Raw genomic sequence first — 57,671 nt, 5'->3', positions numbered from 1 at the left:
TTTACAACTGCTTGGATTTGATGTTTATGAAGCTGAAAACGGAGCAAGTGGTTTTGCCCAGGCAGTAGAGTTGAATCCGGCATTAATTTTTATGGATATTCGAATGCCGGGTGAAGATGGAAATGAGGTGACTGAAAGATTGAAAGCAAATGCCGAAACCAGCCATATACCTATTGTTGCCTGCACGGCATCAGTACTGGAATCACCCGAAAAAATAGTGTTGTCCGATGATTTTAATGCAACTCTTACAAAGCCAATACTCACCGAAGAATTGATTAATATTTTGGTGCAATACTTTAAATATGAAGATGTAGATGATGAGGTACATTTAGAAGGTTCAGCTGTTTTAACATCTGAGAGTGTTGATTATTTAAAAAAACAATTAGATGATGTTTGGAAGCAGGCTAAATTACGCAAGACAGTGAAAGGGCAAAAAATTATTGCCGATATTATTATAAAAGCCGGGAATGAAATTAATAGTCATAATTTAGAACTTTTGGGAATTGAATTTAAGGCCGCTATTTCATCTTTTAATTTGAAAAAGGTACATGAAATTTTGAATAAACTGGAAAGTATTCTGGGGTAGCAGAAAAGTATGGGGAATTTGTAAAAGTATTTAAAATGGGGAGGATATTAATTGTTGATGATAATCCTAAAAACATTCAATTATTGGGGAATGTTCTAACTGAAAATAATTTTGAGGTTGAGTATGTATTGAATGGAGAGGATGCTTTGGATATGCTTGAATCCGAAAGTTTTGATCTGATATTAATGGATATAATGATGCCCGGAATGGATGGGTTTGAGACTTGTCAAAAGATCAAACAATCTAAGGCTAAAGATATTCCTTTGATCTTTTTGACAGCAATGAATGAAAATGAAAGCATTTCAAAAGGATTTGAGGTTGGTGGCGTTGATTATTTATCAAAACCATTTAATACCCCGGAACTTCTTGCCAGAATCACAACTCATATTGCTCTCAAACAAAGTAAAGATGAATTACAAGATTTAAATCAATCATTAGAAAGAAAAGTAGAAAAGCGAACTGAGGAATTAGTTGTTGTAAATGATAAGTTATCCAGAGCAAATAAGGATCTGTCTGAATTGGACCAGTCAAAGAACGAGTTTCTTAGCATTATCAATCATGAAATACGAACTCCGCTGAATGGAATTATCGGCTTTGTAAATGTAATTAAGGCGACTATTAAAGATGAGGTCATTCTTGAAATGATTAATCAGCTAGATGAATCGTGCAAGCGTTTGGAAGCATTTTCGTTTCAAGCTCTGGATATATCAAATTTAAGCTCCAGAGGTCAGAAAGCCTTGAATTTGGTAAAAGCAGATATTAACAACTTGATTAACCAGGTTGTGGATTCTCAAGCAGAGAAACTAAATGCTAAAAATATTGAGTTGGATTATAAAGTTGAAAACAAAGAGTTAAATGTGGACATGAAATATTTCACACTTTGTATAAGTATTATCCTTGCGAATGCGATTCAACATTCTTCCCCCAATAGTAAAATAATCTTGTCAGGAAGTACTTCTGATCATTTATACTCATTATCAATAAAAGATGAAGGGAATGGATTTCCTGATTTATTACTTCAAAAAGGAATAAAAGCCTTTATCTCAACTCATATTGATGGAAATCCAGGTCTTGAATTATACCTTTCAAAGTTAATTGCTGAAAATCATCAAGGGCATTTAAATATAAGAAATGACAATGGAGCTGTGGTTGAAATTCAACTCCCTTTAAACTAAAAAGTAAAAGTATAGCTTATGGTTTTATTGTAAACTCTTACTTTTAACCTTTAGTGAAAAAAGTTTTGTGTATAAAATTGATTAGCTGATAAGTCAAAAACAAAGCAATCATATTCCATAGATTAAACAATAAAGGAATAAATGCAGAGACCCAATTATATTTACACTTTTATATATGACAATTACGAAAGTGAGTTATGTAAGTTAGAATCTAGATCTATCTTCGGAAAGGAAGAAAGCAATAAAATGCTTTTATCTTCCCAAAAAATAGAACCATCTAGTAGTGCTTTCATCAGAAAAAGGCTTGATGTTAAATTGTCTTCCGATAATTATGAGACTTTAATTCAGGAAATTAAAAAAGAAGCGATTTGTGTTGATGGCTTTAAAGTTGAATATGTTGTACTTGAAGGTGACCCAACTGTTTATAAAAAAAGGCTCGAGAAATTAAAAGATATTGGGTACAGTATTGACGGAGATCCTGATTATTATAATCCAACTGTAACCTACGGTTTATGCAATTATCAAGGAGTTTGGCACTTTGGAGTCTTGATTAAAAATAACTTTTCATGGAACGAACACAAGAAAAAGCCTTTTTCGTACAGTAATTCTATCAATATAAATATTGCGAAAGCACTCGTTAATATTGCATCTAACGCCGATCGATCAAAAAAGCTACTGGATGCATGTTGTGGTGTTGGTACCATTATGTTAGAAGCATGTTATGCAGGTTATAATATCGAGGGGTGTGATATTAACTGGAAGGTGTGCCGGCAGTCACGCGAAAATATTGCTTACTTCGGTTACTCTGCAAATGTTTATCGATCCGACATAAAGGATATTGCTCATAATTATGATGCCGCCATTATTGATTTGCCATACAATGTATTTAGTTCGGCAGATGACAGTACTTTCAAATATATTATAGAATCGGCCATGCAGGTTGCCCATCGATTGGTAATTGTATCAATAACTGATATTACAGAAATCATTAGTAATGCGGGGTTAGAATTAATAGATTGTTGTAATGTTGGTAAAAGTGGAAAGGTTAAGTTCACGCGTAAGATTTGGGTTTGTAATAAAGAGTGATTTCTGCGATTGAAATAGAGAATTAGCGGGCAATTATATTGAGCTATAAGCCCTCATGGAATTTTCTGTAGTTTCCAAAATAAGAGGTGCAACTGTCGAATATTTAGGATTTTGGGTTGCGTAATTTTGAAGAAACAATTTTTAAAGTTTCTCAAATTAGTTAATTTAGGTTACCCTAAATTCAATTAATATGAAAAACAAATCCAAAAGTAATAAGGTCTGGTTATTCAGAATTTTATCCATTTCGTTTTCACTGCTTTTAATTTTGTTGTTTGAATTAATACTAAGGTTGGTCGGGTACGGTCATAACTATGATCTTTTTGTAGAAAGCGAAACATATCCTGATTACTATGTGATGAATGATTTCGCTTCGGAGAAATTTTTCATGAGTGAAGAGCAGGCTACTATAGGATATTATGAGCCATTTTTAAAAGAAAAGTCAAAAGATACCTATCGGATTTTTGTGTTAGGAGAATCAACAACAGTAGGTTTTCCTTATGGATTTAATGGATCTTTTCATCGTTGGCTTAAGTATCGGCTAATGTTTACATTTCCTGATGTTAATTTTGAAATTATAAACCTATCGTTAACCGCCGTTAATTCATATACTATAGCCGATTTTGCTGAAGAGCTTGTTGATTACGATCCTGATGCGGTTTTAATTTATGTTGGTCATAACGAGTATTACGGAGCGCTGGGCGTTGGTTCCACATTGAAAGTCGGCAATAACCCAAAGATTGTAAAAAGCATTATCAGATTAAGAGAGTTAAAATTATTTCAATTAGTATATAATATTGTTGATGGGTTTGGGGATAAGGATGATAAAATTTCTGAGAAAAGCTTGATGCAACATATGCCTGCTGATAAAAAGATTGCCTATGAGTCAGAAAAATATTGGCAGGCCATTGATCAATTCAAGTATAATATAAATCTTACTTTGGAGGTTTTGAATGAAGAGGCTATTCCTGTCTTTATTAGTAATTTGGTGAGTAACGAAAAGGATTTAAAACCATTTATCAGTGATGCTGATTCAGAATATTCAGCCTTAAAAAGTTTTGAAAGGGCTTGGGAATTCTATAACAATAATGACTTTAAAGAGGCGAAAAAGCTGTTTGTAAAAGCTAAAGAATACGATTTGTTGAGGTTCAGAGCTCCAGAAGGAATAAATGAGGAAATTAAGAAGATAGCTAACTCATATAATCATGTGGAGTTTGTTGATGCGAAATCACGTTTTGAACAGGCCTCTCCGCATGGTATTATAGGAAATGAAACCTTATTGGAGCATGTACATCCTAATTTATATGGTTATGCATTGCTATCAGATGCCTTTTTTAATAAAATAAAAGAGAATCAACTTGTTGATAAAGATTGGAGTGCAGCGATGAGCTTTGAGCAGTTATTGGATGAAATGCCGGTTAATGAAGTAGATTCACTGAAAGGAGCTTATCAAATTGATTATATGTTGAATGAATGGCCTTTTACTAACAATCCCAAACCAAAGCAAAACTTAATTGATGCTAAAAGTGAATTGCAAAAAGATGTATTAAAATACACTCTTGGTGAAACTTCGTGGGATAAAGTTCAGGGAAAACTTTATACTTCGGAGCTAAAAAGGGGAAATAAAAAGGAGGCATTAAAAATAAGTGAAGCTTTTGCTTTGATAAATCCATTAGAAGCAAGTTTTTTAAAGAAGGCAGCCTTATTAAGTATGAATGCCCAAAATATGGTAAAGGCAGCATTTTATTATTCCAAAGAATTTAAGCTACATCCAACAGTTGCCGGAGCACAACAGTTGTCAGAGTCGTATACACAACTTGACATGCCGGAAGAGGCACTAAAATATTATAATTACATAGTTGCAGCTAGCGATAATGGTGAGCAATTCGCTGATAAAATAAATGTTCTTAAAGAAATAGTTAAGAAAAAGAAAGACTTAAAATCAAATGACGATCATATTGATATATTAAACAAATTAGCCTGGGATTATATACAATTACGAAATACTGAATTAGCAAGGAAGTATTTTTTAATGGCATTGAGCATAGATTCAAAAAACAAAGAAACCGTTCAGATAGGCCAAATTTTATCTCAGGAATTAAAGGAGGGTGAATTAGCCAATGAGTTTTTTGATGATATTGAAAAGGAGAAGACAAAAAATTACGAATTTATTAATACGGATTGCGGAACTTTTAAGGTTGGAAAATTTAAATACCAGATGCCTGATGGTACTTTTATGATTATCGAAAGAGATCCAGACTTTCAATATGAATACTACAAAGGGACAACAACGAAATATAAACTTAAATGGCTGGATGATTGTCGGTACTCACTCTCGATGATTGAAACAAATAGCAAAAGTATGCGCGCAGCAAAAGGTCAGGTTTTTATCACCAATATATATGAGACTGGTGTCGATTTTTACAAGTTTGTAAGTGTTATACAAGGTCAGGAATTAAAAATTGATGGTGTTGTTTATTTAGCTGAATAAAGATAACGTTTTGAATTTTAAGTGTGTGAAGTTTAAACGCATTACAGATGTAGGAGCCAATTATGAAATTATAAAGAAGTATATAAAAGCCGGAACTGTATATCAGCTTAATAAATAATCTGTTACTTTTTAATTAATCCACAGAGTGTAAAATATCGGATAATATTCTATTTGGGTCAAAAATCTTTCTTTACTTTTGGTCTTGATATTCGGTTCTTATCGATTAAAAGGGAATCCTGTGTAATTCAGGAACTATCCCCGTAGCTGTAAGTTCTACTAAGTGTTTTATCATCTCTGCCACTAACCATTAGCGTTGGGAAGGCGATAAAACAGGAACAAGTCAGAAGACCTGCCGAATACAAGTATCGTAGCTTTCGGGAGAAAGGCATAAGATAATAGTTGGCAATTGTTATTCTATTCTCATCTCTTAAGCTGCATTTTTTAAACCAATTAATAAGTATCTGATGAGAATTTTATTGACAGTTGCAGCCATTGTTTTGTCTTTGAATAGCTTTACAGCTAAGGCACATGTTCCTTTTTTAAAACCAAACCAATTTATCATTCTTCATAATCGCTTACAGATTGAATCTTCGTTTACCGAATTTCCTTTTCAAGCTGATTTTGCCATGGTAGCTCCATCTTACATCATGTTTGGTCCTAAACAAGAGCAAATTGAGCTTAAACCAACTGCCAAAACAAGTGCTGCCTGTTATTTAGAACCTGAAATTTCGTTGGAAGGTACATATCGTATTCATGCTGCTTTACGCAAAGGACCTAAATATAAGGCTATAGAAACGGCAGAAGGGAAATTGTATTTTTCCGATGATATTAAGAATCATACGGGAACCATGACCACACTTCAGTATTATAGCAGTGCTGATACATATTTGATGAAAGGCAAACCTAATTATGAACCTACATTAGTTAGCAAAGGGGTGGAAATAATACCATTATCATCTCCCAATAAGATAATTGTGGATCAAGAAAATTCGTTCAAAGTTTATCAGGATGGAAGACCTGTTGCTGATACCCGTATTGTGGTAGTTTATAACAATGAGCATTACGATAAAAAACGAATTGGTGATTTATACGACGTAGAAAATTCTCGCGATAGTAATATTTATACTAATGATAATGGAGTATTTAGTTTTACGGCAAAGAAAGCCGGCTTGGTGTTATTATTTGTGACCATCCATACAAAAAATGATGATGGTTATTGGGAAAGTTACAATACTTCGTTAACACTCGAGGTTAATTTGCCATCATAGTGACGGGTGGTTGGAATAGTTAAAAATACTAACTGGCTTTACTAGCTTTTGATGCGAGTAATGGTGTTCGCAATTTGCAGCTTGTTCGTATCTAGTATTTCCTTTATCATTCTCTAATGATTTTTCAAATTTGACGATTTTGTATCCTCCCCAAACAATAATAGGAAGAAGTAAATAATATTTTATCATGGCGATTTTATTTATTGTTTGATAACAAATGTAGAGAGCTGTAGGAAGGATCTAAAACGGCTATTTCAAAGAGGTTGAAGCTAATTATGGATATTCAATAAAAAATAGCTGGTATATAAGTAGAAGTACTGTTGATTCTTCTTGCAATTTGCAATAATCCGTTGGATAAATTCTATATTTACGGATAATTGCAAATAATAATACTTCAATTATTGATTTATCATTCATTAAAATGGAGATTCAACAGAAGCTTTTTGATGAGATTAAGAATAATTTAGAGCCTAATTTACGATTAGCTGATGTAATTGGTGATTTGTTACAGATTAGTTCCGACTCAACTTACCGACGTATTAGAGGTGATAAGGAATTATCGTTAAGTGAGCTGAAATTATTGTGTTCGCATTTTGGTATTTCGCTCGATCATTTAATGAATCATCGGGTTGATTCAATTCCGTTTAATTATACTCCATTGAGTTTTGGTTCTTCTGATGCATATGAGAAGTATATGAATCGTTTAGCTCAGCTTTATATTGCATTAGCAAAAAGTGGTAAAGCCGAATGTAAGATAACTGCACAGGATGTTCCTGTTTTTCATTTTTTGCCTTACACTGAGCTTACCTTCTTTAAAGTGTATGCTCTTTTTCGGAGTTTAACCAACGAAGTAATTACTTATGAGGCTTTTGTTAAGCAATTGGATAAGGATAAGCTTGAAACAACTTATCATTCAATTGTTGATTCCTTCTTACAAATTCCATCTACTGAAATATGGAGTGATCACACCATTGAACCTATCCTTAATTTGATAAGTTATTATAACGATATTGGTAGTTTCGAATCCAATGAAAACGCATTGCTTTTGGTTGAGCAATTGCAAAGTATGGTAAAAGATATTGAGCAAAAAACTCAGGTTGCATCCAAAGTATATAAAGGAATAGCTACGCCTTTTAATTTCTATCTGAGTCCGGTGGATATGCAAAATGACTTTATTCAAATGAAAAGCCCTAAGGGGACAACTACATCCATTAAACTTTTTACCATCAATGCCATTTTTACAACTGATCAGGCTTTTAATGAAGAAACCGAAAGGTGGATTGATAACACTAAAATAAAATCGATGCAGCTGAGTGGAACATCAGAACGTGAACGATTCCGATTCTTCAACCAGCTAAAAAGTAAAGTGCAAAAGCTGAAAACTGAGTTTGAATAATCAATATACAAACTCAATTCTTTATTAATTTATTAAAGTATTGTCTTGCTTCTGCACATGCTCTTTTACACTTTGCTGAAATTCTTGCGGAGTTTGTTTGGTTAACTGTTTAAAAAAACGACTGAAGTAAGAACTGTCTTTAAATCCCAGGTTAAAACCAATTTCTTTAATGGTGTTTTCACTATGAATAATTTGCCGTTTGGCTTCCAGTACCACACGATCGTGAATCAACTGCATGGCTGTTTTATTCAGTTTTTCTTTTAATATCTGATTTAATCGTTTGGCACTGATGCCTAATTTATCGGCATAAAACTCGGCTGTGCGTTCCTCCAAATAATTCATTTCAAGTAAAAGCATAAATTCGTAAATACGCTTTTCGTTAATATCCTGCTTGGTAAAATGTTGCTCCTTAAGCTCGATTAATTTAAGAAGAAATACTTTTAGCAAGGCTTTTATCATCACCAATTGGCTTTCTTCTTTTTGGTATTCTTCCATAAGAAGATCAAAAACCGAAGCCAGTCCTTTGGCACTTTGCTCGTTTACCTGAAGGCATGAAAATTCGCCCTGAATATTAAACATGCGAAATATATCAAGAATAAATTCCTTTAAATCGCCTTCGACTAACTCACGTTTAAAAGATATTAGAATACCCTTTTTACCTGCTTTATTTAACTGATGTACGCGGTAAGGAGGAATCAGATAAATCCAATCTCCACGCAATGTTTGAAATGAATGTTGAGGTATATGTAAAGCATCCTCATCGTATAGCCAAACAATTTCAAAAAATTCTCTTCTTGCCGGATCGTCTAAATAAGAAGGTGGACAATTATCTAAATTGCGGATGTAAATAACTTGATTTTCTAACATGATCTTTCCCCTTTATCGTGACTTGAAATATAGCTTATTTCCATATTGTACCACAAAAATATCAGAATATCCAATAGGTAGTATGGATATGGGCAAATTATACCATACAACTATCAAATAGTATACTTCAGCATCTTTTTTTCTGTTCTAGTTTTGCAATGTAATAATATGAAGGCTATGGAATATACAGATACATTAACACAAAAAGAGGGGGTTCAACAAGCGTTGGGAATGATTATTTCAGAACATCAACAACTGTTTAGTCATATTGAGTTGAATGAGATATCGGAAATCGAAAATTCCATTAAAAAAGCAAAATCCATATTTTTATTGGGAGCCGGACGTACCGGGTTTATGATTAATGCAGCTGCAATGCGATTGATGCATTTAGGATTCAATGTTCATGTAGTGGGTGAAACAACTAGTCCTGCAATTACAGAGGGCGATTTATTGATTGCCGGATCGGGTTCGGGAACTACATCAAATATCGTAAAGGCAGCTGAAACAGCTCGTAAATGTGGAGCGGAAATTATAAGCTTTACAACTAATCCGGCGTCGCCACTTGCAGTATTATCTGCTCATCGAATCATTATCCCTGCTGCCGGAAAGCAACAACTGAATAAAACTGTTTCACATCAATATGCCGGAAGTTTATTCGAACAATCCTTTTTGTTGCTTTTCGATGCTATCATTCAGCATTTATGGCAGGAGTCGGGTGTAAGCCGCGATGACTTATGGAAGCGTCATACCAATATGGAATAGATAATTATTGATTAAAAAACAAATAAACATTTAAATATTATGGCAAAATTACAAGTAGCAATTGATCTGCTAAAAACCGAAGATGCAATTGCATTAGCAACAAAAGTGGCACCTTATATCGATATTATTGAGTTGGGTACTCCACTTATTAAGAGTGAAGGCTTGCGTGCTATTACAGCAATGAAAAAGGCTTTCCCTGATAAAAAAGTATTTGCTGATTTTAAAACAGCTGATGCGGGTGCATTAGAAGCTGAAATGGCTTTTCAGGCAGGTGCCGATTACATCACTATTTTAGGATCGGTTGATGATGCAACCATTGCCGGAGCAGTTGCTAAAGCTAAAGAATATAATAAAGGTGTGGTAGTAGATACCATTGGAATTCCAGACCGTGTTAAAAGAGCACAGGAAGTTATTGAACTTGGAGTAGAGTTTGTGGAGTTGCATGCAGGTTTGGATGAGCAAGCTAAAGACGGTTATTCTATTCAGGTATTGATTGATGAAGCCGCAAGAGCCGGTGTTCCGGTATCTATCGCCGGAGGAGTTAACTTAAGTAGCATCGAAGCAGTTAAAAATTCAGGAGCCGTTGTCGCTGTTGCCGGAGGCGCAATTTATGGAGCTGAAGATCCTGCTGCTGCAGCAAAAGCATTGAAAGTTGCATTAAGTGCAGCTTAATAAATACCCTTTCCCCAAAGGAGTATAGTTTGAAAGCCCTGAAGTAATTCCGGGCTTTTTTGTGTCAGATCTGCCTTTTAGATAGTTTACTTATTGTATTGATTTATATTTTATTGACAATTGTTTTTTAGTAACTTATTCAATGAATGATTGTTTAATAAATAAATCATGTAATATGAAAGTTCTGCTAACTGGTGCTACTGGATATATTGGCAAGCGCTTATTACCAATTTTGGTTGATAAGGGATATAATGTGGTATGCTGCGTCAGAGATCGTAAGAAGTTTCATCCCGAAAAATCATTATTTGAAAAGATTGAAGTAATTGAGCTTGACTTGACTCGGAAAGAGACTCTGGTTACTATTCCTAAAGATATTGACATTGCGTATTATCTGGTTCATTCAATGTCTTCATCCAAAAATTATAGTGAGTTGGAGAAGCAGTCTGCTATTAACTTTCGCGAATATTTACGTAAGACACAAGTAATGCAGGTTATTTATCTGAGTGGAATTGTTAATTCGCAAACGTTATCAAAACATCTCTCATCACGAAAATCGGTCGAAATAGAGTTAGGTAAAGGTAAATATGCTTTAACAACGGTTCGTGCTGGAATTATTATTGGTTCAGGTAGTGCTTCTTTTGAAATTATTCGAGATTTGGTTGAGAAATTACCTGTAATGATTACGCCCCGTTGGCTTAAAACCAAATGTCAACCCATAGGTATTACTGATGTAATTACTATTCTTACCGGGGTTATTGATAAAAAAGAATTATTTAATAGCAGTTTTGATATAGGAGGAAACGAAATTCTGACCTATAAAGAGATGTTGTTGAAATTTGCCGAAGTTCGGGGGCTGAAGAGATATATTTGGACTGTTCCGGTAATGACACCCAAATTATCTTCTTATTGGTTGTATTTTGTGACTTCTACTTCATACAAGCTGGCTGTTTCGTTGGTTGACAGCATGAAGGTTGAGGTGGTAGCAAAAGATGATGCAATTAATCGATTATTAGAACTAGAACCACTTTCTTACAAAGAATGTATTCAACGGGCTTTTAAAAAGATTGAACAAAATGAAATTGTTTCCAGCTGGAAGGATTCAACCATTAGTGGACGAATGAACTTTATGATTTCGGATTATATACGTGTGCCTCAATATGGATGTTTTAAAGATATTAGAAAAAAGCAGGTGTCTGATGAGAGTGCTTGTATTGAAAATATTTGGCGACTGGGAGGTGAAACCGGTTGGTATTATGGAAACTGGTTATGGAAGTTAAGAGGCATAATGGATAAAATGGCTGGAGGCGTTGGTTTACGGAGGGGACGCACTAATGTGAATAGTATTAATGCTGGAGATACATTGGATTTTTGGAGAGTACTATATGCTGATAAAGAGGAGAAACGATTATTGTTACTAGCCGAAATGAAATTACCCGGAGAAGCATGGCTCGAATTTCGGATAGAAGAAGATACCCTTATACAAACAGCCACTTTTCGCCCGAAAGGATTAACCGGAAGATTATATTGGTATTCCGTATTACCTTTTCATGGTTTTATTTTTCGTGGGTTGATAAACGCATTAGTGAAATTGAGATATAACCCGAAAATAATTAGTTAAATTTTTTCGGTTATTAGACAGATTTTGTTTTGTCTGCTTCTATCACAGAAACTGTGTTATTCGCAAGGTATCTCGAACCAATAAATTGACCAATTATGGCAACAACAATAAACAATGGAATCCATATTTTAGGAGTATCTAACCAAATGCGTAAGGGAATAAGAACTGGTATAGAGGCATGAATAAGAAGCCACCAGGGTAGTGTCATTTTTTTAAATTTAGCTCTCCACCTGCCAAGAAACAGATTCATAATTAATGATACTAGTGACACAATCGCAATATTCATTTCTCCTTTGCTTGAATTTCTACAAATTAAACAGTTTATTCTTTTACTTTTGCTAAAGTATTCTTTTTGTAACCGGTTACTTATTTGAAACTAATGACGTATACTAAATGTTCCGGATCTGGTGATTGTAATGGATTTTTCCTGCCACTCAATGATTTAATGGGCGTGTTGAATGGAAAGTGGAAGATGAGGTTAATCCTTTGTTTAAGCTCAGAACCTAAGCGTTTTAATGAAATGAAAAAATGTCATGGAATATCTCCACGAATTCTTTCAAAGGAATTAAAGGATCTGGAAATTAATGGTGTTGTGCTTCGAACAGAACTAAATGATAACTTAAAATCAGTAGAATATTCTTTAACCGATGCAGGTAAGGAATTAGTGTCAATTATTCTTCAGCTACAAAAATGGGGTACAACACATAGGCAAAATGTTCTTGAGGAGAATGATAGATTAAAATAGATATGAAAGTAAAAGCCGCTCCCAGATAAGGAAGCGGCTTTATTATTCTGTAATTGCTATAAGTTTAACTGCTGATTTTTGCCTGTAAACTGTTAAGCTAGATGTTATTTAAGCCAAATCTTTAATTTACCACCTTTCACAATGTCATTGTGACTGATAAAATAACTTTTAAGTGGTTGGCCATTTAATTCCATCTTTTCAATAGTTGAAGCTTTTCTGTTTGTCTTCACTGTTTCGATGATAAAGTTTTTGCCGCTGTAAAAGCCCGAATCTAGTTCAATGGTAATCTCATCGAAATAAGGACTGCAGATAGTGTATTGAGGAACAGCCGGAGCATCAGGGTAAATTCCCATCATGGCAAAAGCCAGCCAGGCCGACATGGTTCCGGTATCGTCGTTTCCTGGTATTCCTCCCGGAGTGTTTGAGTAATCGTGATCCACAATTTTCCGAACTTCTTTTTGCGTACGCCACTCTTCACCTTTCACATAATTAAAAAGGAAAGCATAACCCATATCCGGCTCGTTATCGGGTTCGTAAAGTCCATTGTCGAATACACTTTGCAATTTGTCAACAAACTTTTTATTGCCACCGTTCAGTTTGATCAAACCTTTTGCATCATAAGGAACCATAAATGAATAATGCCATGAGGTTCCTTCGATAAAACCGGTTACGGGCTTAAAATTAGCTCCGTCCATGGGCGAGAAAGGGGCAAACCAGCTACCATCACTCATGCGTGGACGCATCACACCTTCGCCTTTGTCGTACATGTTTTTGTAATATCCGGCACGTTTCATAAAGGTTTTATAGGTTGATGTCTGCCCGAGTTCTTTTGCCATCTGTGCAATAGCAAAGTCAGCAGCACCATATTCCAAGGTTGTTGAAACCGATCCGTCAAATTCTTCCTGAACAGGTATGTATTGATGCTTTAGATATTCGTTCAACTCCGGACGCAACGGATTATTCTCTGTTTGAGTGGCACTTTTTAGCATAGCTTCCATGGCCATCTCAGTATCAAAATCGCGGATGCCTCGCATGTAAGTATCGCTAATCACAACGGCCGCAGGATCACCCACCATTGTAAAAGTTTCGGTGGAATTTAGTTCCCATTTAGGCAACCAGCCATTTTCTTTATACATATCAATCATCGAACGAACCATTCCCAATTGTTCATCAGGGTATACTAAACTCATTAATTGATGCATGTTGCGATAAGTGTCCCATAAAGAGAAAACAGTGTAACGAGTTCCATCCGTGTGACCAATTTTACCTGAGCCAACAGTTGGGTATTCACCGTTTATGTCATTCAAAGTGTTGGGATGAATATGTGTGTGATATAATGCAGTGTAGAAAATGGTTTTCTGATCTTCAGTTCCACCTTTTACTTTGATGCGCGAAAGTGTTTCATTCCATTTATTGTAGGCTTCGGTACGAATCTCGTTAAAATGCTTGTTGGCAATCTCTTTATGAAGGTTCTCACGGGCATTTTCGATGCTTACATAACTAACGCCCACTTGCACTTCAACTTCTGTTTCCTTATCGAAATGATAAGTAAAATAAGCACCGATACTGTCGCCAACTAAAGGCTTGGTATATTCCTTCATCAAACGAGTTTTACCATTGTAACCCATCCAGTTTCCTTCCACACCATTATAGTGAGGAGGTTTTTTCCAGGTACCAAAGGTATCCGCTTTTTTATCTAACTTAATTACAAAATAAACCGGATAAATCTCTTCCGGACTGTTGTAACAAAACGATCCAACGGTTCTGAATCCTTCAACCTCGTTATTGGATGTAATGCGCAAATAACCGTCTTGCTCGTTGGTCAATCCTAATCCTAAATTTAATAGGACATTGGCCTGACCAGCAGGGAAAGTATATCGGTTGACAGCGCTGCGTACACTAGCTGTTACTTCTGTTTTGATGTCGTAACGAGTCAGTTTATTGGAATAATAACCCGGTTCGGCTTCTTCATCGCTATAGCTGGTGGCATATTCACCAGGGCTTGTTTTAAGCTCTCCGGTTGTGGGCATAAGAATGATGGTTCCCAAATCAGGGCATCCCACACCAGAAAGATTAACATGACTAAAACCCGTAAATGTTTCATTTACGTTAGAGTAGGGGGTACTCCACCAATCACTGTCCTTCTCGTGTTTGTTGGGACGACCAGATACATTAAATGGAACAGCCGAAATCATTCCGCGAGGCACAATGGCCCCCGGGTTTGTGGTCCCGTAATTATCGCTACCGATAAAAGGATTCACATAGTCGGCCGGGTTTTGAGCACTTACAGAACTCAAGAGGCCAACTGCTGTTATGATGGTTAATATTCGTTTCATATTTGAATTTTTTTCTAATTAATCCCTAACCCCCGAATGGGAGGTTGAAGGGGTGAATTCGTATTAGATTTTATTCAACCTCTCTGAGGTTGTGTACAATATCTTATTCTCATAAGCTATAAATATGTATCTCCTCTGGAGATATTTAGTTCCTGTTGTTTATCAGTATTTTTGCTTTTTCAGCAAAATAATCATCTCGATACTGCTGATAAACTACTGCCTACTGTCTTAAAACTAATAAACTATTTATTTTTTACTCTACTGTAATTTCATCAATAAACAAGTACGATGGCAAACCTGAACCCGAATGCCAGCTAGGTAATTTACCCGCACTTTCGATGATTACTTTTAGGTATCGTGCTTTTGTTTTTGATGCTATGGTTTTTGTCAACACAAGTATATCAACATGGTGTGATGGTAATTCGTATTGCTCGTTTGCAATTTCTGTAAAGTTCTCACCATCATTCGATCCTAAAATAGTAATTGATTTAGGAGGGAAGATCCAAGAACCCGTGTTCTGAGTGAAATTAATGGTTACCTGGCTGATTTTCTTCTTCGTGCCTAAGTCGATAACTGCATCAAATTTCTTATCGTTGGTTCCTGTCCACAACCCATCGCGATAATTGTTAGAACCTAACTTACCATCAATTAGAGTTTGTTTACCTGGATTATAGGCTTGCGATATGGTTGCCTCAGTCGAGAGAACCGGATATTCTGATTTTCCATCATTGAAGTATGCCTTGCGGAACTGAATGCTTTTAACATCACTGGTAATATAGCCTTCCTTGATACTGATCGCTTTTAATGTAGTTGACCTTTTCAGAATAATTGGTTTGCTATAAACCTTTGATTCTGTTGTTGGGCTCGTCCCATCTAAAGTGTAATAGATAGTAACTCCTTCTGTCTGACAAAGCAATTCAACAGGCAGTTGATCTTTGAAAATTTGCGCTGATGAAGCCGAATAAGGCATAAATGCCTTGTTGGCACGTGGCTCAATCTCAATGTCTTCATTAGCCGCTAATTCAATCGGAGCAGCTTCAATTGATGTTCCCCAACTTTGAGGTGTTGAGCTCATTTCGAAGGTTAGCTTTCCACCTTGCATTATATCAGTATGCTTGATGTACGTATAATCGTATGCTTTCCCATTCAATGTAGCAGAGCTTATATAAACATTATCATCAGAGTTATTATTCGCTTCAATAATAAACTGCTTACCATTCTCAAGATTGATGGTGACCTTATCAAAAACAGGACTGCCGATAATGTATTCACCGCTTACCGGATTCATTGAATAGAAACCCATAGAAGACAATACGTACCAAGCCGACATCTGCCCCGTGTCTTCATTTCCGCTGTAGCCATCTTTGTCGGTAGTGTACATCTCTTTCATTACTCGACGAATCATGGCTTGCGTTTTATCCGGACGTTGAGCAAAGTTGTAAGTGTAAATCACATGGTGCGATGGTTCGTTGCCTTGCGCATACTGACCAATCAAACCCGTTACATCATGCGCATGCTCATTATCATTAACAGCATCCTGCTCGAACATCTCATCCAGCTTGGCAATAAATGCATCTTTACCACCATAAAGCTTTATCAAACCATTAATATCATGAGGCGCAAAGAAGGAGTAGTGCCATGAGTTTCCTTCGGTGAAATCGCCCGAACCAAACAAAGTAATAGCCATTGGATCAAAGTCAGGATTCCAAACTCCGTTTTCATCGCGGCCACGCATAAATTTAGTTTCCGGATCAAATACATTTCTGTAATTAAGTGATCGAAGCGTGAATTCTTTGTAATCATCGATCTTGCCTAATTTGAGTGCAACCAGAGCAATGCAATAATCATCAAATGCATATTCCACGGTTTTTGAAACTGAATTTGCTTCTTTTTCGCGAGGAATATAGTGCATATGTTTGTAGTCATTCAGGCCTTGTCCGTCAGCCATAGCTGAAGAAAGCATGGCCTGATAGGCTTCTTGCACATCGCCGGTGTAATATCCTTTTAAAATAGCATCGGCAATAACGGGCACAGAATGATAGCCAATCATCGTATTGGTTTCGTTGCTCCATAATTCCCATACCGGTAAACGGCCCGATTCATTGTATTTGGCAATCATCGATTTAATAAAATCGTTGTTGTATTTTGTATCAACAATTGAATACAGAGGATGTAATCCACGGAAGGTGTCCCATAACGAGTACAAAGTGTAATGACTGCGACCTTCCGCTTTGTGAATCTTCATATCCATACCACGGTATTCGCCATTCACATCCTGGAAAGTATTTGGATGTATTTTGGTATGATACAAAGCAGTATAGAAAATTACTTTTTCATCGTCAGAACCACCTTCCACTTTAATTTTCGAAAGCTCTTTATTCCACGTTTCTTTTGCCTGAGCTAAGGTTGCATCAAAATCAAAACCTTTGTTTTCAGCTTCCATATTGGCCCAAGCATTTTCGCACGATACGGATGAAATAGCCACTTTTATAATGATGGTTTCACCTTCATTAGTGTGGTAATTGAACGCTGCTTTAATGCTTTTGCCTTCGGCTTTGGTGTTTGATTTTACCAATTTATCTTCTTGAGCTAACAGAACCTTATCAAAGGGTTTTGAAAATTCCATGGCAAAAAACAATCGTTGATCGCTTGCCCAGCCTTGTGAGAAACGAGTTCCTTCAACCTTTGTATCGGAAAGAACTTGGATATCAGCATTGGTAACGTTATTGGCAATACCATGCTCCAGATCAAGAATGATATGTGCCTCATCTGATTCAGGAAAAGTGTATTTATGCATTCCAGTGCGAAGCGTGGCAGTTAATTCGGCCTTGATATTATAATCATCTAACAATACCGAATAATATCCGGGTGAAGCTATCTCATTATCATGACTAAAACGACTTCGATAACCAGCATCAGGATCGGCTTTGGTACCCGGTTGAAAATTAACGTTTCCAACAGTTGGCATCAATAATACATCGCCATAATCTGCTCCTCCTGTTCCGCTTAAATGGGTATGCGAAAAACCAATTACCGAACTGTCCGATTCATGATAACCAGAACACCAGTCCCAGCCTTCAATACCTGTATCAGGGCTTAGTTGAACCATTCCAAAAGGTAAAGTAGCTCCGGGGAAGGTATGTCCGTGTCCGCCCGTTCCGATAAAGGGATCAACGTAATGAGTGTAGTCCTTTTTTTCTTGTGCATTAGTAGTTGATACCAATAATATAAGAAGGGCTATTGGAATTATCTTGATCAATGGCTTCAATTTTTTTTTGAGTATATTCATATGCAATCCAATATTCTTTTAGATAAACAAAATTGTGTGGCCAATGCATAACTGCAACTTAGTCTTGATAATCACCGCTCAAGCCGCGGGGGCTTTTCATTTCTTGTCTTGATACAAGAAACGAAACAAAGAAAATCAAGGTTACATACTGAATGACTCATGTTTTTTGTTGAAATTAAGTGCGGCCAGGTGATCTTCGAACAAGTTCTCAGCTTCCTGGTCTTACTATATTTCAACTTCATAACATTCGTCTTTCATTATGAGGCCAAAACAGTACAAAATTGGTTAAGCTTTGTTTAAGTATATTTTATTCTTCGTAATAATATACAGCATCTTCCATGCGGTTACCACCTTTTTCGTCGAAAACGGCGTAGTTAAAACCTTTACGAAGACTGTAACTACCGTATTCGCCATGCTTGTTAATAGCAATAAATCCAACTTGCAGGTAATCGAATTCAGGACGACCTTTGTGCTGCTTGTAAATGCGGTGAGTGGCTTCTTTGCAGGCATCAAATGGCGACATCCCGTTGCGCATTAATTCAACTACAATAGCACTACCGGCAGTACGAATTACAGCTTCTCCCAATCCTGTTGCTGTGGCTCCACCAACTTCACCATCCACAAATAAACCGGCACCTACAATTGGCGAATCACCCACACGACCATGCATTTTCCATGATGCACCTGAAGTAGTACATGCACCTGCCACGCGTCCTTTTTCATCAATGGCTAACATTCCAATGGTATCGTGATTTTCGATGTTGATAACAGGTTTGTAGTCCGATTTCTTTTTCCACTCTTCCCAATCTTTCTTCGATTTTTCAGTAAGAAGATTCTCGGTTTTGAAACCTTGTTCCAAAGCAAACTGCAGTGCTCCCTCGCCAGACAACATCACATGTGGAGTTTTATCCATCACCAATCGTGCCACATTGATTGGATGTTTTATTCCTTCGAGGAAACAAACGGCACCGGTATCCATATTGTAGTCCATAATGGAAGCATCTAATGTAACATGACCATCTCTGTCGGGATAGCCTCCGTATCCAACGCTTCGAACTTCTGGATCGCCTTCGGGGATCATCACTCCTTTTTCAACTGCATCAATCGACTTGCCGCCTGTACTTAAGATTTTCCAGGCTTCTGCATTGGCAGGTATGCCATGATTCCAGGTGGAAATAACCAAAGGTTTACTACCAGAGTTTCCTTTAAATCCTGTTGCTTTAAGCGTACGCGCTTTCAGTCCCTGAGAGGCAACGGCGGCGCCTCCCATTAAAGCCATTTTGATAAAGTTTCTTCTTCCACTCATTTTATTAGTTTTTTTGTTCGTCAGATGGAGGGTAAGCGTTTTTATCAGTCCATAAATAAATGTTGGGTTCCGATCCCATTTTAAAAATCAGTTCGCCACCTTTCATTATTTCCTGATGTTGGATATAGGATTCTTTTAAAGGTTTGCCATTTAAAAAAGCTTCCTGTATGTATTTATTTTCTTTTGAAAGATTTTCAGCTATTACTGCAAATTGTTTGCCATTTTCGAGCTTGATACTGGCTTTATCCAGCATTGGAGTGCCAATAACATAGATTCCATCGGCCGGATTAACCGGGTAAAATCCTAGTGCTGAATAAACAAACCAAGCCGACATTTGTCCGCAATCTTCGTTGCCACAATGTCCATTCGGAGTGGGTGAATATTGACTCTCGGCAATTTGTCGAACGATCGCCTGCGTTTTCCAGGGTTTGCCAATGTAATTGTACAAATAGCCAACATGATGACTGGGTTCATTTCCGTGTGCATATTGGCCAATCATACCCGTGCTGAAGATAGGCAGTTGATCATCTTCTTCCGGATAATAGTTAAACATAGAATCCAGCTTTTCTTCAAAGCGTTGCGATGAGCCTAGTTGGTTTATCAGGCCTTGAATATTATGCGGTACAAACCAGAAATACTGCCATGCATTTGATTCGCAGTAATCATCGGTATATTCTTTTGGAATAAAGTGTTTGATAAAAGAACCATCGGCTTCTATGGTTCTGAGGAATGAGCTTTCGCCATCGTAATGATTGGCCCAATTCTCAGATCGTTTCTTAAAATATTGATAATCCTCTACTTTATCTAAATCTTTTGCCAGTTGAGCGATACACCAGTCGTTGTATGCATATTCTAAGGTTAATGAAACAGACCAGTTTTCGTGTTTTTTATCAGCCGAGACAAAACCTCTTGCTTTGTATTCGTCAATGCGTTTTCCATCCTGCATGGCTGATGCTTTGCAAGCCTCGTATAATTCATTGGCATCACAATCAAGCAATAATCCTTTCAAATAGGCATCAACAATTACCGGAACTGCATGATAACCAATCATCATATTGGTTTCGTTGCCTTCGAGCGACCAAACAGGAAGCAATCCTGTTTCGCGATAATGTGCCATAAAAGATTTCACTATGTCCTGAACCCGACTTGGGTGCATAATGGTGTACAGAGGATGAGCTGCTCTGAAAGTATCCCAAAGCGAGAATAACTCATAGCGCGTATAGCCTTCAGCTTTCTCTACTTTTCCGTTCGGGGCTTTGTAATATCCGTTTACATCAGAGTAAATACGCGGATTCAGCATGGTTTGATAAAGCGTAGTGTAGAAAGTCCTTTTTAACTCATCATCCCTTGATTCAACGTTAATCTTGGATAATTCTTTTGTCCAAGCTTGTTCTGACTCAGCTTTTATAGCAGCAAAGTCTTTATTAGCTAATTCAGCAGCAAAGTTGGCTTCAGCGCCTTCAATATTGGATGATGCCAATGCCACTTTAATCTCAATTACCTCTTCTTTATTAGAATCGAAATTGACTCTTATTTTGGTGTGTTTCGCTTTTGCTTCTAATTTTACCTTTTTATCTTCTTCAAAAAGCTGATAACCAGAGAAGGGTAGTGAAAATTCAGCTTTGAAATACACGCGTTGATCGGCTGCCCAACCTGATGATTTTCGGTATCCAACCAAAGTTTGATTATCAACCACTTTAATGTACGTGTCGGTTGGGCCATCCCAATTCAAAGCATATCCCAAATCAAGAATAACAGCCTTGCCTGTGTCCGCAGGAAAATGATATCTCTGTACTCCCCCGCGGGCACTTGCGGTCATTTCTGCTTTTATGCCGAAGTCCTGAAGCAACACCCAATAGTATCCTGGCGAGGCACCTTCATTGATATGAGAGAAAACTGAAAAATGTCTGTTGCCATTCTCATTGAGTGTTCTCGAACTTCTTTTGTTGATGGGCATGAAGAGCAAATCGTATAAATCGCCAGCGCCGGTTCCGCTTAAATGCATATGGCTAAAACCGCTGATAACCGTGTCGGGGTAGGAGTATCCCGAAATACGATCCCAGCCGCTTAAACCATGATCGGGACTTAGCTGAACTGCTCCGAATGGGTATTGAGCACCCGGATAGGTGTTACCGGGGCCGTCCGTTCCCATAAACGGATTTACGTAGTTCAGTATGCTCGCATCGTTGTTGCCGGCAGGCTGTTTGTTTGAGCATGACCACAATAAAAGGCTGATTATTATTGCTGTATATATTTTTATCATTAATCTATTTTTGATTGATGAAATTTCTCAAAGCTGTTGGCATCGAACAAACACCAACCATTAGCTCCGGATTTAACGGCCAATTCGGTGGCTGTTTTTAAATCCTCTTCTTTCAAATCGTGTACAAACAATCCCGTGTAAATTGGAAATTTACCGTCTACAATTGCAACACCATCTGCTGTAGTCTCTCCAATCCAGGCTATGTCTTCTTCGTAAAAATTATGGTAGATCATTGGTAAGGCTGCATCCAGGTTCCATTGATCCCATGGTTGATAAACCATTTTTCTTGATAAACGGGGAGATGGAAAGACTGCTGCCGATAATTGTTTGTTTTGACTGTGCACCAGATCTGCAATTTTATTCACCAAATCCGTTACGGTGCTTAATCGGAATTCAACCCAGTTTTCGTCGGTATTGGGATCATCCAAATCTAGTGGGCTATAGCCATATAATGCTTTGAATAATTTAATGTTAGAAGGATTGTAGCCGTAATCCCATTGCGGATAAACTTTATCCTGAATAATATCATATTTTGCCCACAAGCCTTTGGGCAGAATGGCATCGCAATAACGCACATAATCCAGATGAATGCCATCTACCCCTTCAATGTCAAGTAGGGATTGTACTTTGTTTAAAATGTGCTCCTGAACCTGTGGAATGGAAGGACAAACCCAACTGTAATATCCAACATAAGGCTTTTTGTCATAGCACGATTCTCCTAAACGGTTCACCGAAAACCAGTCGGGGTGTTGGGCGGCAATGCTATCGCCATTCTTATTTAAAGTCCACATCCACGCATGTACTTCTATATTTTGTTGATGAGCCAAAGGAATTACTCTTTCCAGTACTTCAGTGTTGGCACCCAATAATATGGCTTTTACTCCAATTGAATTATACTGCTTCAACAGTCTGGTCCATTCTTCAACCGTTCTGTCTTTATTGGCATGAACCCAAATCCAGTTTTTAGTATCTTCTTCCTGAGTTTTCTTTTGAGGAGAACATGAGAAGAATAATACCGAAATTAGAGCTATAAAAAGGGTGTGTAACTTCATAAGTTCCGTTTATTGAATTTGAATTAACCTACCTTCGTTATTACAGTAATAGCTAATTTTTTTGTCAGGAGTGGATCCAATTATTTCATAAGTGAATTCCAAAACATTTATTTGTATATGATATTTTTTAAGTAGATCAGGTTTGATATTTAATGGCTTCAGCGATTGGAAATATTTTCCGTTTTTATTCTTTTCAAGTCGTTGTTGTTTGTAGATATGGGCCAATAATTGGCGTAACGTTTCTTCGTCGGGATTATAAAAGGATTGATTATCCTGATGATCTACAAAAGTAACAATACCCCATAGTTCGGGACGGTGCATATCAATTTCACCCATAGGCGACCAAATCCAGTTGTTTTCAGGAAGCAGTTTACCTGTTTCTTTGTTTCGAAGCTTTTCGTATTTGCCATCAATCACTTCAGTGTCCCACTGAACACGCGAGAAGTTGATGCGCATGCTTTTGCCGTGCTTTGGTATGCGACGATATTGAGAAGTTGTCACAAGGTTTTTCCAGGGAATAGCTACTTCAACTGTCCATGACTCATCTTTGTCGTTTGGATCGTTTATAGTACCATTGATTTGAACGGCCGTTATTAACCCAGTCATGTCGAATTCATTTAAAACCGGACCACCTTCGCGATAGGGTTTTGAAAGGAATAAATCCCAAACGGTATTAAGAGCGTTTAGCTCTAATTCAATATAATTGTGTGTATCACCATTGGCGTCGATAAATAATTCAATGTCGTTATCATGAAAAATAACTGCATCTTTTTCTGTGATATTTGCCCAAATATGATGGTCTTTCAGTTCGAAAGCGAAATACAGATACTGATCGCTCCACAGCATTTTAGCACGTGTGTCGTAATAAGGCTTTTTGATGTATCTACCTTCAATATCGACAAATAGATTCGTCCAGGCAGCCTCTTGCCATTCTTCTTTTTTGATGTTGCCATCAATGGTAAAGTCATGGTCAATTTTCTGACACAAATATCGCTCCGGTTCAATAAATCGGAACTCTTGAGCCTGTAACTGAATACCAATGCTAAATAAAACGATAAGTAGGTGCTTCATTTTAATAGTTTCGAGGTTCTTTATTCTCTTTGCTTTCTTGCCAAACTGGTAAAATTCGCTCCTTGTCATCTTCAATGGCTTTTCGATAAAAATCATCGGAATAACCCACTGTTTTGGTTCTCATTTTTTCATCTCTCACCATTCCATCATTATACTTTGTAATAAGGAAGTTGGAAAGTTGTGTCCAGTTTTGAAGAAGCTGTTCTGATTGATCTTCACTAAATTGAGTATACTCATCACTTCGCTTCTTCTTGTTGATTGATTGGGTTGATTCTTCTAAAGCTCTGAAATCAGCAATAATATCTTTTTGAATGCTTGCCTGTTTTGTTTTTACATCCTGAATCATATCGGAGTAGCGAAGGTTGATGTAGTTGCCAACAAAATTGAAGACCCACCACATCGAATTCCACGAAAAAGCATCGTATTTGGTGTTGTTATACGATTGCGGAATCTGACTAACGCATGCATTAAAAGGCATGTAGATATTGGTGTAAGTATTATCCAAACCTAACCACAGCACCGAATTAGCTTCTTTCTTTTTGTTGGTTTTTAACTCAGCAACAAAAGCATATGCTGTTAACGGTGTTGAAATAGGACGTTCCCACGATGCTTCCATGCCATCCACTTCAAAAGTTAACGGACGAGAGCGATTGGGATTTCCATGAGGTCCGGCTTTTAGGCCTTTCTCCATGTCCCAGAGTGTTCCATCGTAATGGCTGCGTGTTAAAGCAATGATTGTTTCAAATGATAACTTCTCATCAGGCTTAATCCATAATGGCATTCTTTCGGCACCTTCAACACCTCTGGCATAATCGGTTGATATGTTTTGCGAAGGAGCTGTTCTTCGGAAGAAGTCCCAAACACGCATTTCGGTGTAACGCAATTTTGCTGGAGTAACCGGATCATATGTATCGCAAAAGCTGAACGCTTTTCCACTCTCAGGATGATAATATCCTTTTTCGATGGCAAAATCGATAACGTCGGGAGAGTACCTATAGTTATCTGGATTATCCATTTCTATCTCACCAATGCGCGCGTGGTTGGCATGAGCTGAAATATATCCATCCGGAATACGAACGGCAGCCCAAACAGCACCTTTAGTGTCTATTCCTTTACCTACCATTTCCATCAACCAAATCTCATCGGGATCGGCAATAGAAAAGCTTTCGCCCGGAGAACCGTAACCATATTCCTGAACCAACTCAGCAATTACATCAATCATTTCGCGAGCCGTTTTCGAACGCTGTAAGCCTAACTCCATCAGGTGCCAGTATTCAAGAAACTCGTCTGTGTTATGTAATTCTTCGCGACCACCAAAGGTGGTTTCACCAATGCTCACATTGAACTCATTAATATGGTAACCAATGGTATGATATTCGTGTTTTGCACGCGGAATATAGCCTTCCTTTTGGTTGGGATAGGAAAAGATTCGAATGGAATCGCAATTCTTATACGAACCAGCCGGATGCACCGGAAAACTCGGTGCATAGGCTCCATCGTTCGAGTAAAAGATATAGTTATGATGATCGGCTGATGCACCTTTGGTAATCAGGAAATTGGTGCATGCGTCAGCTGATATCCATGATAAAAATAGTATGGCTATTGGTAAAAGGTGTTTTGTCATAATTGTGCTTAAAAGCTTAGTATTATTTGCTCTTCTTCCTCAGCTTTAGGGCTGATGGGTTCGGTAACTGATTTTCCTTTTGAGTCGATATATTTTAACTCATACTTTTTGTCTTTAGCCAGAGAAAAAGTCAGGTAACGATTCATATCATCTTCCGATCCACTGGTAAAACCACTGTCGATGGTGTCGCCATCAAGCGTTAATTGAACTTCGGCTCTTACACGGTTGTTTCCGCTGACGCTACATTGATCGCCCAATAACATTACTACTCTAACAGGAATTCCATCAACAACTCCTAGGTTTTGTTCATCATAATTTTTCTTGTAACGCTCAGTTTCGTTGGTAGCATAAACGTATTTGATGTTTTCGTCCCAAACCAATGGAAACGATAATCCGGTAGGTTTGTACGAAGAAGCATAAATCCACTGATAAGCATCATCGTCGTTTGCTTTGCCGGCACGTTCCAAAAACCAGGCTTCGTCCAAAGTGCCTGATGGATAATATTCGGTAAAATGCCATCCTTCGTTTACATAAACTTCAACCCAGTTGTGATTACCCGAGTTGTTGTACCAGTTTGGAGTACCTGCTACGCGTGCGGGAATCCCTACTGCACGAAAGGCATCAACCAATAAAATAGATAAGCCTGAGCACGATGCCATATTAATATCCATCGATTCATACGGACTTTGATCAGGTTTGTCGCGTTTGGTGTTGTATTCCACATTTACTTCTTTAAGAATATGCTTGTTTACAGCCCAGATGGCTTCTTCCATGTTTTTGGTATCAACAACAAACTTTTTAAAACGCGTGTAGAAATCAGGACGCCAGCGATCTCTTCTTTCGTTTAAAGATGCATATGGAAGCACTTCGTTAAAGAAAATGTCTTTATCTAAGTCTTTGGCCCAAGGAAATTCTTCGCGGGCAATGTATGCATAATCGATATTTTCAGTCAGGAACTCAAAATCCAATATTTTTAAGTCGCGTTCCGGCATATATCTGATCAGAAATTTTGCTGCTTCCTGTTGTTCGCCATCATAATGATTGATGACTTTTTCCAATACAGCTTTGTTTTCGCCACTTAAATCAAGTGCCTTTTTTAATTCTTCATCATAACTGCTGCATGAAAATGATAGTACAGCAAGCAAAACAAATAAAATTGATTTATTCATGTTTAGTAGGTGTTAATAACAGATTTAACTTGTAATTTGGATTTTAAATCACGTATTGGAGCGTTGCTGTTAAAGCTGATTTTGTATTCTTTGTTTGGAATCATATCGAAGTAGTTATCCGACCACTTTCCATTGAAACCATCTGCAATAATCTCGATGTTTTTAACAAAAACAGGACTCTTCAAGGTTACTTCAGCTGAATTTCCGCTCTCTTTAACCTGAATGTCGATATCGGCATTTTGCAAAGCCAAATTCTTCACTTTAGAGAATAAGAAAATTGTTTCGGTTTGGTTCGAATCGTATTGCGTATTCATAACCAAAACAACTTTGTTTTTGGAATGATTGCCGATTAACTTGCTCAAAGGTGTATCAAGAATAACATCATTGGCATTTGCTTCCAATGTAAATTTTTTGTTTTGCTCCCAAATAACAGTTCCATCTAGCTTTATAATTTGTAATAAACTGCTCACCTTAGTATCGGTAATCTTATCCGAAATCAGATGAATATTCAGATTTCCATCTTCTACAACAGCAGATGTGATTACAGGTTCATAGGCTTTTTTGATGAAATATTGCATGGCTTTCCAACGACCGTAATAATCAATGCCCGACCATGAAACTACCGGCCAAACATCGTTTAGCTGCCAATAAAGACTTCCCATACAGAATGGTTTATTGCGACGTTGAGCCTCAAAACCAACGCGCATACCTTCGGCTTGCATTATCTGATTCAGGTATACAAAATCCTCAAAGTTGTTCGGCATTTTGTAATCGCGCTGCATGTATTCCTTGATGGTTACATTTCCAATAGAGCTCTTCTGATGCGTTTTCATCACATCCGATTCGATATCCCAGTCTTTTTCTTCCGAAAATTCTTTGATAGTTTCCATAGGAGGGAAGGACTGAAATCCGAATTCGCTCATAAAACGGGGAACATATTCATTCAACTTCTCAAACTCATGTTTACCCCACCAAACACCCCAGTAATGGTTGTCGGCAATTTTCATGTCTTTTACATCGCCCCAATTACTAATGGGTGATGAATCGTAATAGAAACGTTTAGAATCCAACTCTTTGAGTTTATTTGGTAAAAGCTTGTTGAATAGTTTATCATATCCTTCCAAAAGTTCTTTCTGATCATCTTCGGTATAACCGTATTTATCCTGCCAGCCCCAGTTGTGCCATCCTACTTTTACTTCGTTATTACCGCACCAAATGGCTAAACTAGGATGGTTTCGAAGGCGTTTGATATTGTAATCGGCTTCTTTGGCAACATTGTCTAAAAAGGCATCATCAGATGGATACATGGTGCAGGCAAACATAAAATCTTGCCACAAAAGAATCCCTTTTTCATCAGCTAACTCAAAGAAACGATCATCTTCGTATACGCCACCGCCCCAAAAGCGAAGCATATTCATGTTCGATGCAAGCAAATCATCAAAATTATTCTGATAGATGGAGTCAGTCATTCTACCCAAAAAGCAATCGTTAGGAATGTAATTGACACCACGCATAAAGGTTGGAATGCCATTTACTTTAAAGTAAAAACTCACACCTAAGGAGTCTGGTTCATTGATTACCTCAATGGTACGTAAACCAATTTTTTGTGTTTTAGAATCCAGTAGCTGACCATTGGTTTTTAATTCCGAAGTAGCAGCATATAACTTCTGTTCACCCATTCCATTGGGCCACCAGTACTCTGGTTTGTCTACAGTTATATTGATGGAAGCTTTGTTGATACCTTTCTTTAAATCAACTTCTTTGTTTGTTTTGATAGCATCGCCAAATGATAATGAAATAGTTGCTGTTTCGGCTACTGTTGCTTCAATTTCGTATTCGAAAGATAGTTCAGCTTTCTCTTCTGTTAGTGATTTTTGCACAAAATGAACATCGGTTATGCGGGCATCGTTCCATGCATTTATTTTAATGGGTCGCCAAATGCCGGAAGTCACAAAACGAGGACCCCAATCCCAACCATAATGATAAGGAGCTTTACGAGTATACACACTCAAATGTTCTTCCGAACGATCATTGTCGGCAGGGTATGTATATTTCGATTTTTCGTACAGAGGCATCGCCGTTTTAATGGGCGAGTGAAACAGAACTTCCAAATGGTTTTTACCTGGTTTCAGGTATTTCTTTACCTTGCTCGAAAAGGCCACGAACATATTGTCCGAACTAAATAATCTCTGTCCATTCAATGTTACATCGGCATAGGTATCCAATCCCAGAAATTCCAATTCTATGTTGTCGAAATCAAGCGTTTCTTTATCAATGCTAAATTCGCCACTGTAAATCCAGTCTTTATGTTCAATCCATTGTACACTGTCTTCGTTGGTGCCGTAATATGGATCGTTGATAATGCCAGCTTTTTCTAAATCGATATGGACATTGCCTGGCACAGTTGCCGGATGCCACTCTTCTTTATCTGCTTGACGAAAAGTCCAGTCGGCTTGTAATTCGTAACTTTTTATCGATTGATCGCCAGATGAACAGGAATACAGAGCTATAAAGCCAAGTATAAACGATAGTTGTAATAATTTGTGTAGCATAAGACTGAATTTTTATCTATAGTTACCTGTTATGAATTCAATATTTGTTGCTAGACTAAATGATGAAAAGAGAAGACTAACTTCTATCATCTAAAACCTAACAACCTAATTTATTTAGCTTTTTAATGACTTCAACTGCTTTTGCAATTTTATCTGCATCTACAGTTTGTTTCATATATTCGTCTGAATCAACGTTACCCATGTTTAAGTTTGGATTGAAAAATTCCATTTTTGACTTAACCATTTTAATGGCCGACATATGATACTCCTGCGCATTGGTGCTTTGTTGTAGTTCTTCCATGTTTGATGGGTTAACACCACTTCCTACCAATACGTTGATTTTTCCCTGAGCCAGTTCAACCAGTTCTTTTATGATTTCTTTACCTTCAATGGCCGTGTTTTTTGTGCCCGAAGTTAACACGGTGTCAACCCCAAGGTCAATTAAATCAGCCAATGCCTTTTTGTAGTCGCAAGTCATATCAAACGCTCGGTGAAAAGTAAACTTCATTGGAGCGGCCAACTCAATTAACTGACGGGTTCGTGGTTTGTCAATGGTTCCGTCTGCATTTAAAATACCACTTACCACTCCATGAACTCCCATCTTTTTAGCTTCGATAATATCCTTTTTAATGATATCAAATTCATCATCGGTATATAAGAAATCACCACCGCGAGGACGAACAATAATAAACACATTTGGATGTCCAGTTTTTAGTGCAGCTTTAACGAAGCCAAAACTAGGAGTAGTGCCTCCTTCTTTAACATTACTGCATAGCTCCAATCTGTCCGCGCCCAATTTTAGAGCTTCTTTAACGCCTTCAATGCTATACGTACTTACTTCTAATTTATACATTGTATTGTTTTACTTCTTTCTATTTCAAAATCTTCTTCATATTGCAAATTGTCAAGTGTTTGCCAATGTATTTGGATTAATCAGTTAGTATTAGATCAGATTAAATAACTTGTAATCCACTCAGATTTGTATAGGGTCTGAGAATTGGATTGTCAGGATTTAATTCTGTTATTAAAATATCCAGTTTTTCTATTGGAATAATATTGAAATTCTGAACAGAGTCTAGTTTCTCACTTAATGCAACCGAAACTGTTTTAGCGCTTCGTTCGGCCATTTTTCTTTTTACCAAAACCTCTGATCTGTCAATGTCGGTAAGGCCTCTATCTATGCTTAAGCTTCGGGTTCCGATAAAAAAAATGTCGGCATTTACCTCGTTTAAAAGATTTAAGGTGTCAGTGCCTACCGTTATGGGTACATCCGATAAAAATTCACCTCCTAAAAAGTAGGTGTGCACATTTGCTTTTGATAGTAACTCCGATGCTACCGGCAAGCAGTTTGTCATTACCGATAAACGAAGGTCAGAAGGTAACTGCTTGGCAATTTCGAGGTTGGTGGTTCCGCCATCAATAAAAATAAGCATGTCATCTTTTAATAATGAAATGGCTTTTTGAGCGATTAGTAGCTTCTCTTCGGCGGCAAACGATTTTCTGTCATCGTAATTCATTGGAATATATGAATGACTATCGTTTAATATAGCTCCGCCATGTACTTTGCGTATTAAACCCTTCTGTGATAATTCTTTTAGATCACGACGAATGGTGTCTTCCGAAACATCCAAATCAACACTGAGTTCAGATGATAATACCTTTGATGATTGTTTTATTTTTTCGAGTATTATATTTTGTCTCTCTTCTTTTAACATGGTTCTTTTGATTTAAGGGCAATTATTTAGTTAGAACAATATATGCTGATACATTCCAGTGATTCAATTCATTTTCTGTTTCGGCTTGAGCCTCAGGAATGCTAATTGTAATTGTGTTTGTACCTGTGTGTAGGTTATCAACAGGAAAAATAAATGGTTCAACTTGTGAACCCGGACACCAGTTCGAACGAGATAAATCAGATGATGCTTCAAATTCTTCGATTTCCATTTCTTTGGTATCACCAGTTTTCAGATTTCCTACACGTGCCACTCTCTTTTTTGTCCATACACCAGAGTGAGGATTAAAACGACGGAAAGAGGCACAATCATCTCTCCAGGGTATATCTTTATATAGTACATGGCCGTTAACGGAAACAATATTTTCCTTTTTTACAAATTCATCACCGGTACTGTGTCCTCCATGTCCAGTTGTAATATAATATAGGTGTGCCGATGAATATTCCTGATCTAATTCAAACTCATAAGATATGTCGTTACGATTAAAACCATCAAAGAGTCTTTGTGATTCGGCATATCTAACAGTATTCACTAAAGGAATTACTTTGGTTTCTTCTTGTGGATATACTTCGGCTTTGGTTTCTTTAAATGTGAGTTTTGCCGATAATTGATATCCCTCTTTGGTCCATACATCAATAAAGGCTCCTATCCAAACTTCATTTTCAAGTTCGTTGCATAGTTGAGTGATGTCTTGTTGCCAAGTTACTTTGTTTTCCCAATGAGGGATGTAAACGGGCTTACGTTTCAATATTTGAGGGTCGTGAGAGTAGTAGCCTACTCCGAAGGGCGTCATAAAGCGTAAAAGTTCAATGGAAGGTGAGTATTTGCCGATAGGTGTAATGCCGGTAAATAAATCCTCGTCCTTTGTGTCCTCATATATATTTACAAAGGAATCATGATCAGTCAGGAAATTAATTTGGCTTGAGGAAGGTATAATAAATAGTGAACCTGTTTTATCCCAGGGATCACCTGCAGAAACAACTTCAGCTTCGATACTAATGTTTACGTGTTTAGAATATTTGGGTAAAGTCACTTTCTTAAGAATGATTCTTCCATTCTCTATTTTGATGATTGAATCATTGAGATTTGTGCGGTTTTGTTCCGGATTAAAGTTAATTGGTTCATTGTTGAAGATTGTAATCTCTTTGTTTCCGATTGATTTTTGCGCAGGAGTGCAAGAATATACAAAGTAGAAAAGTATTGGTACTAGTAATTGAAATTTCATGTTTTGTAAATTCATTTTCTTAATTCTTTATATACTTATTACCTAAGGGTTATTCTTTTTCTGTTTCTGCACAGTGAAATCTATTTGTTGATAATGTATTACTCGTGTGCGTTATTTTTCTTTTTAAATAAAGCATTTAAGAGCTTATTAAGCTTTTTTAGCACTATAGTTTATAAATAAACTATATGAGTTGACTTACTGTGAATAATGCAAATTTAATATCTTATTTGCATGTTTGTGCATGAATTATGCTTTATTTTTTGTTTTTATACATAAATTAATGGGTTGAATGCTTTGGAATGTTAGTTATTGCCTATTTAATGATGTTTGCTTGATTAGTGTTTAATGGAAAGGTGAAGTTGTTTGTTTGGTATGCAGTATTTAAGGTATTTGGAGTTGTGGGTTGTGAAAAAAGAATTAAGTTTTATTGGTGTCTTATATGTTTTGGTATAAAAATTGTAAGAAATTAAAACAAATATTAAAATGCATAAAGGCGCATTAAATATCGCATATATTAGCCCCGAAAAGTGTAAAATGTGCAAATGTTTATGCTTATATGCAAGAAAGTGCATAGTTTATGAAATGCACTCTTAAATTCAATTAAATTAATATTCATTGTATGAAAAATTTATGGTTAGTTTTTCTGCTTCTGTTTGCGAGTAATGTTTATGCTCAAAAAACAGTAACAGGTAATGTAACATCGGTTGCAGATGGGTTGCCATTGCCGGGTGTTAACATTAGAATTCAAGGTACTGCGATGGGTACTGTAACAAATTTTGATGGAGAATATACAATAAGTGTATCAGAAGAAGATGCTGTTTTGGAATTCTCATTTATCGGTTTTCAGACCAAAGAAATTATAGTGGGTGATAAGGAAGTGATTAATGTTACTTTAAATGATGACTCAGAAATATTAGACGATGTTGTAGTAACAGCATTAGGTATTAAAAGAGAAAAGAAGGCTCTTGGTTATTCTGTTGCCGAGGTAGGTGATGAAGCTTTTGAAAGTGCGAAATCGGCCAACCCTATGTCATCTCTATCAGGACGTCTTTCTGGTGTGCAGGTAAATTCAACGGCACAAGGTCCAGGAGGATCAGCATCAGTAATTATTCGTGGAACAGCTATTGCAGATGGATCCAATGAACCTTTATATGTAGTAGATGGTGTGCCTATTTCAAACACTAATTTTTCATCGGGCGATGATAAGGGGCAGGGAGGTATTGATGCAGGTAACGGTATGTCTGGAATAGCAGCAGATGATATTGAGAATATATCAGTATTAAAAGGTGCTGCTGCAACGGCTCTTTACGGATCTCGCGCTATTAACGGGGTAGTAATGATTACAACTAAATCAGGAGCCGGAGCAAATGGTACTACTGTTGATTTTAGTTCGAATACTACCATTGATCAGGCTCGAATTTATGCCGACTGGCAAAGAGAATATGGTCAGGGTACCTATGGAAATGCTCCAACAAATCGTGATGAATCCCGAAATAACACGTCAATGTGGGGGGCTCGTTATAATGATGTTAATAACTACACTGATTATAGAGGAGTAACTTCGCCTTATCAGTTTTACGATAATGAAAATGACTTCAATAACCTTGGAGTTACATTAAATAACAGTGTTGCCATTAATCACAATACCGATAATGCAACCCTACGTATGTCTTATAGTAATTTAAGTAATACGGGTATGGTTCCTAATACCGAGTATGAAAGAAATACATTTACCATGAATGGTTCAACCAAGACATGGAACGATAAATTAGAGCTAACTGGTAAATTGTCCTATGTAAAAGAAGGATCAACAAACCAGTCAATTGGAGAAAGCCCCTTTGCCGCCAATTTAATGGGTACTCCTAATAACGTACCTCTTTCCGATTTAAAGAATTATAAAGATCCTGTTACAGGTATGCCAATTGGTTTTGGAGAGCTAAACCAAAATATTTATTGGAATTTAAATGAGATCAGACAGGAGTACCAGAAGGATCGTTTTATTACAATGGGTCAGGTTAAATACAATTTTAATGAGGATTTAAGTGCAATGGTGCGTTATGGTAACGACTATGTTATTTATAAATCGCAGTCGTTATGGCCAATGTATACTCCATGGTACGAAAGAGGTCGCTTGGTTCAGGCAAATGCAAGAGATAATGAAACAAATGTTGATGGATTAGTTACCTATAATAAAGACTTTGGAAAATGGGGAGTGACTGCAAATGCCGGTGCCGCCATGATGATTCAAGAATTTGATCAGGTTAATACTTTTGAGTCTGAATTTTTGAGTGATTCTATGCAGCGTCCGGGTTTTGGAACGCAACGAAGTATCTCTGCTGACTATAGAAAAAGACAGATTAACTCATTGTTTGCAACAGCACAATTCAGGTATGACTCATTTTTGTATGTTGATTTCTCAGCTCGTAACGACTGGTCTTCAACATTGCCAGTAAACAATAACTCGTACTTCTATCCATCTGTTAGTTCATCTCTGATTTTTACTGAGCTGTTTGATGCTCCTGCATGGTTTAGTTTTGGTAAGGTTCGTGCTTCTTGGGCTCAGGTAGGTTCAGATACAGATCCTTACATGACCAGAACGTTTTATAATATTGGATCGGACAATCTGCCTGGTAATGGAGGTGAAGCCGGTAATGGTCAGATTGATGGAAATACCATTCCAAATCCTCACTTAAAACCATCTATGAACGAGTCGGTTGAGGTTGGTTTAGATTTAAAGTTCTTCAATAACCGTTTGGGCCTAGATGTGGCTTACTATAATTCAAAAGCAACTGATCAGATTGTAAGAGTAGCTGTGTCACCAACAACTGGTTATCGCAATGCAATTGTAAATGCAGGTTCAATTCAAAATGCCGGGGTGGAAGCAAGTATTTATGCTGAGCCAATCAGAACCAATAATTTTAGCTGGAATACAACAGTAAATTATGCTTATAATAAGAACAAAGTATTGGATTTAACAGAACGTGTAAATCAGTTGACTTTGTTTGAAAGTTCAAATGTGAGCATTGTTGCAAGAGAAGGTGAAGCATATGGTCAGATTTTAGGTACAAAATACAGAAGAGATGAGGAAGGTAATATTGCATTAGATAATACCGGTCGTCCAATGGTTACTGATGAGTTACATACCTTGGGTAATGCATATCATCATACAATGGTTGGATGGGTTAATCAGTTTCAATATAAAAATTGGTCGGCAACTTTGGTATTAGACGGTAAATTTGGTGGAGATATCTATTCAAACACTGAATCTTCTGCTTATAATACTGGTCGCCATCAATCTACACTGCAACGTAATCAATATACCGAAGGACAATTGTGGTTCCCAACCGAATTAGGTGGTGTTGGAACCACTGCTGCACCGCAGGATTTATATGCAGCTATTGCACGTGTTGATGAGCAATTTATTTATGATGCTTCTTATTTAGCTGTTCAGGAAATCAATTTAACGTATCATTTCCCTACATCTATGTTTGAAAAAGTAAACTTTATGAGAAGCGCTTCAGTTGGAGTTTTTGCTCGTAACCTTGGTTATTTGTGGAGAGCTACTGATAATATAGATCCTCAGGCTTCTTATTCAATTGCCAATGGCGGTGGAGGAGTAGAGTATGGTAATCTTGCCTTACCGCGTAACTACGGTTTTAACTTAAATATTAAATTCTAAAAGCAATGAAACGAAATATATTTTGGATATTCATAGCCGTATTATCATTATTGAATACGGCATGTATGGACGATTTCGGCAATATCAATGATGATCCGAATAAAGTGCCTGAGGTTGATCCCGGGTATTTACTAACACGTGTATGGATGCGTTACAATGGTTCGCCACATGAAGAGCATCGTGGTAACTTGTTAATGTCAGGCCCGTTATCAGGCATTATGTCTTCATCTTATTTTACCGGACAAGGATATAATGGAAATGTTGACTCTTATAACGAAGCAAAAATGTTAGAAATGTATAACGATGCTATCAGAAATGGTGTTGAAATGTTGTATATTTTAAAGGAAGATAAGAGTCAGGATAATACTGCAAAATATGCAATCGGTACCATTGTAATGCAATTCGCATTTCAGCGAGTAACCGATTTATATGGTGATATTCCATATCACGAGGGAGGATTAGGTTATCGCGAAGGTATTTTATATCCTCAATACGATAGTCAGGAAGATATTTATAAATCTTCTGTTGACTCATTAAAAAAGTATCGTGATGTTCTGCTTGACACTGAAAGTGCTCCATTTTCAACCACTAACGATATTATATTTGGTGGTATTGGAAATGGCAATGAAAGAAAAGAGGCTTGGGCAAAACTAGCTAACTCATTGATTTTACGTATGGGAATGAGAGCGGTTGAAGGAGATGCGAACTGGGCGCAACAAACTGTAGAAGAAGCTGCTGCTCATCAGGCAGGTTTTATTACATCTGTTTCAATTGATGATGCTGCTATCATGCCAACAGGTTTAGTTGGTGGTGATTGGGGTATGATTGTAAATGGTGCAGGTAGTGTTTTAAGCGGCACTGGTGGTCGTATTTTTGTAGGAGAAGAGTGGTTGAGAATGGCTCAGGAAAACCGTGATCCACGAATTTTTTATACCGCAGCACAAGGCTATGTTGATGGAAGTGACTTAAAAGCATGGACCGGTCAGAAGTATTTCAATGCTTTTGAACAGGCTGCCAGAACAGGTGAGCCATGGAAACCTGTTACCTTCTCAACATTTAAGAGTGGTGGAGGGGAAGATAATTTTGCTGCTCGTGGCTTGATGTTGGTTAATATATTTAATGAAGATGGAGAGCCAATTCAGGAAAAAGTAGTTGGTCAGTGGTTTATTGATGCTGATACAACAAATGTTTATAATGAATATTTGACAGCTGCTGCAATTAATCCCGAAACCATTGGAAATCGTGAAGCTCCAATTGTTGTATTTGGTGGAGATGAAAGCTATTATATTTTGGCTGAAGCAGCTTTACGTGGATGGTCAGTTCCGGGTGATGCTAATTCAAACCTTCAGAAGGCAATTGAAATTTCATTAAATAAGTACCCTGAACTATATAATTTTGGAACCTCAGCAAGTACTTACCTTGGCAAGCAATCTGCTTTTGAAGGAGAAACACTTACCTATGAAGGGTTAACTCAGGATTACCTTGATTTGGTGATGTCGGAAGATGTTGATTTGGAATTAGTCTGGAGAGAGCGTTGGAAGTCTTGCTTAACTGCTCAAGGGGCATACGAAGCCTATGCTCTTTGGAATAGAACGAATCTTGAAGTAGTACCGGTTGGCTTGCCACGTCCGGGAACCAGTACAATGGAACTTCCTGTTTATAAGGCAGAGGATTTAGTGCTTGAGAATCTAGAGTTTGGTGTTCCTGTTGCGACCAGTGAATATGCATCAGTACCATTTCATAATGGTGGAGACACTGAAGGTTGGAGACCTCGTCGTATTAATTACCCTAATGCAGAACGTACCAATAATCCAGACCATGTAGAGGCTGCAATGCAGAATCAGATTTCAGAATATGGCCAGGTAGGAAGTGGTAGTCACTTTATTACCACTTATATGTGGATTTCTAAAAAAGATTAAATAACTTATACTGAGAGAATAAGCCAGAAATAGATTTTTACACCTGCATATAAACATGCAGGTGTAGAAACTATTTTTATTTTAAAACCTTATATTTACAGCAAAATAACTTTTAAAAAGTTTGCATAAGGTTTTATTTAGTTTCGAAATGTAAGTTTTTGTTAAGCTAAAAACCGAAATTTTAATCTGATTGATAACTATACTTAATTAAGAACTAAAGTATGGAAAAACTTATTGCCATTTGTCTGCTTGCCATAACCTTGGTTGCCGGGTGTTCGCAACCGTCGGGTTTAATGATGAAAACTGCCAACACTATTCCTGTTTCTGAAACAGATACTCCCGATAGTATCATTTTAAAAGCTGCTCACGTTGTTCCGACTCCCGAGCAAATGCAAGCTTTAGAAGATGAATATATTGCTTTTATTCACTTCGGGCCTAATACTTTTACCAGGAAAGAATGGGGTAATGGGTTTGAAGATCCAAAGGTTTTTGACCTTAAAAATATTGATACCGATCAGTGGTGCGAAAGTCTAAAGGCTGCCGGAATGACCAAAGTTATTTTTACAGCCAAGCATCACGATGGATTTGTTTTATGGCAGAGCCGTTATACCAAACATGGTATTATGTCATCATCATTTAAAAACGGAAAAGGTGATGTTTTGAAAGACCTTTCTGCATCATGCCAGAAATACGGTTTGAAATTAGCTGTTTATTTGTCACCAGCTGATTTATACCAGATAGAAAGTCCTGATGGACTTTATGGAAATTTAAGTTCATATACTGACAGAGTAATTCCACGCCCCGTTGAAGGTCGACCTTTTGAAAACAAAACCACTTTTACAGCTAATGTGGATGATTACAACGAGTATTTCATGAATCAACTGTTTGAATTGTTGACTGAGTATGGTCCTATTCACGAAGTTTGGTTTGATGGTGCTCATCCAAAGCGTAAAGGCGGACAAAAATATAATTATCGTGCCTGGAGAAAAATGATCAAAGCTTTGGCTCCGGATGCGGTTATCTTCGGTAAAGAAGATATTCGTTGGTGTGGTAACGAAGAAGGAGATACCCGCGATACAGAATGGAATGTAATTCCTTACCAGGATAATCCTCAAACCATGAATATGTTCCCCGATTTGATGGATCATGATTTGGGAAGCGAGGAAAAATTAGTTGAAGGCAAATATTTGCATTATCAACCTGCCGAAACCAATACATCTATTCGTGAAGGATGGTTTTATCGTGATGATGTAACCCAAATGGTTCGTAGTACAGATGATGTTTTTGATATGTATGAGCGAGCTGTGGGTGGAAATTCAATCTTCTTGTTAAATATTCCCCCTAATCGTGATGGATTATTTTCTGATGAAGATGTGAAAGTTCTGAAAGAAGTTGGAGAAAGAATTAAAGAAACCTATGGAACTAATTTGTTTGCATCGGCTTCTGCAGCCAAAAATATTTTGGATGGAAATACATCAACCTACGAATTATTGGATGATGCCAATAAAAGTATCGAGATTACCACTAAGGAGCCGGTTACTATCAATCGTTTTGTGATTCAGGAAGCCATTCAATCGCATGGTGAGCGTGTTGCAGATCATAAAGTGGAAGCTTTTATTAAAGGCGAGTGGAAGGAAATTGCCAATGGAACTAATATCGGCTATAAGCGAATTTTACGTTTCCCTGAAGTAACTTCTGATAAATTCCGCTTCACTGTGTTGGATTCAAGATATTATCCTGCTATAGCAACTATCTCTGCTTATTATTGCGATGTCCAACCGCCTCAATTACAGCTTTCGAGAGATGTTGAAGGAAAGGTAACCATTGAGCCAAGTAAACATGTGTTTCGTTGGAAATTACATGGAAAGGACCCGGTCGCTAATCTGAATAAGAATTTGCATATTAGATATACTTTGGATGGTACTGAGCCAACTGAGGAATCAATTTTATATACAGAGCCTGTATTAATTGAATCAGCTGAGGTAAAAGCCCGTGCTTTCAACAACGATAAGCAAGGACCTGTATTAGTTCAGAATGTTGGTTTGATTAAAAGAGATTGGAAAGTAAAAGCATCAAGCTCGCAGTTGAAAGGTAATGAAGCAGATTTGGCTATCGATGCTGATGCCAATACTTACTGGTTGTCAAAAGCTGGACGTACTCATTCTATCACTATTGATTTATTAGAAAATAAAACGGTAAAAGGATTTGCTTATACTCCTCAAAAAGTTGATAATGCTGGAATGATTCAGCGCGGAGTGATTGAAGTAAGTACCAATGGACGATCGTGGACAAAAGCTGATGATTTCGAATTTGGTAACCTTATCAATATGCCAACTACCCGAACTCATTACTTTGAAAAGGCTGTTGAAGCAAGGTATGTGAGAATTAAGTCGGTAGAAATTGCAGGTGATAGTAAACAAGCAGCTATTGCTGAAATAGATTTGTTTTAAAACAATTAACACGTCATATGAAAAGAATAGCACAAGTATTTTTAGTTGCCCTGGTGGTTTCGGCTTGCGGAAGTAAAGAGGGGTGGAAAGATGCATCGTTGCCCGAAGAAACAAGAGTTGAACTTCTGTTAAAGGAGATGACTCTTCAGGAAAAGGTGCGTCAGATGAACATGACCCGAGGAGATTACCTGAAAGTAGAAGGAGAAATTAACGAAGATAAAGTGGCTGAACAAGTTGGCGATTTAGGTTTAGGATCTATCCACGATTTCTATCCTAAAACAGCTGACGAATATAATACGGTTCAACGTATCACAATGGAAAACTCACGTTTGGGTATTCCGGTGATGCTGATGGAGGAAATGCTTCATGGTTATTTGACAGAAGGAGCAACCGTTTTTCCTATGCCAATTGCCATGGGTGCTTCGTGGAATAAAGAATTGATGAATAAAGTAGGTAAGGTAATCGGAACAGAAGCCCGTATAAACGGTGCTCATGTTGCTTTAGGTCCTACCTTGGGTATTGCCCGCGAACCTCGTTGGGGAAGGGTTGCTGAATTATTTTCAGAAGATACATACCTGACTTCCGAAATGGGAGTACAGATGATACAAGGTATGGGCGGATTGGAGCCAAAATCGCCTTTTTCTATGATTGCTGGTCCTAAGCATTATGCGGTTCACTCGGCTCCTATTTCTGGATCGAATGCTTCGCCAGTTTTGTTAGGCGAGCGCACTGCCCGTATGGATTTTTTACCAACCTTTGAGCGTGCCATCAAAGAAGCCGGTGCTTTAAATGTAATGTCGGCCTACTCTGAGTTAGATGGGATACCATGTACCGGAAACGAGTGGTTGTTAACTGATGTGTTACGTAACGAGTGGGGTTTTAAAGGATATACAGTATCTGACCTTGGCGCTATGCGTTTCTTGTGGAATGTGCATCATTTTGCAGAGACTCCGCAGGATGCGATTCGTAAAGCTACACAAGCAGGTATGGATATGCAGTTCTACGATTTTACTGATAGTACCTATCAGGCTACATTAATTGATTTGGTTCAAACAGGTAAGCTGGAAGAGAAATACATTGATCGTGCTGTAAAAGGAATTCTTTATACTAAGTTCAGTTTAGGATTGTTTGAAGAGCCTTTTATCACACAAGAAAGAATTGATGAATATTACCACTGCGATGATCATATTCAAACTGCACTAAATATTGCCGAAGAAGGTATTGTGTTGTTAGAAAATGATGGTACACTTCCATTGACTCCAAATAAATACAAGCAAATTGCGGTGTTAGGTCCTTTGGCTAATTATGCTGAATTAGGTGGTTACACAGCATCCGGAGCTGAAGGTGTATCGTTGATGGATGGACTGAATGCAGCTTCTCCAAAAACACAATTTGTATATGAGCAAGGAGCTACTATTGTTGGTCGCGGAACGGTGATTGATAGTAAATATCTGTTCCACGGAAACGGCAAAAAAGGTCTGAAGGCCTCTTTCTTTAACAATATGGAATTAAAAGGTGAACCGGCTCTTACTCGTGTTGATGAGGAAGTAGATTTCGAATGGCCTTGGAATCCATATCCTGGTATCGAAGATGATTTCTTTTCTGCACGTTGGGAAGGATATATCAAAACCGATGTAGATGTAAACGGATGGGTTGGAACCAGCTCTGACGATGGTTCGCGTTTGTACATTAACGATGAGTTGGTGGTTGATGCCTGGAAAGGAACAACGCCTATTACCAAAGCAAAATATGACTTCAAGAAAGGTGTAAAATACAACGTTCGTTACGAATTTTTCGATAATCAATGGCATGCAACCGCATCGTTGCGTTGGTCGAAGAAAGATGAAGGAATTGCTCGTGCTGTTAGATTGGCTCGTCAGTCTGATTTAGCTATCATCACTGTGGGAGAAAACACTAAGACTGTTAATGAGAACCGCGATGTAGCTACATTAGGATTATCATCCGATCAGGAAGAGTTGATTAAGGAAGTTCATAAATTAGGTAAACCATATATTGTTGTATTGCAAAATGGACGTCCATTGTCTACCAACTGGGTTTCGGAAAATGCAAATGCATTGGTTGAGGCGTGGTTTGCCGGTGAGCAAGGTGGAAATGCCATTGCCAATGTATTATTTGGTAAGACAAATCCATCAGGACGTATGCCTGTATCGGTTGCCAAGTCGGTAGGTCAGTTGCCAATTTACTATAATCAAAAGCCAACAACCATCTATCGTTATGTTGATGAAGATGATCAACCTTTATATCCTTTCGGATACGGATTATCTTATTCATCATTTGAATATAATAACCTGAAAGTAGCTGTTGATGAGTCTACAGGTGACTTTAAAGTGAATGTAAGTGTTGATGTTACCAATACTTCAAAAGTAGATGGTAAAGAAGTGGTTCAGATTTACGTTCGCGATTTAAAATCATCGGTAACAAATCCAATCAAATCATTGAAGGCTTTTGATAAGCAAATGGTTAAAGCTGGGGAAACCAAGACTTTCACCTTTACCTTAGGTAAACAAGATTTGCGATTGTGGAATGCTGATAAGAAATGGGCCGTTGAAGCAGGAGAATTCCGAGTAATGACAGGATCAAATTCAAATGATCTCTCATTGCGAGAAGAATTTACTTTGCAGAACAGTTATCAATTGGAAAACTAAGAACTTTTATATTTAAACCACAGATTAAATGGATTGAAACAGATTTTTTAATAGATAAATTGTAATCTATATAATCTGTGGTTCACTAAAAGAAAAGGTATGAGAAAAATATTTTTATCAATAGCATTGACTTTAGCTGTATCACCCTCTTTTGCTCAGTGGGCAGGTAAAGAGTATGTAGTAGAAGAAGATGCACAGGTATTGGAGAAGCTTGACGAGTGGCAAGACCTTAAATTAGGGTTTTTTGTACACTGGGGAGCTTACTCTGTTGAAGGCTTATGCGAATCGTGGCCGGTAGTGTCAGAAGACGTTGAGTGGTTAACTCCACACGAGAATTTGAAGGAATTTAGAGAGCATTATTTCGATTTACCAAAGCAATTTAATCCAACCAAGTTTGATCCTGCCAAATGGGCAAACCTGGCATCGGATATGGGAGCAAAGTATTTTGTTTTCACAACTAAGCATCACGATGGTTTCACGATGTGGGACACCAAACAAACGGATTATAAAATCACCAATCCAGAGTATCCATATGCACATGCTAAATATGCTGATATCACAGGATCGTTGTTTGATGCCATGCGCAAGAAAGACATGATGATTGGTGCTTATATTTCAAAACCTGACTGGCATAGTCCTTATTATTGGTCACCATCATTTGAAAGTCCTGGTCGCAATGTAAACTATAAGATTGAGCGTCATCCCGACTGGTGGAAGAAATACACAGATTTCTTCTATAACCAAGTGGAAGAGTTGATGACGAATTATGGTGATGTTGATATTCTTTGGTTAGACGGTGCGTGGGCTGATAAAGCCAACAGAGGACAAGATATGGGAATGGACAGAGTAGGAGCCATGTGTCGTGAAAAGCAACCGGGTATTATGGTGGTTGATCGTTGGGTTGGCGGACGCTGGGAAAACTATCGCACGCCAGAACAACACATTCCTGCTGAGGCAGAAGCTATACCTTGGGAGACTTGTATGACTGTTAATTGCTGTTTCTCGTATCGTTTCGAAGAAAGTGTTGAAACCAACGTGAAAGAAGCTCGTGATTTAACTCATAAGTTGATTGATATTGTTTCAAAAGGAGGAAACCTGTTGTTGAACCTGGGTGCTTCACCTGAAGGTTGGTTTAACAAAGCAGAAGTTGAAGTAGTTGAAGATATGGGAGCCTGGTTGAAGCTTAATGGTAAAGCCATCTACAGCACTAGAGCTGTTGAACCATATGCCGAAGCCAATGTGCGATATACCCAATCGAAAGATGGCAAGAAAGTATATGCTATTGTGATGTTGGAAGAAGGCGAACAACCAGAAAAAGCAATGTTGTCGGGATGTTTAGTGGCTAAAGATGCTGTAATAACAGATGTGGCAACCGGAAAGCAGGTGACTTTCTCACAACAAGGTAATTCTACTTTGGTAGATATGCCTAAGAAAAAAGGAACTGCTCAATATGCAGTTGCTTTTGAGATTTCGAAAGTTGAAAAGATGGCTGGTAAATCGTTTGGTAAGTCACAAGCTGCCATCGATGCTGATAACAGGAATTTATAATAACTAAATGAAAGTTGTTCTCTTGATTGGGGGCAACTTTTTTAATTAAGTAATATGAAGAAGTTTTTTCTATTTGCCCTAATAACGGTTGCTTTGGCTAGTTGCTGTCAAAACAACGACATTGTATATCAAACACATGTTATTCCGGAGCCAAACAACATGGAAGTTGTTGCTGGTCGCTATACTTACGATGAAACTCCAAAAGTAAGCTACGAGCAAGATAAAAATCTGGGAGAAGAAGAATATAAGCTGGAAGTAACTAAAAAAGGAGTTACCATTACTTATGCTACCGATGTGGCTAAGATGTATGCAGAAGCAACATTATCTCAATTGCAGGATAATGATGGAGTAACCAATTACATGCCTTTGGTTAAAATTGACGATAAGCCACGTTTTAAGCATCGTGGATTTATGTTGGATGAGGCTCGTCACTTCCAGGGAATGGAGTTTGTGAAAAAGACCTTGGATCGCATGGCTTTTCATAAATTAAATAAATTCCACTGGCATTTATCTGATGATCAGGGATGGAGAATTGAAATTAAGAAATATCCATTGTTGACCGAAAAAGGTTCTATAAGAAAAGGAACACAAGTGGGTTGGAAGCCAGATATTATGGATTGTCCTACCGATGGTGTTGAGTACGGAAAAGGATATTATTATACGCAGGAGCAAATCAAAGAAGTAATTGAATATGCTGCTAAGTTGGGTATTGATGTAATTCCTGAAATTGATATGCCGGGTCATATGATGGCAGCTTTGCATGCTTATCCCGAATTAGGTCCTAAGAGGTCATACGAGGTACGACAGTATTGGGGAGTGTCTCACGATGTGTTGGATGTAAGTAATCCTAAAACATTACAGTTTGCTAAAGACGTAATCAGCGAAGTTTGTGATTTGTTCCCTTACCATCTAATTCATATTGGAGGTGATGAGTGTCCTAAAGAGCAATGGGAGAAAAGTGCATCATGCCAAAAGATGATTAAAGATCTTGGGTTGAAAAACGAAGAAGAGCTTCAATCATGGTTTTTGAAAGAGATTGAAAAAACGGTAAATGCCAAAGGAAAGCAAATTGCCGGTTGGGATGAGATTTTAGATGGCGATATGAGCAAGACTGCTACTGTTTATCACTGGCGCTTCTGGACCAAAGAAAACATGACCAAAGTTGCTGCAGAAAGAGGAAATGAAGTGGTTTCAACATTGAATCACCGTATGTATTTCGATTTCTATGTATCATATGATAAAGAGCATTTTGAGCCGTTGGCATTTCCATATGCTACGCCTTTGCACAAAACGTATAATTACGATCCTATTCCTGCCGATTTAGATCCTAAATATCACGATAAAGTGATTGGTGTTCAAGGAAACCTTTGGACTGAATATGTAACTAGTAATGAAACCGCTGAAATGAGAATTTTCCCTCGTTTTGCATTATTATCAGAAGTTGCGTGGACTAATCAGGATTTAAGAGATTGGGAAAATATGAACCGAAAGCTACCATACATCTTCAAGGTATACGATAGCTGGAAATTAAATTATAACCGGGTATATATTGCGACCGATTGTGAGTATTAATATAAATTAAACCACAGTAAAGCCCCGATTTTCTATTGAAGATTGGGGCTTTTTGTTTTTAGTAAGTTAGAAAATAATTTAGAGGTTTGGTTGATGGTAGGTTTTTTTCTTGTGTCGTTTTAAAAAAAAAACTATGCATAGACCCAGCATTTGTTCCTGATCCAAATTTTGATGTAAAATTATACCTATGAGTTTATCAAGAAAGAATCAAAAAACTATGACATAGCAAGCATTATAGCGCATTTTAGATTTTTTCGAGGTGGACTAAAATCGTGAAATATAAGTCCACCTGAAGTCCACCGCGAAATATGCTTTTTTCTGCTTTTTTGTGCACACATTTGCGCATTAAAAAACCCTGTAAGTGTTGACTTACAGGGTTTTGCTTTAAATTGCTTTCGCTTTCAGCGGAGAGAGAGGGAACTGAAAATATGTTTTAAGTGCCCAATTATCAATGTTTTACGAATTCAACTTTTAAAGTCCACTGTAAGTCCACCAAAATTGGGTAAAAAATGCCCGTTTCAAATGCGTTTTAATGAACTCATTTCCCTCCAAAAATAGCAAAAAGGAACCGAACCTAAAAAAATATTCTTGTCAAAATATTTTGTATGATTAATTAAAACATCCTAAATATATAAGAATACGACATTTCTAAACTTAAGATTTCATTGAGTGAAACTACTAAGTAAGAGTGATATTGAAAACTGATGGTCTTTACGTTAAATCTTTCAAAGTTATCCGTTTTAGTTGTAATCAAAATAGAATTACCGTAACTTATACTCTTTATCTATTCAAGAAATGGAATATTAAAAAGATAGAATGAAAACTGTATCCAATGAAAAGTATATTCAAATTTTAGAACAGAACAATGCTGAACTAAAACATATTATTAAAAAACAACAAGAAGATATTGAAAAAATAGTAGAGCAGCGAACAAGAGAATTAATAGATCTGATAAGTACAAAAGATAAATTTTACAGGATTATCGCACATGAATTACGAAATCCCTTTAACAGTATTCTTGGAATATTGGAATTATTGCTGAATAATTTTCATGGTTATGAACCAAAAGAAATTGAGAATTTTCTAAATATTCTGTATAGTACAACAAATATTTCGTTTGATTTGCTTGTAAATCTCTCAGAATGGCTGAGTGTACATAATAAAAAGTTATCCTTTAATCCGGAAGAAGTTAATGTTTCAAATTTATTATCCGAAGCAATATTAACTACAAATTTAACAGCTCAGCAAAAAAACATTAATGTTAACAATTGTATACCGGAGAATATTTATGCCTATGTTGATGTCAATATGGTTGGTACTATTTTTAGGAATCTGCTCAATAATGCCATTAAGTTTTCTAATAAAAAAGGCAGTATTGAAGTTTCTGCCCAATTAAAAAATGAGTTTATTGAGATAACAGTAAAAGATAATGGAGTTGGATTATCTGTAGAAACGCTTCAGAATATTTTTAAATCAGAAGGAATAGATTCAATACAAGGCACCGATCAGGAATACGGTACAGGATTTGGATTACTGCTTTGTAAAGAATTGGTTGAGATTGAAGGTGGACAAATCTGGGTTGAAAGTATTATTGGCAAGGGTAGTGAATTTAAATTTACGATACCCAATTCAAAAACATACTGATAGTATTGGATATTTCTCTATAAACCAACCAAATGCTTTTCGTTCTGTTTTAACTAAAAATTATACTTATGATACCAGATAAATACAAGAATTACTATTTAGGATCGAATAAATTATTTTTCCCTGAATACGAGTTCGTAATTAAGTTAAGCTTTCCAAGAGTTTTTGTTCGTTTTTTGCGTGTTGAAGGCTATTATACCGATTTTGATAAATTTTTTCAGAATGTAGCTGAAGTACAATACATTGAAGGAAGTAAGCTCTCTAAAATAGAAGAAAGACAAATATTAAATGAGGTTTGGGATTTTCTAACAATGGAAAAAGGACCTAATAAGGCAGATTTTTATGGGAAAAACGATAAGTTATAATGATTAGAAAAGTAAGTTAATTTGAAAAATTGGACACAAAAGAATTTTGTACTAATCGTATTGTTATTAACTGCTATTTTAAAATATCTGCTGATAGATTGGCTGAATGTTAGAACTATATATATAGTCGGAATTTCTTTTTTTTGGATTGGATATATATTGTTTCGTAAAAGAACGAATAAAGAGTTCGAAATATTTAAACTGCAAGATTTTAAACAGTCTTTACTAATATTATTACCTATCATTCTACTTAATGGTTCGGCTTGTGTGTTTTATGCATACACCAATAATACGCTCAATGTATCCTGGCATATTCTATTGGTTTTACTTTTATATCCATTTTGGGGAGTCATACAACAATTTATCATGCTTGACATTATATTGATGAATTTAATTGCATTTTTCAAAGGTAAAGTCAGCGCTATTCTTTTGGTTTTTATAGTCTCAATCTTGTTTGGTATCATTCATTATCCAAATACTTTTTTGATGCTATACACCTTTTTCCTAGAGTTGATTTTGGCTTCAGTTTTTCTTAAATGGCGTAACCTTTGGGCAATTGGGATCACTCACGGTTGGATGGCGACTTTTTTACTTTATTATGTAATGGATCGTAATCTTTGGTCAGAGATATTTATTGGTATTTAAATATGAAAAAAACGTTTTAACTCTATTCCCTTTTTAAGTTTATAATGCACAAAAAACAATAAACCGGCAATGGGCAATAATGATACCCCGGCAATAATACTCCAGTTAAGTCTAATGATTTGATGAGAATACAGAGATATAAAAATTTCAATGCTAAGTAATAATATGGCTATGGCCAAAAAAATGACAGCTAGTATATTGAATCCAATCTGATTCGATACACGAATCAATACTAAAACAATAAGTGATAAAATATAAAAGGACGTCACAATAGGAATTCCGAGTTGTATCCCCCAGTAACTTTCTCCATTAAAATAATCTATCATCAAAAACAAAATCGTTAAGGAGATCAAACTACTAATGAGCAAGACGAAAGGTTTTTTTCGAAAAAACACAACGAAACTAATGTTAGAAAAAGCTACTAATGAGGCAATTAAATTATACTTAGCCCAATTAATATTGTGACTTATTATGAAGTTTATTATAAGTGTGATTATAATACCAGACATCAGAATAATTCCGGATATCTTCCAGATAAGCTTTCGTTTTTGAGTAAAGCTGAGTTTTTCAATTTCATTTAATGTTTTATCCCTGAAATCGTGATGTTTCTCTTTGGGAATATCAACAGAAATAGGTTCTGCTCCAGCACTAAGTCCACATAAAGGGCAGCATATCATATCTTCATCCAATTCTACTTCACAATTCTTACAATAATCCATAAACTAATTTTAGTGTTTCGTAATTCTAATATTTATACCTTGTTGAGATAGAAAGTGAAGATATCTTCGCTCAAATTCATTGGAGTTCGTAATGTTGCCAAAACTTAAGGTAAGCTTATCTTCATAACCAATGACACCACAGTTAATCTTCAAGCGCTTGTTAGGCGGTGGAGGTGAAATTGTAAAATAATCGACTTTATGGCGAATAGGATCCGGTAATTCTATTTTGCCTAAGTTGGTTAGTACACCACTATACATATTGGTTCCTTGCGAATGGTATTTATAATACAGAATGATACTCTTGAGCCAAATGGGAATTCCTCTTACAATTAAATTTCGTTCACTACTAACGTTACGCGAAATGATCTTACTAATTAGTTTTTCATCCGTTTCTAACTGCATTTTATGGTACACAACTTTTAGTATCTCATCAAATGTATATTTCCCTAATCGGAGGTCTATTTCGGGCATAACAAAAAGAGAAAAATTACGCATAGTCTTAGTAGGGTATATATTTCGAATATTTACAGGTACCTGAACCCTTGCGATTTTATTGGATGAGAAGATTCCATTCTTCTTGTATTCATGATAGATATCCTGCAGAGTTAACAAGTATACAGCAACCAGATAATCTGTAATGCTTACACCTTTTTCCTTTGCCTTTTGTTTTATTTGCTGAATAGATAGAATTGCAAATAAAAGATGAAATCGTGGCTTTTTCTTTAAATGAAATGGCAGATGAAATGCCTTTGGTTGTTTGACCACATGGGGAATATTCTCTTTAAAATACCTATTGTAAGCATCTTCATATTCCTCTTTATCTGCTTTCATTGTATAAAAGCTATCTATTTGGTTCGTATCAAGTAAACCTTTATCCTGAAAATAATAAATAAGTATGGTTTTTAAAAAAGTTAATAAACCATAGCCATCAGTAAGTATATGCGAAAATTCGGCACTTATCTTATTTTTATGAACAAGTATTCTCACAAACAAATTGCTCTCTTGGTTGCGCTTAAAAGCTTTGCAGGTAACTCCATTATCATGCATAATTCTTATTGGATTATTTACCTGTTCAAGGTAATACCAGAAAAAACCTCCATGTAAACTCACCTTAAAATATGGGAATCTTTTTTCAGCAAGTTTAACAGCTTTGAAAAGACTACTAATCGTGACTCTCTCTTTTAAATTGGCAGAAAGTCGTATTACAGTAGTGTTTTCCTTGCTTCTAATGGCCGGAAAAATTTTAGCCGCATTATCTAAGGGAGTCCAAAAGGTACCTTTATCGTTCATTATTTGAGATTGTCTTTTTAGAACTTTATTCTTTTTCAAAGATTAGCGCAATATCAATAAATTATAGTAATTTAAGCAAAATGTGAGACAATGAATTGCTTAGTTACAAATATTACTTACTATCATTACTGATTATCCAATAGTTGAGAGTATCATATTAAGAAGACATGAATCAAATTGAAGAAAGAATAAAAGAATTTAAAAAATGGTACCATCAACAACTTACATACCATCAAAAGGCTATGGAACATTTCTCAAATATTATTGAGAATATTGATAAGGTCGATCAGGTATTATTCAGGCTCAAAACTGCTGAAGAGTGTATTAAAAAGTTCAACCGAAAATATTTACCATACCTTGATTCCGATTCTTCATTTCAGATTCAGGATTATATAACCGATTTAATAGGAGTAAGAGCTGTTTGTTATTATTCTGATGATCTTGTTTCCATAAAACGGAGTTTAAAAAAACATTTTAGAGTAATGGAGACGACTGATAAAACAAGTTTACTTGAAAAAACAGAAAATCAATTCGGATATAAGGGTCTCCACCTACAGTTAAGGTTAAAAAAGAAGAGAGGAGCAGAAACGAATATTACAGACTTTAGTTCGTTAGAATTTGAATTGCAGATACGTACCGTAATTCAGGATGCCTGGAGTATATTAGATCATAAGATTAAATACAAAAAAAGTATACCGCATAATCTAAAGCGAAGAATTAATCGATTATCTGCACTTTTTGAAATAGCTGATGAAGAATTTCTCAGTATTAAAAAAGAAATATTACAAGAGGAAAAAATAATTAGCGACCGTTTAAGAAAAAAGGGGGCGTTAGATACCAGTTTACCTCTTGATGTTTTTAGGTTCTTATACATAGCAAAAAAGCACTTTACCGACTATAAATTTAATGAATATAAGGTGGATAATTTTGTGCAAGAGATTCTAATTCAGAACTCGGATTTTACCGAACATGATTTAGAGCTGGCAATCACGAAAAATATTCTTTTTTCAAACAAAATAGAAAAAGCTCAGAACCAAATATTAAACCCATATACTAAAATAAGGTACTGCCTGTATCGATTTAATCATAAGGTATTTGCTAATATTTTATCAAGCTATCAAAAAGAAGTTATTAGTGATTATATATAGTTAATAGTTATAAGTGTTGAATAATAAAAATGGCAATCTTGCTACTATAAGATGTGTTTTGTATCGTTTTGAAATATAACAGCATGTAGCTTTATACTAAATTTGATACATAGGTATATACTATAAATGCTACAAAATTGGTTTGTTGTGGTATTTAATTATGCGTTCCGGATAATAAGCATTTGGTTTTATTGATTGGTTAATTGCTTTTGACAACGAAAAGAATATAAATAACTTTATAAAGATGGATTTTTGCGTAGTATAACTATTCATTAAGTAATATATTTAAAGTTGTTTAGTTCTTTTATTAAATCAATTCTTTATTTATGTTTAAAAATGAGTAGTATGACTACGCATAATGACATAAAATTAAAGAAGCTTTTTAATCTATTGCAGCCCAATAATGTGATAACAGCAGCAGTATTGGACAACAATGTTGTATCCAGACATCTACGCAGGTACTATAAGGACAGCGGATGGATAGAACCTTTAGGAAGAGGTGCATATAAAAAGCCCGGCGAAAGCTTGGAATGGCAAGCAGGTGTGAATGCAATGCAAAATCAATTAAACATTAAGGTGCATGTAGGTGCTTTAACTTCATTAAGCTTACATGGATTCAGCCATTATTTCAGGTTAAGCAAGTAAACGATATACCTATTCTCACCCTTGCAAACCAGAATGCCAAATTGGTTTATAAATTACAATTGGAATGTAGAGTTATTACAGAAACCCACTTCATTTCTTCCTGAAAAAACAGGCATCAAGGAAATGGAGATAAAAGATACAAAAATTAATGTATCAACACCCGAACGTGCCATATTGGAATGCCTGTTTTTAGCTCCGCAACATTCAGACCTTGTTGAATGCTATCAGGTTTTAGAAGGATTGGTCAACTTAAAGCCTAGATTGGTGAGCGAGCTTCTATCAGCTTGCAAATCAGTGAAAGTAAGACGTCTATTTCTTTATATGGCAGAAAAGGCAAATCATCAGTGGTTTCAATTCCTAAAAACAGATAAGATAGATTTAGGTAGCGGAGACCGGATGATAACAGAAAGTGGAGCATACAGCTCAAAGTATAAGATAACAATACCCAAAGAATTAGCAGAGTTATGATTTCACCAGCATATAGAGCACAAGTGGATTTATTACTACAGGTTCTACCATATGTAGCAAAAGAAGAAATATTTGCACTAAAAGGAGGTACGGCTATTAACCTTTTTATAAGGGAAATGCCTTGTTTGTCAGTTGTTATTGCCCTGACTTATTAGCCACTTGATTCCAGAACCGAAGCCCTCAAAAATATTCAGAAAAGCTTGGGAAGAATCAAGGCGAATCTAGAAAGAAATGTACCGGGCATTACAATCAACACCGTTCCATTAAATGGTGGAACTGACGTTAAATTGAATTGTCAGGGTCAGGGCGCACAAATCAAAATAGAAGCGAATACAATTACCAGAGGTAATGTCTTCCCTACAGAATTAATACAGGTGGTTGATTCTGTTCTGGATGAATTTGACAAGTTTGCAGTCATCATTGTAGTCTCAATGGCCGAATTATATGGAGGTAAAATCTGTGCAGCTTAGCATGTTTTAGATCGTATACCTTTAACTATATCTTCTTTTCTAATAATGATAATTTGTGATTTTGGAAAATGTTCACAAATAGCATTTGTTCACGTAACGTGAACGTTGTATATTTGTGAACATGAAACAGGAGATGTTACATATTGCATTGGATAATTTTAAGAAAATAACCGGGATGGATGTTCTCTTAAAAGATAATACACCATTAGATGGAGTACTGGAAATACCAGCTTTGGGTAATGGAGTTCATTATGTTGTCGAACTTAAGCAAGAGATCAGACCACATCAGGTGCAGCAGTTGGAATATAACAGCAAAGAATATGGCAATTTTATGGTTGTTGCAAATCAGATTTTTCCAAAAGTTAAGGAAGAATTAAGGGCAAAAGGCATAGCTTATCTGGAGACAAATGGTAATACTTTTATAAAACAGGAAAATATCTTCCTTTTTATAGATACTCAAAAAACAAGCATTCAGACCAAAGAAAAAGGTAATCGGGCATTTACAAAAACAGGATTAAAAGTATTATTACACTTACTTAATAATAAAGAAGATATCAATTTACCACAACGCGAATTAGCAAAATTAACTAAGGTAGGATTAGGTAGCATTCCTCAGGTTATCGAAGGACTTAAAGAAACGGGTTATCTTCTTCAGCTAAATAATAAGACATACGTTTGGGAAAACCGGAAAGAGTTATTAGATCGTTGGGTAATAGAATATGATACAGTTTTGAAACCCAAGCTAAAGAAAGAGCGATATGATTTTCAGGGTAATTGGGAGGATATTGTTTTAGTAAAAGAATTAACTGTTTGGGGGGGAGAGCCTGCTGCAGATATACTAACAAACTATCTTCGTCCAGAAAAGCTGATTATTTATACAAAGGAGAATCGTTTGAACTTAATGAAAAACTATCGCTTGATACCCAAAGCTAACGGCCAGATAGAGGCTTACGAAATGTTCTGGGAACAGGATAAACAGAAGCCTACAGCACCTCCTATTTTGGTTTATGCAGAATTGTTATTGGAAGGTGGAAAACGAAATAATGAAACAGCAACAAAAATTTTCAATGAATACATCCAACCAAAGTTATAAGGAACTGGCCATTCCTTATTTTAAGGAAACCTTTGAGTGCATTGATAAAATAATGAAAGCACACAATATTCCTTATTATTTAATTGGAGTAAGTGCTATAGCCTTAGAACTTCTTAAAAAAGGAATTAAACCAAGCATAGGTACCAAAGATATTGATTTTGCCATAATGATTTCAAGCATGGCAGAGTATGAGCGAATTAGTGATGCATTAATTGAAAATGGGTATAATAAAGTAAAAGCACCATGGACATTTTACTCTGATAAATTTAATGTAGCTATTGATATTTTACCTTTTGGGGAAATAGAAGAACAGGACACTATTAATTTTAATAAGCGCTATAGTGATTTACATGTTTTGGGATTTACTGAAGTGTTGGAGGAGGCTGTTTCTATTCCAATTGAAGAGAAAATGGTTAATATTCCACCTTTACCTGGAATGATTATACTAAAATTAGTCGCCTGGAGCGATAGACCAGAAGAGCGTGATAATGATTTGGCCGATATTCTTAAAATAATTAAACATTATTTTGATTTAGAATTTGACGATATTGTTGAGAATCACAATGACATTTTTCCAGATGATGACTTCGATCAGATGAAGATTGCTGCAGAAGTATTGGGAAGAAAAGCCGGGGTGTTCCTAAATAAATCGGAGACTTTATCGCAAAGAATTCATTCGGTATTAAAAGAAAATTTATCTGATGCTTCTATGTCAGCTATTGCTCGAGAATGGTCCAGAAAACTAGATGTTGAAATTGAATATGCTTATTCAGTATTAGAATCGTTTTACAAAGGAATATTCGAGGGAAAGTAACTAAAGCTTTATTAATATTCATACGGAGTTATTCTTCTGTTATCCTTGAAATACAGCTATATGCCACTATATACTAAAAATGATGCATCGCTATATACTAAATTTGATACATTGGCATATACTAAAAATGCTACAGAATTGGTTTGTTCTGGTAATTACGCAATCTCCTTAAATATGTCATGTATATGAGATGAATTGTTTATACCCTATCAGGTATAAATAGACCAATATGGCTAAGAATTATACCCGAACGGGTATTTTAGATGCAATTATAGAATGAAACGAACATGAATTTTAATATTCTAAATTGCATACATTAGAATAATTAAAATTCATAGAGAGTTCCATCTGACAAATGAAGATATCTTTAACAGATGAAAATACAGATCATTAGCGATATACATCAAGAGTTTGGGTTTAATCAATTTCGTTTTGACAATGCTGACATTGTTGTGTTTGCAGGTGATATCAATCTTGGTGTAAAAGGAATAAGTTGGATGGTGAAAGAAATATCCAATAAGCCAGTTATATATGTATTGGGTAATCATGAATACTATAAGGGATCTTACCCTAAAACATTGCTAAAGATTAAAGAAGCTGCAAAAGGAACAAATATTCATGTGCTAGAAAACGAATCGATAGAGATTGATGGTATAACATTCCATGGAGCTACCCTTTGGACTGATTTTTCAATATTTGGTAATCCAATTAAATATGGAATCATTTGTCAGGAGAAGATGAATGATTATAAGAAAATAAGAAGAGATCCTTCATATTCACGCCTAAGAACCATTGATACTTTTAATCTTCATAATCAATCCATATCATGGCTTAAAAATAGCTTAATAGAATCTAATACCGTTACAAATATTGTAGTAACGCACCATGCTCCCAGTATAAAGTCAGTGCCAAATCAATATAAGGAAGATCCGGTGTCTTCTGCATATGCTTCCAATTTAGAGGATTTTATTATTGAGCAAAAGCCTCAATATTGGCTTCACGGTCATGTGCATACACCTGTGAGATACAAGATTAATGAAACGGAAGTTATCTGTAATCCACATGGATATATTGATGAGAAATATAATGGTTATGAAAAGGAACTAATTATAGAAGTAAATTAAAATTACCAAAGCAGATCTACAATCCGGTCTTAAAGCCCCTCAAACTCTTTCTGACTAATACAAAAATGTTCCAGGATAACCTCCAATTGCTTGTGTGTATAATAATGTGCTCTCCTATTTCTGGCTAATAAATCAAGTTTGGAGTTTAATTCCTGCGATTGTTTTATTTCTTTCCTTAATAATTGCATGGCAGAAGTTGTATTTGAGCTTTGTGGGTATAGTTTTTTAGCTAAATCTTGTTTTAATATTGTTCGGGGTAATATCATCGTATTGCGTTTAATATAATTCTACATCATTTTGATGGCTGTAAAATTATATTATAAATCACAAAATGAGTTATTTATAGCTATACCAAATCGCGTCATAACTAAGCCAATTCAAGACAAATAGAACTTTTTTAAGTTTTTTGCTCCACTCGCTCTATAAAATCTCATGAAAGCACTGAAAATATACTCTTCTTTAATAATTGTTTTTTCTTAGAGTACTATAATTATTGTTTTCATATTGGCGGTGATTTGAGCAAAGTATGATTAAAATTTACAAAGCCTTTTGAAAGTGCTCAAGTGATTAAATAAGTTCTCAAAAAGCACGCTTAATATACTCTACAAAATGGGCAAAGCATATAAAAGCAAGTGAAATATACTCTGAGCATAGTCTCTATATACACTGAAAGTACTCTGAAGCATGAAAAAGCACTCAAAAGCTATCTGTTTATTGGTATCGATAGTACTTTTAAGCTTGTTTTCGCAAGTTTTTCAGTACATTTTTACCGTTGTTTCCCCAAAGAAGTTCTTATAACAACTCAAATTCTTCCTGACTGATACAAAAATGCTCCAGGATAACCTCCAACTCTTTGTGTGTATAATAATGCGCTCGTTTATTTCTTGTCAACAATTCAAGTCTATTATTTAATTCCGGTGATAGTTTTATTTCTTTCCGGAGCAACTGCATCGCTGCATTAATATTTGAGCTTTGTGGATATAATTTAATGGCCAAATCTTGTTTCAATATCGTTCTTCTAAATATCATTTTAGTGAGTCATTTTTGCATTTTTCTGATTCAATTATAGAGAAATAGAATGCAATTTCAAAAGGAATGTAGAACATGGTAATAAATAGTAATAAAAGTA

The 57,671-nt window shown here is 36.4% G+C and carries 44 protein-coding genes, 1 pseudogene and 1 riboswitch (1 of these 46 running past the window's edge); of the genes and pseudogenes, 27 read left to right on the top strand and 18 right to left on the bottom strand.

The annotated features are described in order from the left end of the window. From KEM10_RS20915 to KEM10_RS20890, 6 genes are all read left to right on the top strand, one after another. Positions 1-586, top strand: partial view of a PAS domain S-box protein gene (locus tag KEM10_RS20915; RefSeq protein WP_212219247.1) — the 3' end only. Its footprint begins 5,357 nt before the window's first position; only the last 586 of its 5,943 coding nucleotides appear in the window; its start codon lies off the left edge, out of view; it ends in the stop codon at positions 584-586. A 35-nt stretch (positions 587-621) separates the two neighbouring features. Then, positions 622-1,761 (top strand): hybrid sensor histidine kinase/response regulator, encoded by a 1,140-nt coding sequence (locus KEM10_RS20910; protein ID WP_212219244.1) that lies wholly within the window; start codon positions 622-624, stop codon positions 1,759-1,761. Between the two features lie 141 nt (positions 1,762-1,902). Beyond that, positions 1,903-2,847 carry a TRM11 family SAM-dependent methyltransferase gene (locus KEM10_RS20905; RefSeq protein WP_212219241.1) on the top strand — a complete coding sequence of 315 codons (945 nt, stop codon included), beginning with the start codon at positions 1,903-1,905 and terminating at the stop codon, positions 2,845-2,847. Between the two features lie 190 nt (positions 2,848-3,037). Further along, a complete protein-coding gene (locus KEM10_RS20900; protein WP_212219238.1) occupies positions 3,038-5,335 on the top strand; it encodes an SGNH/GDSL hydrolase family protein in 2,298 nt (765 codons plus the stop codon). Between the two features lie 180 nt (positions 5,336-5,515). Beyond that, a riboswitch (cobalamin riboswitch) is annotated at positions 5,516-5,706 on the top strand. A 93-nt stretch (positions 5,707-5,799) separates the two neighbouring features. Then, on the top strand, positions 5,800-6,603 hold the full coding sequence (locus KEM10_RS20895; protein ID WP_212219235.1) for a DUF4198 domain-containing protein: 804 nt from the start codon (positions 5,800-5,802) through the stop codon (positions 6,601-6,603). A gap of 421 nt (positions 6,604-7,024) precedes the next feature. Continuing rightward, complete coding sequence (locus tag KEM10_RS20890; protein WP_212219232.1) at positions 7,025-7,999, top strand: hypothetical protein; 975 nt, start codon at positions 7,025-7,027, stop codon at positions 7,997-7,999. A 24-nt stretch (positions 8,000-8,023) separates the two neighbouring features. Here KEM10_RS20890 and KEM10_RS20885 read toward each other — a convergent pair whose 3' ends face one another. Beyond that, positions 8,024-8,866: a helix-turn-helix domain-containing protein gene (locus tag KEM10_RS20885; protein WP_212219229.1), complete on the bottom strand. Its 843-nt coding sequence runs from the start codon at positions 8,864-8,866 to the stop codon at positions 8,024-8,026. A 177-nt stretch (positions 8,867-9,043) separates the two neighbouring features. Here KEM10_RS20885 and hxlB point away from each other — a divergent pair, with 177 nt between their 5' ends. The 3 genes from hxlB (at position 9,044) to KEM10_RS20870 (ending at position 11,918) form a co-directional block, all read left to right on the top strand. Next, positions 9,044-9,628, top strand: a complete 585-nt coding sequence (hxlB, locus tag KEM10_RS20880) for a 6-phospho-3-hexuloisomerase (RefSeq protein ID WP_212219226.1) — start codon at positions 9,044-9,046, stop codon at positions 9,626-9,628. A gap of 39 nt (positions 9,629-9,667) precedes the next feature. Then, on the top strand, positions 9,668-10,300 hold the full coding sequence (hxlA, locus tag KEM10_RS20875) for a 3-hexulose-6-phosphate synthase (protein ID WP_212219223.1): 633 nt from the start codon (positions 9,668-9,670) through the stop codon (positions 10,298-10,300). Positions 10,301-10,475: 175 nt separating this feature from the next. Continuing rightward, positions 10,476-11,918, top strand: a complete 1,443-nt coding sequence (locus KEM10_RS20870; RefSeq protein WP_212219220.1) for an SDR family oxidoreductase — start codon at positions 10,476-10,478, stop codon at positions 11,916-11,918. A 13-nt stretch (positions 11,919-11,931) separates the two neighbouring features. On the opposite strand, the gene KEM10_RS20865 is transcribed toward KEM10_RS20870, so the two are convergent. Beyond that, positions 11,932-12,168 carry a hypothetical protein gene (locus tag KEM10_RS20865; RefSeq protein WP_212219216.1) on the bottom strand — a complete coding sequence of 79 codons (237 nt, stop codon included), beginning with the start codon at positions 12,166-12,168 and terminating at the stop codon, positions 11,932-11,934. 129 nt (positions 12,169-12,297) lie between these two features. On the opposite strand from KEM10_RS20865, the gene KEM10_RS20860 reads away from it, so the two are divergent. Next, positions 12,298-12,663, top strand: a complete 366-nt coding sequence (locus tag KEM10_RS20860) for a winged helix-turn-helix transcriptional regulator (RefSeq protein ID WP_212219213.1) — start codon at positions 12,298-12,300, stop codon at positions 12,661-12,663. A 104-nt stretch (positions 12,664-12,767) separates the two neighbouring features. Here KEM10_RS20860 and KEM10_RS20855 read toward each other — a convergent pair whose 3' ends face one another. The 12 genes from KEM10_RS20855 to KEM10_RS20800 all read right to left on the bottom strand — a co-directional run bounded on the left by KEM10_RS20855 (position 12,768) and on the right by KEM10_RS20800 (position 32,283). Beyond that, a complete protein-coding gene (locus KEM10_RS20855; RefSeq protein WP_212219210.1) occupies positions 12,768-14,999 on the bottom strand; it encodes a GH92 family glycosyl hydrolase in 2,232 nt (743 codons plus the stop codon). Between the two features lie 253 nt (positions 15,000-15,252). Then, a complete protein-coding gene (locus tag KEM10_RS20850; RefSeq protein ID WP_212219207.1) occupies positions 15,253-18,258 on the bottom strand; it encodes a GH92 family glycosyl hydrolase in 3,006 nt (1,001 codons plus the stop codon). A 337-nt stretch (positions 18,259-18,595) separates the two neighbouring features. Continuing rightward, the gene (locus KEM10_RS20845; RefSeq protein WP_212219204.1) at positions 18,596-19,594 is read right to left on the bottom strand and encodes an isoaspartyl peptidase/L-asparaginase family protein; all 999 of its coding nucleotides are present in this window, start codon (positions 19,592-19,594) and stop codon (positions 18,596-18,598) included. A gap of 4 nt (positions 19,595-19,598) precedes the next feature. Further along, positions 19,599-21,857, bottom strand: coding sequence for a GH92 family glycosyl hydrolase (locus KEM10_RS20840; protein WP_212219201.1), 2,259 nt, complete (start codon positions 21,855-21,857; stop codon positions 19,599-19,601). Continuing rightward, a complete protein-coding gene (locus tag KEM10_RS20835; protein ID WP_212219198.1) occupies positions 21,857-22,909 on the bottom strand; it encodes a family 10 glycosylhydrolase in 1,053 nt (350 codons plus the stop codon). The genes KEM10_RS20840 and KEM10_RS20835 overlap by 1 nt, the downstream gene beginning before the upstream one ends. A 9-nt stretch (positions 22,910-22,918) precedes the next feature. Beyond that, positions 22,919-23,980, bottom strand: coding sequence for a carbohydrate-binding family 9-like protein (locus KEM10_RS20830; protein ID WP_212219195.1), 1,062 nt, complete (start codon positions 23,978-23,980; stop codon positions 22,919-22,921). A 1-nt stretch (position 23,981) separates the two neighbouring features. Continuing rightward, the gene (locus KEM10_RS20825) at positions 23,982-25,604 is read right to left on the bottom strand and encodes a C69 family dipeptidase (RefSeq protein WP_212219192.1); all 1,623 of its coding nucleotides are present in this window, start codon (positions 25,602-25,604) and stop codon (positions 23,982-23,984) included. Between the two features lie 8 nt (positions 25,605-25,612). Then, positions 25,613-26,773: a transglutaminase-like domain-containing protein gene (locus KEM10_RS20820; protein ID WP_212219189.1), complete on the bottom strand. Its 1,161-nt coding sequence runs from the start codon at positions 26,771-26,773 to the stop codon at positions 25,613-25,615. Between the two features lie 2 nt (positions 26,774-26,775). Then, entirely contained in the window at positions 26,776-29,325 is a 2,550-nt protein-coding gene (locus KEM10_RS20815; protein ID WP_212219186.1) for a glycoside hydrolase family 2 protein, read from the bottom strand. A 97-nt stretch (positions 29,326-29,422) separates the two neighbouring features. Continuing rightward, positions 29,423-30,178 carry a copper homeostasis protein CutC gene (locus tag KEM10_RS20810; RefSeq protein ID WP_212219183.1) on the bottom strand — a complete coding sequence of 252 codons (756 nt, stop codon included), beginning with the start codon at positions 30,176-30,178 and terminating at the stop codon, positions 29,423-29,425. Positions 30,179-30,278: 100 nt separating this feature from the next. Continuing rightward, the gene (locus KEM10_RS20805; RefSeq protein WP_212219180.1) at positions 30,279-31,040 is read right to left on the bottom strand and encodes a DeoR/GlpR family DNA-binding transcription regulator; all 762 of its coding nucleotides are present in this window, start codon (positions 31,038-31,040) and stop codon (positions 30,279-30,281) included. A gap of 22 nt (positions 31,041-31,062) precedes the next feature. Beyond that, the gene (locus KEM10_RS20800; RefSeq protein ID WP_212219177.1) at positions 31,063-32,283 is read right to left on the bottom strand and encodes a PNGase F N-terminal domain-containing protein; all 1,221 of its coding nucleotides are present in this window, start codon (positions 32,281-32,283) and stop codon (positions 31,063-31,065) included. Between the two features lie 619 nt (positions 32,284-32,902). On the opposite strand from KEM10_RS20800, the gene KEM10_RS20795 reads away from it, so the two are divergent. The 9 genes from KEM10_RS20795 (at position 32,903) to KEM10_RS20755 (ending at position 48,771) form a co-directional block, all read left to right on the top strand. Beyond that, positions 32,903-35,962: a SusC/RagA family TonB-linked outer membrane protein gene (locus tag KEM10_RS20795; RefSeq protein ID WP_212219174.1), complete on the top strand. Its 3,060-nt coding sequence runs from the start codon at positions 32,903-32,905 to the stop codon at positions 35,960-35,962. Between the two features lie 5 nt (positions 35,963-35,967). Beyond that, on the top strand, positions 35,968-37,881 hold the full coding sequence (locus KEM10_RS20790) for a SusD/RagB family nutrient-binding outer membrane lipoprotein (RefSeq protein WP_212219172.1): 1,914 nt from the start codon (positions 35,968-35,970) through the stop codon (positions 37,879-37,881). 221 nt (positions 37,882-38,102) lie between these two features. Next, positions 38,103-40,331, top strand: coding sequence for an alpha-L-fucosidase (locus tag KEM10_RS20785; RefSeq protein ID WP_212219170.1), 2,229 nt, complete (start codon positions 38,103-38,105; stop codon positions 40,329-40,331). A gap of 17 nt (positions 40,332-40,348) precedes the next feature. After that, entirely contained in the window at positions 40,349-42,997 is a 2,649-nt protein-coding gene (locus tag KEM10_RS20780) for a glycoside hydrolase family 3 N-terminal domain-containing protein (protein ID WP_212219167.1), read from the top strand. A gap of 99 nt (positions 42,998-43,096) precedes the next feature. Continuing rightward, entirely contained in the window at positions 43,097-44,545 is a 1,449-nt protein-coding gene (locus tag KEM10_RS20775) for an alpha-L-fucosidase (RefSeq protein ID WP_212219164.1), read from the top strand. A gap of 54 nt (positions 44,546-44,599) precedes the next feature. Then, on the top strand, positions 44,600-46,117 hold the full coding sequence (locus tag KEM10_RS20770) for a beta-N-acetylhexosaminidase (protein ID WP_212219161.1): 1,518 nt from the start codon (positions 44,600-44,602) through the stop codon (positions 46,115-46,117). 816 nt (positions 46,118-46,933) lie between these two features. Continuing rightward, on the top strand, positions 46,934-47,761 hold the full coding sequence (locus KEM10_RS20765; RefSeq protein WP_212219157.1) for a sensor histidine kinase: 828 nt from the start codon (positions 46,934-46,936) through the stop codon (positions 47,759-47,761). Positions 47,762-47,829: 68 nt separating this feature from the next. After that, entirely contained in the window at positions 47,830-48,126 is a 297-nt protein-coding gene (locus KEM10_RS20760) for a hypothetical protein (protein ID WP_212219154.1), read from the top strand. A 21-nt stretch (positions 48,127-48,147) separates the two neighbouring features. Continuing rightward, positions 48,148-48,771 (top strand): CPBP family intramembrane metalloprotease, encoded by a 624-nt coding sequence (locus KEM10_RS20755; RefSeq protein WP_212219152.1) that lies wholly within the window; start codon positions 48,148-48,150, stop codon positions 48,769-48,771. Here KEM10_RS20755 and KEM10_RS20750 read toward each other — a convergent pair. Together KEM10_RS20750 and KEM10_RS20745 are read right to left on the bottom strand one after the other, a co-directional pair. Further along, positions 48,768-49,490, bottom strand: a complete 723-nt coding sequence (locus tag KEM10_RS20750) for a DUF6320 domain-containing protein (protein WP_212219149.1) — start codon at positions 49,488-49,490, stop codon at positions 48,768-48,770. The genes KEM10_RS20755 and KEM10_RS20750 overlap by 4 nt on opposite strands. A gap of 9 nt (positions 49,491-49,499) precedes the next feature. Then, the gene (locus KEM10_RS20745; RefSeq protein WP_212219146.1) at positions 49,500-50,780 is read right to left on the bottom strand and encodes a hypothetical protein; all 1,281 of its coding nucleotides are present in this window, start codon (positions 50,778-50,780) and stop codon (positions 49,500-49,502) included. A 167-nt stretch (positions 50,781-50,947) separates the two neighbouring features. On the opposite strand from KEM10_RS20745, the gene KEM10_RS20740 reads away from it, so the two are divergent. From KEM10_RS20740 to KEM10_RS20705, 8 genes and pseudogenes are all read left to right on the top strand, one after another. Further along, entirely contained in the window at positions 50,948-51,928 is a 981-nt protein-coding gene (locus KEM10_RS20740) for a GTP pyrophosphokinase (RefSeq protein WP_212219143.1), read from the top strand. A gap of 345 nt (positions 51,929-52,273) precedes the next feature. Next, positions 52,274-52,573, top strand: coding sequence for an AbiEi antitoxin N-terminal domain-containing protein (locus tag KEM10_RS20735; protein WP_212219139.1), 300 nt, complete (start codon positions 52,274-52,276; stop codon positions 52,571-52,573). Positions 52,574-52,576: 3 nt separating this feature from the next. Next, on the top strand, positions 52,577-53,041 hold the full coding sequence (locus KEM10_RS20730) for a type IV toxin-antitoxin system AbiEi family antitoxin domain-containing protein (protein ID WP_317196698.1): 465 nt from the start codon (positions 52,577-52,579) through the stop codon (positions 53,039-53,041). Further along, positions 53,038-53,196, top strand: a complete 159-nt coding sequence (locus KEM10_RS20725) for a nucleotidyl transferase AbiEii/AbiGii toxin family protein (protein ID WP_212219134.1) — start codon at positions 53,038-53,040, stop codon at positions 53,194-53,196. Before KEM10_RS20730 ends, KEM10_RS20725 begins: the two co-directional genes overlap by 4 nt. A 21-nt stretch (positions 53,197-53,217) precedes the next feature. Continuing rightward, positions 53,218-53,511, top strand: a pseudogene (locus KEM10_RS20720) (nucleotidyl transferase AbiEii/AbiGii toxin family protein); the annotation flags it as partial. Between the two features lie 121 nt (positions 53,512-53,632). Then, positions 53,633-54,604: a type IV toxin-antitoxin system AbiEi family antitoxin gene (locus tag KEM10_RS20715; protein ID WP_212219129.1), complete on the top strand. Its 972-nt coding sequence runs from the start codon at positions 53,633-53,635 to the stop codon at positions 54,602-54,604. Beyond that, a complete protein-coding gene (locus KEM10_RS20710) occupies positions 54,579-55,418 on the top strand; it encodes a hypothetical protein (protein WP_212219126.1) in 840 nt (279 codons plus the stop codon). The genes KEM10_RS20715 and KEM10_RS20710 overlap by 26 nt, the downstream gene beginning before the upstream one ends. A gap of 374 nt (positions 55,419-55,792) precedes the next feature. Next, positions 55,793-56,542, top strand: coding sequence for a metallophosphoesterase (locus KEM10_RS20705; RefSeq protein ID WP_212219123.1), 750 nt, complete (start codon positions 55,793-55,795; stop codon positions 56,540-56,542). A gap of 29 nt (positions 56,543-56,571) precedes the next feature. Here KEM10_RS20705 and KEM10_RS20700 read toward each other — a convergent pair whose 3' ends face one another. Further along, a complete protein-coding gene (locus KEM10_RS20700) occupies positions 56,572-56,808 on the bottom strand; it encodes a DUF4248 domain-containing protein (protein ID WP_212219121.1) in 237 nt (78 codons plus the stop codon). Positions 56,809-57,334: 526 nt separating this feature from the next. After that, on the bottom strand, positions 57,335-57,571 hold the full coding sequence (locus KEM10_RS20695) for a DUF4248 domain-containing protein (RefSeq protein ID WP_212219118.1): 237 nt from the start codon (positions 57,569-57,571) through the stop codon (positions 57,335-57,337). Positions 57,572-57,671: the final 100 nt, after the last annotated feature.

This window comes from Carboxylicivirga linearis, from assembly GCF_018271995.1.
GTDB classification, from domain to species: domain Bacteria; phylum Bacteroidota; class Bacteroidia; order Bacteroidales; family Marinilabiliaceae; genus Carboxylicivirga; species Carboxylicivirga linearis.
The sequence above is the reverse complement of the archived record's forward strand: the minus strand, read 5'-3'. Positions and strand labels throughout refer to the sequence as shown.

Coding starts and splice junctions, on each gene's coding strand:
- KEM10_RS20845 (WP_212219204.1), bottom strand. CDS start 19,594: ATGAGTGGAAGAAGAAACTTTATCAAAATGGCTTTAATGGGAGGCGCC.
- KEM10_RS20760 (WP_212219154.1), top strand. CDS start 47,830: ATGATACCAGATAAATACAAGAATTACTATTTAGGATCGAATAAATTA.
- KEM10_RS20810 (WP_212219183.1), bottom strand. CDS start 30,178: ATGTATAAATTAGAAGTAAGTACGTATAGCATTGAAGGCGTTAAAGAA.
- KEM10_RS20910 (WP_212219244.1), top strand. CDS start 622: ATGGGGAGGATATTAATTGTTGATGATAATCCTAAAAACATTCAATTA.
- KEM10_RS20735 (WP_212219139.1), top strand. CDS start 52,274: ATGACTACGCATAATGACATAAAATTAAAGAAGCTTTTTAATCTATTG.
- hxlA (WP_212219223.1), top strand. CDS start 9,668: ATGGCAAAATTACAAGTAGCAATTGATCTGCTAAAAACCGAAGATGCA.
- KEM10_RS20765 (WP_212219157.1), top strand. CDS start 46,934: ATGAAAACTGTATCCAATGAAAAGTATATTCAAATTTTAGAACAGAAC.
- KEM10_RS20785 (WP_212219170.1), top strand. CDS start 38,103: ATGGAAAAACTTATTGCCATTTGTCTGCTTGCCATAACCTTGGTTGCC.
- KEM10_RS20905 (WP_212219241.1), top strand. CDS start 1,903: ATGCAGAGACCCAATTATATTTACACTTTTATATATGACAATTACGAA.
- KEM10_RS20870 (WP_212219220.1), top strand. CDS start 10,476: ATGAAAGTTCTGCTAACTGGTGCTACTGGATATATTGGCAAGCGCTTA.
- KEM10_RS20835 (WP_212219198.1), bottom strand. CDS start 22,909: ATGAAGTTACACACCCTTTTTATAGCTCTAATTTCGGTATTATTCTTC.
- KEM10_RS20740 (WP_212219143.1), top strand. CDS start 50,948: ATGAATCAAATTGAAGAAAGAATAAAAGAATTTAAAAAATGGTACCAT.
- KEM10_RS20820 (WP_212219189.1), bottom strand. CDS start 26,773: ATGAATAAATCAATTTTATTTGTTTTGCTTGCTGTACTATCATTTTCA.
- KEM10_RS20725 (WP_212219134.1), top strand. CDS start 53,038: ATGATTTCACCAGCATATAGAGCACAAGTGGATTTATTACTACAGGTT.
- KEM10_RS20795 (WP_212219174.1), top strand. CDS start 32,903: ATGAAAAATTTATGGTTAGTTTTTCTGCTTCTGTTTGCGAGTAATGTT.
- KEM10_RS20780 (WP_212219167.1), top strand. CDS start 40,349: ATGAAAAGAATAGCACAAGTATTTTTAGTTGCCCTGGTGGTTTCGGCT.
- KEM10_RS20860 (WP_212219213.1), top strand. CDS start 12,298: ATGACGTATACTAAATGTTCCGGATCTGGTGATTGTAATGGATTTTTC.
- KEM10_RS20825 (WP_212219192.1), bottom strand. CDS start 25,604: ATGACAAAACACCTTTTACCAATAGCCATACTATTTTTATCATGGATA.
- KEM10_RS20840 (WP_212219201.1), bottom strand. CDS start 21,857: ATGATAAAAATATATACAGCAATAATAATCAGCCTTTTATTGTGGTCA.
- KEM10_RS20770 (WP_212219161.1), top strand. CDS start 44,600: ATGAAGAAGTTTTTTCTATTTGCCCTAATAACGGTTGCTTTGGCTAGT.
- KEM10_RS20710 (WP_212219126.1), top strand. CDS start 54,579: ATGAATACATCCAACCAAAGTTATAAGGAACTGGCCATTCCTTATTTT.
- KEM10_RS20700 (WP_212219121.1), bottom strand. CDS start 56,808: ATGATATTACCCCGAACAATATTAAAACAAGATTTAGCTAAAAAACTA.
- KEM10_RS20855 (WP_212219210.1), bottom strand. CDS start 14,999: ATGAAACGAATATTAACCATCATAACAGCAGTTGGCCTCTTGAGTTCT.
- KEM10_RS20815 (WP_212219186.1), bottom strand. CDS start 29,325: ATGCTACACAAATTATTACAACTATCGTTTATACTTGGCTTTATAGCT.
- KEM10_RS20695 (WP_212219118.1), bottom strand. CDS start 57,571: ATGATATTTAGAAGAACGATATTGAAACAAGATTTGGCCATTAAATTA.
- KEM10_RS20790 (WP_212219172.1), top strand. CDS start 35,968: ATGAAACGAAATATATTTTGGATATTCATAGCCGTATTATCATTATTG.
- KEM10_RS20805 (WP_212219180.1), bottom strand. CDS start 31,040: ATGTTAAAAGAAGAGAGACAAAATATAATACTCGAAAAAATAAAACAA.
- KEM10_RS20885 (WP_212219229.1), bottom strand. CDS start 8,866: ATGTTAGAAAATCAAGTTATTTACATCCGCAATTTAGATAATTGTCCA.
- KEM10_RS20895 (WP_212219235.1), top strand. CDS start 5,800: ATGAGAATTTTATTGACAGTTGCAGCCATTGTTTTGTCTTTGAATAGC.
- KEM10_RS20745 (WP_212219146.1), bottom strand. CDS start 50,780: ATGAACGATAAAGGTACCTTTTGGACTCCCTTAGATAATGCGGCTAAA.
- KEM10_RS20900 (WP_212219238.1), top strand. CDS start 3,038: ATGAAAAACAAATCCAAAAGTAATAAGGTCTGGTTATTCAGAATTTTA.
- KEM10_RS20715 (WP_212219129.1), top strand. CDS start 53,633: ATGAAACAGGAGATGTTACATATTGCATTGGATAATTTTAAGAAAATA.
- KEM10_RS20890 (WP_212219232.1), top strand. CDS start 7,025: ATGGAGATTCAACAGAAGCTTTTTGATGAGATTAAGAATAATTTAGAG.
- KEM10_RS20750 (WP_212219149.1), bottom strand. CDS start 49,490: ATGGATTATTGTAAGAATTGTGAAGTAGAATTGGATGAAGATATGATA.
- KEM10_RS20705 (WP_212219123.1), top strand. CDS start 55,793: ATGAAAATACAGATCATTAGCGATATACATCAAGAGTTTGGGTTTAAT.
- KEM10_RS20775 (WP_212219164.1), top strand. CDS start 43,097: ATGAGAAAAATATTTTTATCAATAGCATTGACTTTAGCTGTATCACCC.
- KEM10_RS20800 (WP_212219177.1), bottom strand. CDS start 32,283: ATGAAATTTCAATTACTAGTACCAATACTTTTCTACTTTGTATATTCT.
- KEM10_RS20865 (WP_212219216.1), bottom strand. CDS start 12,168: ATGAATCTGTTTCTTGGCAGGTGGAGAGCTAAATTTAAAAAAATGACA.
- hxlB (WP_212219226.1), top strand. CDS start 9,044: ATGGAATATACAGATACATTAACACAAAAAGAGGGGGTTCAACAAGCG.
- KEM10_RS20830 (WP_212219195.1), bottom strand. CDS start 23,980: ATGAAGCACCTACTTATCGTTTTATTTAGCATTGGTATTCAGTTACAG.